The 49840-nt window shown below is 38.8% G+C and carries 48 protein-coding genes, 2 pseudogenes and 3 riboswitches (1 of these 53 running past the window's edge); of the genes and pseudogenes, 42 read left to right on the top strand and 8 right to left on the bottom strand.

Annotation, left to right across the window (positions count from 1 at the left end):
• The 9 genes from HWQ49_RS08570 to HWQ49_RS08610 form a co-directional block, all read left to right on the top strand.
• Positions 1 to 569, top strand: partial view of a TldD/PmbA family protein gene (locus HWQ49_RS08570; RefSeq protein WP_188207200.1) — the 3' portion only. Its footprint begins 823 nt before the window's first position; 569 of the gene's 1392 nt are visible here — the last part of the coding sequence; its start codon lies off the left edge, out of view; it ends in the stop codon at positions 567 to 569.
• 1 nt (position 570) lies between these two features.
• Positions 571 to 1917 carry a TldD/PmbA family protein gene (locus tag HWQ49_RS08575; RefSeq protein WP_188207201.1) on the top strand — a complete coding sequence of 449 codons (1347 nt, stop codon included), beginning with the start codon at positions 571 to 573 and terminating at the stop codon, positions 1915 to 1917.
• A gap of 230 nt (positions 1918 to 2147) precedes the next feature.
• Positions 2148 to 2438: an Asp-tRNA(Asn)/Glu-tRNA(Gln) amidotransferase subunit GatC gene (gatC, locus tag HWQ49_RS08580; RefSeq protein WP_188207202.1), complete on the top strand. Its 291-nt coding sequence runs from the start codon at positions 2148 to 2150 to the stop codon at positions 2436 to 2438.
• 18 nt (positions 2439 to 2456) lie between these two features.
• Positions 2457 to 3932 carry an Asp-tRNA(Asn)/Glu-tRNA(Gln) amidotransferase subunit GatA gene (gene gatA, locus HWQ49_RS08585; RefSeq protein WP_188207203.1) on the top strand — a complete coding sequence of 492 codons (1476 nt, stop codon included), beginning with the start codon at positions 2457 to 2459 and terminating at the stop codon, positions 3930 to 3932.
• Positions 3932 to 5362 (top strand): Asp-tRNA(Asn)/Glu-tRNA(Gln) amidotransferase subunit GatB, encoded by a 1431-nt coding sequence (gene gatB / locus HWQ49_RS08590; RefSeq protein WP_188207204.1) that lies wholly within the window; start codon positions 3932 to 3934, stop codon positions 5360 to 5362. Before gatA ends, gatB begins: the two co-directional genes overlap by 1 nt.
• A gap of 28 nt (positions 5363 to 5390) precedes the next feature.
• Positions 5391 to 5759: a VOC family protein gene (locus HWQ49_RS08595; RefSeq protein ID WP_188207205.1), complete on the top strand. Its 369-nt coding sequence runs from the start codon at positions 5391 to 5393 to the stop codon at positions 5757 to 5759.
• A gap of 60 nt (positions 5760 to 5819) precedes the next feature.
• Positions 5820 to 6716, top strand: a complete 897-nt coding sequence (locus tag HWQ49_RS08600) for a diacylglycerol kinase (RefSeq protein ID WP_188207206.1) — start codon at positions 5820 to 5822, stop codon at positions 6714 to 6716.
• A 95-nt stretch (positions 6717 to 6811) separates the two neighbouring features.
• Positions 6812 to 8185: a 23S rRNA (uracil(1939)-C(5))-methyltransferase RlmD gene (rlmD, locus tag HWQ49_RS08605; protein WP_188207207.1), complete on the top strand. Its 1374-nt coding sequence runs from the start codon at positions 6812 to 6814 to the stop codon at positions 8183 to 8185.
• 63 nt (positions 8186 to 8248) lie between these two features.
• Entirely contained in the window at positions 8249 to 8995 is a 747-nt protein-coding gene (locus HWQ49_RS08610) for an SDR family NAD(P)-dependent oxidoreductase (RefSeq protein WP_188207208.1), read from the top strand.
• A gap of 144 nt (positions 8996 to 9139) precedes the next feature.
• Here HWQ49_RS08610 and HWQ49_RS08615 read toward each other — a convergent pair whose 3' ends face one another.
• Entirely contained in the window at positions 9140 to 11212 is a 2073-nt protein-coding gene (locus tag HWQ49_RS08615; RefSeq protein WP_188207209.1) for a S9 family peptidase, read from the bottom strand.
• A 171-nt stretch (positions 11213 to 11383) separates the two neighbouring features.
• On the opposite strand from HWQ49_RS08615, the gene rlmD (HWQ49_RS08620) reads away from it, so the two are divergent.
• Positions 11384 to 12874, top strand: coding sequence for a 23S rRNA (uracil(1939)-C(5))-methyltransferase RlmD (gene rlmD / locus HWQ49_RS08620; RefSeq protein WP_188207210.1), 1491 nt, complete (start codon positions 11384 to 11386; stop codon positions 12872 to 12874).
• Between the two features lie 398 nt (positions 12875 to 13272).
• On the opposite strand, the gene HWQ49_RS08625 is transcribed toward rlmD (HWQ49_RS08620), so the two are convergent.
• Positions 13273 to 13500 carry a hypothetical protein gene (locus tag HWQ49_RS08625; RefSeq protein ID WP_188207211.1) on the bottom strand — a complete coding sequence of 76 codons (228 nt, stop codon included), beginning with the start codon at positions 13498 to 13500 and terminating at the stop codon, positions 13273 to 13275.
• A gap of 616 nt (positions 13501 to 14116) precedes the next feature.
• Between HWQ49_RS08625 and HWQ49_RS08630 the strand changes: the two genes are divergently transcribed.
• The 16 genes and pseudogenes from HWQ49_RS08630 (at position 14117) to tenA (ending at position 26595) form a co-directional block, all read left to right on the top strand.
• A complete protein-coding gene (locus HWQ49_RS08630; protein WP_188207212.1) occupies positions 14117 to 14614 on the top strand; it encodes a HEPN domain-containing protein in 498 nt (165 codons plus the stop codon).
• A gap of 132 nt (positions 14615 to 14746) precedes the next feature.
• A complete protein-coding gene (locus HWQ49_RS08635; RefSeq protein ID WP_188207213.1) occupies positions 14747 to 14935 on the top strand; it encodes a hypothetical protein in 189 nt (62 codons plus the stop codon).
• A gap of 157 nt (positions 14936 to 15092) precedes the next feature.
• Complete coding sequence (locus HWQ49_RS08640; protein WP_188207214.1) at positions 15093 to 16346, top strand: aminopeptidase; 1254 nt, start codon at positions 15093 to 15095, stop codon at positions 16344 to 16346.
• Positions 16347 to 16406: 60 nt separating this feature from the next.
• Positions 16407 to 16655: pseudogene (locus HWQ49_RS08645) on the top strand (isochorismatase family protein); the annotation flags it as partial.
• Between the two features lie 44 nt (positions 16656 to 16699).
• Entirely contained in the window at positions 16700 to 16921 is a 222-nt protein-coding gene (locus tag HWQ49_RS08650; RefSeq protein ID WP_188207215.1) for a helix-hairpin-helix domain-containing protein, read from the top strand.
• Between the two features lie 234 nt (positions 16922 to 17155).
• The gene (locus HWQ49_RS08655) at positions 17156 to 18124 is read left to right on the top strand and encodes a tRNA dihydrouridine synthase (RefSeq protein ID WP_188207332.1); all 969 of its coding nucleotides are present in this window, start codon (positions 17156 to 17158) and stop codon (positions 18122 to 18124) included.
• A 115-nt stretch (positions 18125 to 18239) separates the two neighbouring features.
• A riboswitch (purine riboswitch) is annotated at positions 18240 to 18341 on the top strand.
• A 160-nt stretch (positions 18342 to 18501) separates the two neighbouring features.
• Positions 18502 to 19101, top strand: coding sequence for a xanthine phosphoribosyltransferase (locus HWQ49_RS08660; protein ID WP_188207216.1), 600 nt, complete (start codon positions 18502 to 18504; stop codon positions 19099 to 19101).
• On the top strand, positions 19098 to 20621 hold the full coding sequence (locus HWQ49_RS08665) for an NCS2 family permease (RefSeq protein WP_188207217.1): 1524 nt from the start codon (positions 19098 to 19100) through the stop codon (positions 20619 to 20621). Before HWQ49_RS08660 ends, HWQ49_RS08665 begins: the two co-directional genes overlap by 4 nt.
• 268 nt (positions 20622 to 20889) lie before the next feature.
• On the top strand, positions 20890 to 21396 hold the full coding sequence (locus tag HWQ49_RS08670) for a hemerythrin domain-containing protein (protein ID WP_188207218.1): 507 nt from the start codon (positions 20890 to 20892) through the stop codon (positions 21394 to 21396).
• Between the two features lie 247 nt (positions 21397 to 21643).
• Complete coding sequence (locus HWQ49_RS08675; protein WP_188207219.1) at positions 21644 to 21814, top strand: hypothetical protein; 171 nt, start codon at positions 21644 to 21646, stop codon at positions 21812 to 21814.
• A 59-nt stretch (positions 21815 to 21873) separates the two neighbouring features.
• The gene (locus HWQ49_RS08680) at positions 21874 to 22326 is read left to right on the top strand and encodes an 8-oxo-dGTP diphosphatase (RefSeq protein WP_188207220.1); all 453 of its coding nucleotides are present in this window, start codon (positions 21874 to 21876) and stop codon (positions 22324 to 22326) included.
• A gap of 284 nt (positions 22327 to 22610) precedes the next feature.
• Complete coding sequence (locus HWQ49_RS08685; RefSeq protein ID WP_188207221.1) at positions 22611 to 22763, top strand: DUF1871 family protein; 153 nt, start codon at positions 22611 to 22613, stop codon at positions 22761 to 22763.
• 86 nt (positions 22764 to 22849) lie between these two features.
• Complete coding sequence (locus HWQ49_RS08690) at positions 22850 to 24316, top strand: protein adenylyltransferase SelO (protein ID WP_188207222.1); 1467 nt, start codon at positions 22850 to 22852, stop codon at positions 24314 to 24316.
• Between the two features lie 288 nt (positions 24317 to 24604).
• Positions 24605 to 25054, top strand: a complete 450-nt coding sequence (locus tag HWQ49_RS08695) for a coiled-coil domain-containing protein (protein ID WP_188207223.1) — start codon at positions 24605 to 24607, stop codon at positions 25052 to 25054.
• Between the two features lie 35 nt (positions 25055 to 25089).
• Positions 25090 to 25545, top strand: a pseudogene (locus HWQ49_RS08700) (rhodanese-like domain-containing protein); the annotation flags it as partial.
• A gap of 159 nt (positions 25546 to 25704) precedes the next feature.
• A riboswitch (TPP riboswitch) is annotated at positions 25705 to 25828 on the top strand.
• Between the two features lie 101 nt (positions 25829 to 25929).
• Positions 25930 to 26595 carry a thiaminase II gene (gene tenA / locus HWQ49_RS08705; RefSeq protein ID WP_188207224.1) on the top strand — a complete coding sequence of 222 codons (666 nt, stop codon included), beginning with the start codon at positions 25930 to 25932 and terminating at the stop codon, positions 26593 to 26595.
• Between the two features lie 38 nt (positions 26596 to 26633).
• Here the strand turns inward: tenA and HWQ49_RS08710 are convergent, their stop codons facing one another.
• On the bottom strand, positions 26634 to 29873 hold the full coding sequence (locus tag HWQ49_RS08710; RefSeq protein ID WP_188207225.1) for a DEAD/DEAH box helicase: 3240 nt from the start codon (positions 29871 to 29873) through the stop codon (positions 26634 to 26636).
• Positions 29874 to 30091: 218 nt separating this feature from the next.
• A riboswitch (TPP riboswitch) is annotated at positions 30092 to 30194 on the top strand.
• A 297-nt stretch (positions 30195 to 30491) separates the two neighbouring features.
• Here HWQ49_RS08710 and HWQ49_RS08715 point away from each other — a divergent pair.
• The 8 genes from HWQ49_RS08715 to HWQ49_RS08750 all read left to right on the top strand — a co-directional run bounded on the left by HWQ49_RS08715 (position 30492) and on the right by HWQ49_RS08750 (position 37562).
• The gene (locus tag HWQ49_RS08715) at positions 30492 to 31262 is read left to right on the top strand and encodes a thiazole synthase (protein ID WP_188207226.1); all 771 of its coding nucleotides are present in this window, start codon (positions 30492 to 30494) and stop codon (positions 31260 to 31262) included.
• Positions 31263 to 31328: 66 nt separating this feature from the next.
• On the top strand, positions 31329 to 32441 hold the full coding sequence (gene thiH / locus HWQ49_RS08720) for a 2-iminoacetate synthase ThiH (RefSeq protein ID WP_188207227.1): 1113 nt from the start codon (positions 31329 to 31331) through the stop codon (positions 32439 to 32441).
• A gap of 22 nt (positions 32442 to 32463) precedes the next feature.
• Positions 32464 to 33066 carry a thiamine phosphate synthase gene (locus HWQ49_RS08725; protein WP_188207228.1) on the top strand — a complete coding sequence of 201 codons (603 nt, stop codon included), beginning with the start codon at positions 32464 to 32466 and terminating at the stop codon, positions 33064 to 33066.
• Entirely contained in the window at positions 33063 to 33266 is a 204-nt protein-coding gene (gene thiS / locus HWQ49_RS08730) for a sulfur carrier protein ThiS (protein ID WP_188207229.1), read from the top strand. Before HWQ49_RS08725 ends, thiS begins: the two co-directional genes overlap by 4 nt.
• A 17-nt stretch (positions 33267 to 33283) precedes the next feature.
• On the top strand, positions 33284 to 34303 hold the full coding sequence (locus HWQ49_RS08735) for a thiazole biosynthesis adenylyltransferase ThiF (protein ID WP_188207230.1): 1020 nt from the start codon (positions 33284 to 33286) through the stop codon (positions 34301 to 34303).
• 14 nt (positions 34304 to 34317) lie between these two features.
• Positions 34318 to 35124: a bifunctional hydroxymethylpyrimidine kinase/phosphomethylpyrimidine kinase gene (thiD, locus tag HWQ49_RS08740; RefSeq protein ID WP_188207231.1), complete on the top strand. Its 807-nt coding sequence runs from the start codon at positions 34318 to 34320 to the stop codon at positions 35122 to 35124.
• The gene (thiE, locus tag HWQ49_RS08745; protein ID WP_188207232.1) at positions 35124 to 35756 is read left to right on the top strand and encodes a thiamine phosphate synthase; all 633 of its coding nucleotides are present in this window, start codon (positions 35124 to 35126) and stop codon (positions 35754 to 35756) included. Before thiD ends, thiE begins: the two co-directional genes overlap by 1 nt.
• 285 nt (positions 35757 to 36041) lie before the next feature.
• Complete coding sequence (locus HWQ49_RS08750) at positions 36042 to 37562, top strand: glycine betaine uptake BCCT transporter (RefSeq protein WP_188207233.1); 1521 nt, start codon at positions 36042 to 36044, stop codon at positions 37560 to 37562.
• Positions 37563 to 37874: 312 nt separating this feature from the next.
• Here the strand turns inward: HWQ49_RS08750 and HWQ49_RS08755 are convergent, their stop codons facing one another.
• Positions 37875 to 38768 (bottom strand): DMT family transporter, encoded by an 894-nt coding sequence (locus HWQ49_RS08755; RefSeq protein WP_188207234.1) that lies wholly within the window; start codon positions 38766 to 38768, stop codon positions 37875 to 37877.
• Between the two features lie 202 nt (positions 38769 to 38970).
• Between HWQ49_RS08755 and HWQ49_RS08760 the strand changes: the two genes are divergently transcribed.
• A complete protein-coding gene (locus HWQ49_RS08760; protein ID WP_188207235.1) occupies positions 38971 to 39753 on the top strand; it encodes a Cof-type HAD-IIB family hydrolase in 783 nt (260 codons plus the stop codon).
• A gap of 80 nt (positions 39754 to 39833) precedes the next feature.
• Here the strand turns inward: HWQ49_RS08760 and HWQ49_RS08765 are convergent, their stop codons facing one another.
• Positions 39834 to 41651 carry a S9 family peptidase gene (locus tag HWQ49_RS08765; RefSeq protein WP_188207236.1) on the bottom strand — a complete coding sequence of 606 codons (1818 nt, stop codon included), beginning with the start codon at positions 41649 to 41651 and terminating at the stop codon, positions 39834 to 39836.
• A 132-nt stretch (positions 41652 to 41783) separates the two neighbouring features.
• Here HWQ49_RS08765 and HWQ49_RS08770 point away from each other — a divergent pair, with 132 nt between their 5' ends.
• The 3 genes from HWQ49_RS08770 (at position 41784) to pepF (ending at position 44679) form a co-directional block, all read left to right on the top strand.
• Positions 41784 to 42305 (top strand): DUF5412 family protein, encoded by a 522-nt coding sequence (locus HWQ49_RS08770; protein WP_188207237.1) that lies wholly within the window; start codon positions 41784 to 41786, stop codon positions 42303 to 42305.
• Positions 42298 to 42699, top strand: coding sequence for a SecDF P1 head subdomain-containing protein (locus HWQ49_RS08775; protein ID WP_188207238.1), 402 nt, complete (start codon positions 42298 to 42300; stop codon positions 42697 to 42699). Before HWQ49_RS08770 ends, HWQ49_RS08775 begins: the two co-directional genes overlap by 8 nt.
• A 171-nt stretch (positions 42700 to 42870) precedes the next feature.
• On the top strand, positions 42871 to 44679 hold the full coding sequence (pepF, locus tag HWQ49_RS08780; RefSeq protein WP_188207239.1) for an oligoendopeptidase F: 1809 nt from the start codon (positions 42871 to 42873) through the stop codon (positions 44677 to 44679).
• A 247-nt stretch (positions 44680 to 44926) separates the two neighbouring features.
• Here the strand turns inward: pepF and guaC are convergent, their stop codons facing one another.
• Positions 44927 to 45910 (bottom strand): GMP reductase, encoded by a 984-nt coding sequence (gene guaC / locus HWQ49_RS08785; protein ID WP_188207240.1) that lies wholly within the window; start codon positions 45908 to 45910, stop codon positions 44927 to 44929.
• Between the two features lie 170 nt (positions 45911 to 46080).
• On the opposite strand from guaC, the gene HWQ49_RS08790 reads away from it, so the two are divergent.
• From HWQ49_RS08790 to HWQ49_RS08805, 4 genes are all read left to right on the top strand, one after another.
• Entirely contained in the window at positions 46081 to 46524 is a 444-nt protein-coding gene (locus tag HWQ49_RS08790) for a DUF2243 domain-containing protein (RefSeq protein WP_188207241.1), read from the top strand.
• Positions 46524 to 47339 carry a cytochrome c oxidase assembly protein gene (locus tag HWQ49_RS08795; protein ID WP_188207242.1) on the top strand — a complete coding sequence of 272 codons (816 nt, stop codon included), beginning with the start codon at positions 46524 to 46526 and terminating at the stop codon, positions 47337 to 47339. Before HWQ49_RS08790 ends, HWQ49_RS08795 begins: the two co-directional genes overlap by 1 nt.
• Positions 47340 to 47505: 166 nt before the next feature.
• Entirely contained in the window at positions 47506 to 47997 is a 492-nt protein-coding gene (locus HWQ49_RS08800) for an NUDIX hydrolase (RefSeq protein WP_188207243.1), read from the top strand.
• A gap of 83 nt (positions 47998 to 48080) precedes the next feature.
• Entirely contained in the window at positions 48081 to 48533 is a 453-nt protein-coding gene (locus HWQ49_RS08805; RefSeq protein WP_188207244.1) for an HIT family protein, read from the top strand.
• On the opposite strand, the gene HWQ49_RS08810 is transcribed toward HWQ49_RS08805, so the two are convergent.
• Complete coding sequence (locus tag HWQ49_RS08810) at positions 48508 to 49056, bottom strand: histidine phosphatase family protein (protein ID WP_188207245.1); 549 nt, start codon at positions 49054 to 49056, stop codon at positions 48508 to 48510. The genes HWQ49_RS08805 and HWQ49_RS08810 overlap by 26 nt on opposite strands.
• A gap of 31 nt (positions 49057 to 49087) precedes the next feature.
• A complete protein-coding gene (locus HWQ49_RS08815) occupies positions 49088 to 49603 on the bottom strand; it encodes a GNAT family N-acetyltransferase (protein WP_188207246.1) in 516 nt (171 codons plus the stop codon).
• Between the last annotated feature and the right edge of the window lie 237 nt (positions 49604 to 49840).

The following is a 49840-nucleotide window of genomic DNA, read 5'->3' on the forward strand; positions in this document are numbered from 1 at the left end:
TCACGTATATTGACGACGGAACACTACAGAATGAATGGGGCTCTATTAATATTGATGATGAAGGAAATCTACCACAGAAAAATGTCTTAATCGAGGATGGTATTTTAAAAGGTTACTTAGTTGATCAGTTAAATTCTCGGATTATGGATACAGCACCAACTGGATCAGGGCGTCGTGAATCGTATCGCTTTGCACCAACTTCAAGAATGACCAATACTTATATCGCTCCAGGCGATTCCTCACCAGAAGAGATTATTGCAGACACTGAGTATGGAATTTATGCCAAGTATATGGGTGGGGGTCAAGTGAACCCTGCAACAGGTGATTATAACTTTGCCATCAATGAAGCTTATATGGTCAAAGACGGTAAAATTGATAAGCCAGTCCGTGGAGCGACATTAATTGGTAATGGACCTAAAACGCTACAAGCAGTTGACATGGTCGGTAATAATTTGGGTCACGGCGCAGGTATGTGTGGTTCTTTAAGTGGAAGTATTCCTGTTAATGTGGGACAACCGACACTAAGAGTTAGTGAAATGACTGTTGGTGGTAGAAAGGAGGAAGCGTAGGATGAATATTCAAGATTTTAAACAGCAGTTATTTGAACGTGGCGAAAATCAAGGCTTTAATGATATGGAGCTCTATTATGAGAAGAGTGATAGTTTTAATTGTAAAATCGATCTTGGAGAGGTTGACCAGTTCACTACTGCTGAGGAAATAGGCGTTTCTTTTCGTGGTGTCTATAAAGGGAAAATGGGTTACGCCTATACGGAAAAGCTAGATGAATCGTCAATAGAGTTTCTGGTGGAAAATGCCCGTGAGAATGCGTTAATTCTAGAAGAGGAAGATCAGGAAGAAATCTATCAAGGTGATTCTGAGTATAAGGATGTTAACTTTTTATCGGAGGATCTCCAACAGGTATCAAATGAAGAGAAAATTAATTTTATGAAAGAGTTTGACCGTCATATTTATAAAATAGATGAGCGAGTCACGGGAACAGGGTTCTTTCAGTTGATGTCTAATAACATAGAGAAAGCTATGTATAACACCAAAGGATTAGCATTAGAAGATCAGAACAATTTTATAGCCTTTGGTGTCATGGTGATCGTTAAAGAAAATGATTTAACTAAGTCAGGGATGCATTTTAAGCACGTTCAGGATTGGGCGAGTTTAGATCCTGAAGAGGAAGCGAAGAAGGCTGTAGAAGAAGCAATTTCTTACCTTAATCCAATGGAAGTAGAAAGTAACGATTATCCCGTTTTGTTACGTCATGATGCAGCCTCAAGTTTATTAGCGACATTCCTTTCGATTTTCTCTGCAGAAACAGCACAAAAAGGGATGTCAAAGCTGAAAGATAAGGTAGGTAAGAAGATCGCCGGAAATAACGTCACCTTTGTTGATGAACCATTTCGTCAGGATGCTATGAAGAGCCGGACATTCGATGCAGAAGGTGTGGCTTCTAAGGAACTCACAGTCGTAGAAAACGGGAAGTTAAATACACTTTTCCATAACCGAAAAACAGCGAAGAAAGATGGTGTGGAATCAACTGGACACGCCTATAAAGAATCGTATAAAGGGTCTTTGACAGTTTCACCATCTAATTTTTATTTAGTTCCAGGTGAGCCATCTTATGACGATATAGTAAGTAGTCTTAAAGAAGGCGTGGTGGTTACCAGTTTATCTGGGTTACACTCCGGCGTTAACCAAATTTCTGGAGATTTTTCAGTTGCCGCTAATGGTTATTATGTTAAGGATGGAGAGGTTCAGGCTGCGACGAACCTGATGACTATCGCTGGTAACTTCTTTGACCTATTAAACCATGTAGAATCTGTTGGATCTGATTTAGAATTCAGTCCATTTTCCGGAGTCGGCGCCCCTTCATTCTTAGTAGAAGGTTTATCAGTTACTTTTGAATAAATGATGGTTAGTTTCAATTGAATATGGAAATCATGAAGAAGGCTCATTCTAGATGAGTCTTCTTTTTAATGAGATATGAATCGACATGATCAGATTAATTCTCTAACTATCCTGGGTATTTCCCGGGCAATAAATTGTCAACTCAGATAGATATATTATTGTCATTTTGAAGAAAAATTTGCTATGATTGATAGTATTGTGAAGTGTTAAAACGTACGGAGGTGCAAGGGATGTCAAAGATTTCGAAGGATCAAGTGAAACACGTTGCTAATTTAGCGCGACTAGCAATTACTGAAGAAGAAGCTGAGAAATATAGTGAGCAGTTAAGTGCGATTATCGATTTCTCAGAGCAATTAAATGAATTAGATACATCAAATGTTAAACCAACTACACACGTATTAGATATGAAAAATGTCGTGCGTAAAGACGAGCCAAAAGAATGGATTTCTAAACAAGATGCACTCAAAAATGCACCAGATCAGGAAGGCGGACAGTTCCGTGTGCCGTCCATTTTAGACTAATAAGGAGGGACAATCACGATGTCAGTTTTAGATTTATCGATTAAAGAACTACAAGAAAAATTAAATAATAAAGAAATGACAGTGACAGATATTGTACAAGCTTCCTATGATCGGATTAAAGCGACAGATGGTGACGTACAAGCTTTTCTAACCCTGAATGAAGAACAAGCTTTAGAACAAGCTAAGGCTTTAGATGAAGAAGGCATTGATGAAAATCAATTCCCACTATTCGGGATGCCAATCGGGATTAAAGACAATATCGTGACTAAAGGTCTTCGCACAACTTGCGCGAGTCAAATTTTATCTAATTTAGATGACCCGTTATATGACGCAACAGTGATACAAAAGTTGGATCAAGCTAAAGCTATCAATGTAGGGAAATTAAATATGGATGAATTTGCGATGGGTTCCTCAACAGAGAACTCTAGTATGAAATTAACTCGTAATCCTTGGAATATAGACTATGTCCCAGGTGGCTCTAGTGGTGGTTCAGCAGCGGCAGTGGCAGCAGGACAAGTACCATTCGCCCTAGGTTCTGATACAGGGGGCTCAGTCCGTCAGCCAGCATCTTATTGTGGTGTCGTTGGTATGAAACCTACATATGGACGTGTGTCCCGTTTTGGCTTAGTAGCATTCGCATCATCATTAGATCAGATCGGACCACTAACTCGTACAGTTGAAGATAATGCTCGGATCCTAGAAGTAATCGCTGGTGAGGATACCATGGACTCAACAAGTGCTAACGTAGACGTACCAAAGTATTCTGAGGCACTAACAGGTGATGTTAGTGGTCTAAAGATTGCGGTACCGAAAGAATACTTCCGTGAGGGCGTTGATGAAAAAATTCAAGAAAGCGTACGCGAAGCATTGAAAGTTCTTGAAGACAAAGGTGCGATCTGTGAGGAAGTGTCACTTCCCCATTCAAAATATGCAGTTGCAACATATTACATGATTGCCTCATCTGAAGCATCAGCTAACTTAGCTCGTTTTGATGGTGTTCGTTATGGTAAGCGTTCTGAGGAAGCGAATGACATGATGGAAATGTTTAAGTTGTCTCGTAGCGAAGGGTTCGGTGAAGAGGTTAAACGTCGGATTATGTTAGGTACATTTGCTTTAAGCTCAGGTTACTACGATGCCTATTACAAAAAGGCACAACAAGTACGTACGTTAATCAAACAGGATTTTGAGCAAATTTTTGAAGAATATGATGTTGTCATTGGGCCAACTGCTCCAACAACAGCTTTTAAAGTGGGTGAGCAGATTGATGACCCATTAACGATGTATGCGAATGATATTATTACCATCCCAGTTAACTTAGCTGGTGTCCCAGGAATCTCTGTTCCATGTGGATTCCACCCTGATAACGATATGCCGATCGGACTACAAATCATTGGTAAACACTTTGATGAGAGCACAGTTTATCGTGTTGCACATGCCTATGAACAAGCGACAGATCACCATAAACAAAAACCACAGCTAGGAGGTGCCAAGTAATGAACTTTGAAACGATTATTGGATTAGAAGTCCACGTTGAGTTAAAAACAAAATCAAAAATCTTTAGTCCAAGTCCAAACGCCTTTGGTGATGAACCAAATAGTAATGTTAATCCAATCGACCTTGGTTACCCTGGTGTCTTACCGGTATTGAATGAAGAAGCGGTTAACTATGCGATGCGTGCTGCTATGGCATTAAACTGTGAGATTGCAACAGACACTAAATTTGACCGTAAAAACTATTTCTATCCTGATAATCCGAAAGCCTATCAGATTTCACAATTTGACCAGCCAATTGGGGAGAATGGTTGGATTGAAATTGAAGTCAATGGTGAGAAGAAAAAGATCGGAATTACTCGCTTACATTTAGAAGAAGACGCAGGTAAATTAACACACGGTGATGACGGCCATTCTCTAGTGGATTACAACCGTCAAGGAACACCTTTAATTGAAATTGTATCAGAACCAGATATAAGAACACCTGAAGAAGCATATGCTTATTTAGAGAAGCTCCGTAATATCATTCAGTTCACCGGAGTTTCTGACGTAAAGATGCAGGAAGGGTCATTACGCTGTGATGCGAACCTATCTTTACGCCCATACGGACAAGAAGAATTCGGGGTAAAAACAGAGCTTAAAAACTTAAACTCATTCAACTTTGTTCAAAAAGGTCTTGAGTTCGAAGAGAAGCGCCAAGAGAAGGTGCTTCGTCAAGGTGGCGAGATCTTACAAGAGACACGCCGTTATGATGAGAAAACGAAGGAAACGATTTTAATGCGTGTTAAAGAAGGTTCTGATGACTATCGTTACTTCCCGGAGCCAGATTTAATCCCACTTTATATTGATGAGGAATGGAAAGAACAAGTACGTCAGTCCATACCAGAACTACCTGACTCACGTCGAACACGTTACGTTAATGAGCTAGGCTTGGATGAGTATGATGCAGGTGTATTAACCAATACGAAGGAAATGTCAGATTTCTTTGAAGCAACTATTGAGCATGGTGCAGACGCTAAACAGGTAACGAACTGGCTAATGGGTGACATTTCAGCGTATATGAACAAGCAGCAAATCGAACTTCAAGATCTTCCAATTACACCAGAAGCCCTTGCTAAAATGGTCAAGCTTATTGAAGAAGGAACACTATCATCCAAATTAGCAAAGAAAGTCGTAACTGAATTGGTGAAAAATGGTGGAGACCCTGAAAAAATAGTTAAAGAAAAAGGCCTTGTCCAAATTTCTGATGAAAAACAACTACGAGACATCATTACAGGTGTTTTAGATGAAAATGAGCAATCCATTGTTGATTATAAGAATGGAAAGGATCGCGCATTAGGTTTCTTAGTTGGACAAGTCATGAAGAAGACTAAAGGACAAGCAAATCCACCAATGGTTAATAAGATTTTAGTTGAGGAAATTGATAAAAGGTAATAAATATTAGGTGAGAGGGGATGAAGTGATGTCGTTTGCGATTAAACGTCTCGATCACGTTCAACTAGCCGCACCAAGAGATACAGAAGATGAAGCGAGACAATTTTTTAGTGATGTTCTTGGGTTTATTGAAATCGAAAAGCCAGATGAGTTAAAGAAGCGTGGTGGTGTGTGGTTTGAGTTTGGCGATAGCCAACTGCATATTGGTGTCGAAGAGCCTTTTTCACCTGCTAAAAAAGCTCATCCTGCATTCGAAGTGACAGATCTAGAAGCTTTAATGACACAACTAGATCAGCACCACGTTTCCTATCAGCACGATGATAAACTTCCTGGTGCCAAACGAATTTACACAACAGATCCTTTTGGAAATCGGTTAGAGATTTTAGAATGGTTATAAGTTATTTGACCGTGGGAAAGAGTTGGTTGACTTATTAGGATTACGAACGAAGGTGAGAAAATGAAAAGAGCACGTGTCATATATAATCCTACTTCCGGCCGTGAAGCCATGAGAAAAGTGCTCCCAGATGTCCTTAAACGGTTAGAAGAAGTGGGTTATGAAGCCTCAGCACACGCAACGACGGGTGAAGGTTGTGCGACCGATGCTGCCACACTAGCATGTGAGCGTGAGCACGATATTATTATTGCTGCAGGTGGGGATGGAACTGTTAATGAAGTGATTAACGGGATGGCAGAGAAAGCTTATCGACCAAAGCTTGGAATCATTCCAATGGGGACAACCAATGACTTCGCAAGGGCAATTCGTGTGCCGCGCGATGTTGATCAAGCTATGGATATTATCATTAATGGTTATTCGAAAAAACTGGATATTGGTAAGGTGAATAACCACCATTTTATGAACATTGCTGGTGGAGGAAAATTGACCGAGTTGACCTACGATGTACCTAGTAAACTCAAAACGGTTCTCGGACAGCTTGCGTACTATTTAAAAGGAATTGAAATGTTACCGTCCATTCGACCGACACACATGCGAATTGAGTATGATGGAAAAGTATTAGATGATGATATTATGCTTTTCTTAGTCGCTAATACCAATTCAATCGGTGGATTTGAAAAATTGGCACCTAATGCTGAAATCGATGACGGCTATTTTGATTTATTGATCTTAAAATCGACTAATATTGCGGAATTTGTCATGCTCGCTAACAAAGCTCTAAAGGGAAATCACATCCACGATGACAATATTATTTATGCACATGCTAAGAAGATCACGGTTGAGTCTGAAGATGAAGTTTTATTGAATTTAGACGGTGAATACGGTGGTAAATTACCTGGAACGTTCGAAAACCTATATCAACATATTGAATTTTTCCTACCTGAAGAAGAGGATCGTTAATTCGGTCCTCTTTTCTAATTGACACGGCTTTCACTTTATAAATTATCACCAATTCGCTTATAATGTTAAAAGACTAACATAAGGACGGATGAACAATGGCAAAAACTAACGCACCAGTTAAGAAAAATGAATATATCGAGTTAACGTTTAGTGATTTGACCCATGAAGGTGATGGCGTTGGAAAAATCGGTGGTTACCCAGTTTTCGTACCCTACGGATTACCTGGTGAAAAAGCAAAAGTTAAAATAATAAAAGTGAAAAAAAACTTAGCTTTTGGGCGTTTGATTGAGCTAATTGAAGAAAGCGAAGATCGCATCGAGCCCCCATGTGAAGTGTTTTATCAATGTGGTGGTTGTCAAATCCAACACATGACTTATGAACGCCAACTTACGATGAAGCAAAAACAGGTTCAAGACGTCATGAGAAAGATTGCGCAAATGCCAGATGTCCCAGTACATCCCACTATCGGCATGGAAGAACCATGGAGCTATCGGAATAAGGTGCAGATTCCAGTTGGCAAACGTGATGGTCGTGTTTTAACAGGCTTTTATCAAAAACGAAGCCATAACATCATCGATATGGACACATGCCCTGTTCAAAGTGAATCCAATGACCACATCGTTAGAGAAATGCGAGGAATTATTGAGGAATTAGGCATTGAACCCTATGATGAAGATCAGCATCGTGGTGTGATCCGTCACCTCGTTTTACGGACAGGCTATCACACGAACGAAATCATGGTCGTCATCGTCACTAACACAAAAGACTTACCACATAAGAAAAAACTAATAGAAAAAATAACGGTGTTAGATTCAAATATTAAAGGCATTATTCATAACATCAATCCGAAACGGACGAACGTCATTATGGGAAGAGAGTCCAATACCATTTGGGGCGAGGATGTAATTATTGATCAAATTCATGACTTAGAATTTGCGATTTCTGCCCATTCCTTTTATCAAGTTAATCCGGAACAGACAGAAAAGCTATATGACCAAGCTCTAAAATACGCAAACCTCTCTGGTAATGAAACAGTAATAGATGCCTACTGCGGCATTGGAAGCATCTCCTTATTCTTAGCCCAACACGCTAAAAAAGTATATGGAGTCGAAGTTGTTCCACAAGCAGTCGACGATGCGAAAGATAACGCTAAAAGAAATCTTATAGAGAATGCAGAATTTTACGTTGGGGAAGCAGAAAAAGTCATGCCCTGGTGGAAAGCCCAAGGACTTAACCCAGACGTTATTGTCGTTGATCCACCAAGAAAAGGTTGCGATGAAGAGTTACTTCAAGCGATGATCGACATGCAACCAGATCGAATCGTTTATGTTTCATGTAACCCATCAACATTAGCTCGTGATTTAAAAATATTAGCTGAAGGTGGCTTTGAGACACAAGAGATTCAGCCTGTTGATATGTTTCCACAAAGTAACCATATTGAAAGCGTAGCGAAAATAGTGAGGGTGTAACCTTTGTACGTCAAAGTACGATATAAACAGTGCCTTTATGATGAATAAAAAAGGAGTGAGGATATGTCGGGTTTGAATAACCATGTCATTCTTGTCACCGGGGCTAATCGAGGACAGGGAAAAGCTATTGCTCAACACCTTGCCACGATGGGGGCTATGGTCGGGGTTGGTGCTAGAAACTATGATGAGGCTAAAGTTGTTGCTAGGATGATCGGAGAAGACCACGCCATTGCAGTTCAGTTAGATGTGACAAAAGAATTAGAATGGAAATCAGCGGTTGATAAGATTATAAACAAATTCGGGAAGCTGGATGTGTTAGTGAATAATGCTGGAGCTCTGAAACGTAAACCATTTACAGGGACAACCATAGATGATTATCAACAGTTGATTAATGTTAATCAACTTGGTGTTTTTATGGGGATGCAAGCCGTTATTCCACAAATGGAAAAGCAGCAAAAAGGCTCCATTATAAACAATGTGTCGATTTCAGCATTTGCTCCAATTAGCCAATCCTCTGTTTATGCTGCGACAAAGGCATCTGTGGTTGCTATGTCGAAAGCAGCAGCTATTGAATTAGGACCAAAAGGTATTCGAGTAAATATGGTCCATCCGGGTGGAGTCGAAACAGAAATGGCAACACAAGGAAAGGATGTACCTACTTATTACGAATCAGTACCACTAGGACGTATTGGACAACCAGTTGAAATTGCTCGGGCTGTTGCATTCCTTGCCTCTGATGAAAGCTCTTATTGTACGGGGACAGAAATTGTTGTTGACGGTGGAATGACGCTAGGCACTTCAGATGAGTAAATTTAACTCTTAGTAGGTGGATTTTATGTTAAAGGGAGCGTTAACCCAAGAAGGATTAACGCTCTAAAAGCATAAAGGGTAAGACGTAATCATTATGGGAGTTTTAAAAAAGGAATTTATTAAATCAATATATAACCCCCCGTTTTAACGGGGGGTTGAAATTGTTTGATCAGTTGTGATACCAAGTCTATCCAGAATGAAGGCATAGCATTCGGCAGCTTCTTTTAAGTGATTGAAACGACCCGATGCACCGAAATGGCCGGCCCCCATGTTTGTTTTGAGAACAAGGGTATGGTCATCGGTTTTCATAGCTCTTAGACGCGCAACCCACTTGGCTGGTTCCCAATAAGCAACTCGTGGATCGTTTAGACCAGTCGTGATATACATATGTGGGTAGTCTTTTGCTTCGACATTATCATAAGGACTATAAGACTTCATATAAAAATAGTCCTCTCGCTTTCGTGGATCGCCCCATTCATCCCATTCCAGGGTAGTCAGTGGGATTGTGTCATCGAGCATCGTCGTAACAACATCAACGAACGGCACCTCAGGAACAATGACCTGAAATAGCTCGCCACCCATATTAGCTACTGCACCCACGAGCATGCCTCCAGCACTGGCTCCACGGGCGGCCATTTGACTCGGAGTTGTGTAGACATGATCAATAAGATATTTCGCTGCTGCTATAAAATCAGTGAACGTATTTCGTTTATGCTGCATCTTTCCATCTTCATACCAATGTCGTCCCATTTCTGATCCACCACGTATTTGTGCTGTAACAAATACAATGCCTTTGTCCAAGAGTGGCAGGCGATACGGGCTAAAATGCGGATCGCTATTAGCTCCATACGATCCATATCCATCTAGAATCAATGGAGCAGGCCCAGATGTCAACGCACCTTCACGATAGACAACGGTCATTGGTACTTTGACACCATCATCGGCTACAGCCCACAATTGCTCTTGTCGGTAGCTGGACGAATCATACTCTCCGTTAACCGGTTCAACGTGTAAACAGTGCTTCTCACCCGTCAACAAATTCAGCCCGTAAGTGGTTTGTGGAGTAAGGTGAGATTCAAATTGAACTAATACTTCCTCTGCATGATAGCTCTGTCTAGGAATGACTGTGACCGTATAGAGGGGTTCATCCCATTCAATTTTTTCTAGCCCATCATCTTTTAGAACCCAGATTTGTGTCAGCCCATTCTCCCGACCAACTAGAAGTAACGTATTTTGAAATGGGCACATAGCTTGAAGGTAGCGATTTTCGTTATATTCAATTACTTTTTCTCGTGAATCAAGGTCATCGATAGGGCATCTGAGCAGCTGGAAATTCATCGCCTCTTCATTTGTTAAGATGAGCAGGTCATCACCCCAATGCTCGACATCATATTCTATGCCATCTCGCCGTTCATCTACCAACTGTACAGGGGATAACGGTGAATCTGCATCAATTAAGCGGATTTCACTCGTCGTTTTTGAACTAGATTCAATAATAATAAACCTACCACTTTGGGATTTAGACATAAAAAGTGTAAATGTCGTGTCTTTTTCCTCATAGAGTAATTCATCATCACTCACATCACTTCCCAAACGATGCCGCCATAACTGGTATGGGCGTTGTTGTTCATCAACAGTCACGTAAAAAATATACTCACCACAACGGCTCCATTCTACACTGCCAACTAAAAATACATTCGGAATTTGATCGGGAAGAAGCTCGCCAGTTTCTAGGTTTTTTATATAGATCGTATACCGATCAGTACCGTCACGATTTTCTAAATAAGCAAGAAGGTTATGATCAGCACTCATACGCTGTAACGTCACACTTAAATAGTCATCATCTACGGCTAACTCATTTAGGTCGAGTATCACTTCCTCTGTGGTTTCTGAAAGCAGCTCACGACTTGCAGCAAGCTTACGTACATAGACTGGATATTGCTTGTCTTTATCCATGCGTGAATAGTAGAAGAATGGTCCATACTGCACCGGTACTCTCACTTCGGAATCGGGTACACGGTCGACCATGCTTTGATAAATCTGTTCGGTTTGATCCTCCAATGGACGCATGATTTCATCATAATATTTATTCTCTTCCTCTAAATAATCGATGACCTCTGGATTGTCACGGTCCCTCAGCCAATAGTAATCATCTTCGCGTACATCGCCATGAAGTTGATGAGGATGAGGAATGCGTTTTGCTACAGGTGGTTTCATATAAATTCTCCTTTCTTTCTATGTTTTAAATTCGTGTTTGTGTCAGTGAATTCCTCTATTTGTTCCAATTAACAATGAAGTAGAAGTTATTTAGCATTAATACATTTTACTGCCAGCTTTGGGTAGTTTATAATGGAATGTCAAAGTATAAGAAAAGTAAGGTCGTGTCTTATGGCAAAAAGAAAAAACAGTGGATATAAAAAATCCGCAAAGAAACCATATCAATCTGGAAAACAGAATAACAAACAATCCCCACCACAAGGAAATCGAAAAAACATAAAATCCAAAGGTAAGCCTGATGCAACCGGTAGAAATCAGCGTGGCAAGAAAAGGGCAACCATAGAGGTGACCTGCTCTGGCCTGACAAGTGAAGGTAAAGGCATCATTGAATGGGATGGAAAACAACTTGAGGTAGCGTATCTGTTACCAGGCGAAACTGCAGAAGTGATGGTGACTAAAAAAGGACGCTTGATCACTGCGGAGTTGAAACGGGTGCTTAAGCCATCCGAAGATCGAATCAATCGCCTGAAACAGCATCCTAATGCAGGTGTGGGATGTCAGATTCATCACATGAATGACCAGGCGCAAAAGCGGTTTAAACAGAAAGTCGTAGATGATTTAATGAAGCCTTTCGGAAAACCGAAGCCGATCATGACCATGGACCATCCATATGGTTACCGTAACAAAAATGTGATGACATTCGGTTTAAACAGAAAGAAAGAGATTATTAGTGGACTTTACGCTGAGAACTCTCATTGGATTATCCCAATGGAGAAATCGATTATTCATGACCCGAAAGCAGATGAAATTATTCAAACGATCAAAGGCATGATGAAATCCTTTAAAATGCAGCCATACGATGAAGATACTGGACAGGGCTTTTTACGGCATGTTTTAGTAAGAGTCGGAAAAAAGAGCGGCGAAATCATGGTTGTGCTAGTAGCAGCCACACCTATTTTTAAAGGGAAGAATAATTTTATTAAAGCCCTGAGGAAGACCCATCCAGAAATTACAACCATAGTGCTGAACATCAATAACAGAAATGACAGCATGGTACTTGGTGATCAGGAAAAAGTGCTATTCGGCAAGGGAACTATTACCGACACCCTTTGTGGTTTGGAATTCGAAATCTCTGCAAGTTCCTTCTATCAGATTAATCCTGTTCAGACAGAAAAGCTATATACAAAGGCGATTGAAATGGCCGAGCTAACTGGTGAGGAAACCGTCATAGACGCTTACTGCGGAATAGGGACAATTGGTTTGGTTGCAAGTCAAAAAGCTGGCAAGGTTATTGGCGTGGAACTCAATAAAGGCGCGGTCCGTGACGCCATTCGAAATTCTAAGCGTAACGGTGTTAAAAATGCCCGGTTCTATCAAGGTGATGCCGGAGAGTTCATGGTGCAAATGGCAGAACACGGCGAAAAAGTTGATGTTGTGTTTATGGACCCACCAAGAAGCGGAAGTGACGAAGCCTTCTTGTCTAGCGTGGTTAAATTAAAGCCGAAGCGAGTTGTTTATGTTTCTTGTAACCCAGAAACACAGGCGCGTGATTTGAAGTATATGGTGAAAAACGGGTACGGTGTTGAAGAAATCCAACCAGTGGATATGTTTCCGCAGACCAGTCATGTGGAATCAGTCGCTAAATTGGTGAGGAAAGTGTAACCACATCATCAACGCTTACCATTTGAATAAACTTTTGTGAAAAACGCCACTTTCGGCAAAATAAAGCTTTGAATCGTGTTTGGAATAACGTATGAAAAGAATGGGGAATCCTTATTTATCAGGGGTTCTCCTTTATTTTTCTCAAGACTTTATTTTCGCCATTAATAAAGTTTTGTTAAATGATCGAGATTGAAGGGGAAAACGTTTAGGGGAAAAGATGATCCAAATTATTTAGGTGAAACTAACGAACTGAAGAATTGGGTTGAGCAAGTCGTGTCTTTATTTTAGTTTCGTCCTACTTCTTAGTTTCGTCACTCCCACTATACCGTGCAGTTGATTGTGTCCAAGCGAACCGAGTTCTCCAATAAAATGCAGTAGCTCTATATGACATACAAGTTTTATTGAGATTTCACAGATTTCTTATAAAGCCCACGGATTATAAAGAAAGAAACAGCTATGGTAATTATAGATACAATCGTTATCGAAACCCCACTAGGTTCACCAAACACTTTATTCCACATATTGGCTAATGAAATATCTAAACCTAACCATCCTAAAACTCCAACAATGAGAAAGCCACCAACTATACCCAAAATCATGGACAGTGAAAATTTTATTTTACTCATATTTTCACCCTTTCTATTGAAAATATTGGACGAATATCAAGCTACTTATAAACATTATATCAGAAAAATCCGATATTTATTAAAAATAATTAGTCATTTACATTTTCTGATGTTAACAACAATCACTACGATAACAGTGAAAACTATTGTAATATTTACAACTTGAGGATCTTAAATTGTTACTCGAATGAGATAAGCATAGCCTTAATTTCTCGAGTGTCTTAACTTCTATATCACCTACATATTTGATTAACAAATTTGCTTGTAGTTTATAAGCATTTAATGTTTGTGAAGAAAAACCTTCAACCAACCCTTTTATCGGTTTCATAAGAAGTAACAGCTTCAGGTAATAACATAGAATTCCTCCTTTATTTGTTAGAAACAGGTTTTCCTGAAGTGTAAATAAAATTAAATATTTTCTAACAAATGGAAGGGTGAGGTGTTAAAATTACAATATATAACAATATTAGTTATTCAACTAACGAAGCAGGTTAGTTGAAAAGTTTGTAAAAAAGGAATACGGATGGTTTTAGTCTTTTTTGCTTATTTCAATTTATAAAATATTTATTTTCATTTGGAAACATAAATATTATAAATTTTATTGGAGTGAATTTTTTTGGGAAATGAAAATCGTTCAAAATCATACTTAAAAATGGATAAAAATCCTACGACAGATTTGAAATCAGATGAAGATTATTTAAGATCAGAAAAATGTCTCAACGAAGCGAATGCGTATTTTGAAGTATCGTTAAGATGTAAGGATATGATTCACAATAATTATAGGAACGCTTTTTTAACAAATGTTTCATTTGCATGTGAACTATATTTAAAATATCTTCTTTTAATTCAAGGAATTGATTGCAGAAAAGAACATAACCTTTATAAATTATTTAAGAAATTACCTGAGAAAATACAAACAGAGTTAAAGAAAGAACACCCTTGTGGAAATACTTCAATTGATAAATTTGAATTAGAACTTGACGATATTGGTCAAGCATATATGATTTTCCGTTACATGTACGAGCGAGGGAATATGGCATATAATTTTCAGTTTTTGATGGAGTTATTATTTACGCTACATAGCTTAATTCATATTAATAAAAAGGGTGAATGATTTTTATTTATACTTATTGTAATCAATGAGCTATTCAATAATCGGATGCGATTGTTTAAGAAGGTCAAACGCTCTTGAACTAACGGGCAGTAGAGTTGAACAATTGAAAGCATGAGTTAAGGGGGAAGAGAAATGTCGACATTATTAAATATCATTCTTTATTCATTGCCAACACTTATTGCACTACTTTTTCTTTATTGGATTTTTCAAGATGTTTGGTTCAATTTTAATGTGAAGAATGATAAAAAATTTGATGAAATTATAAGGCAAAACAATGAATTAAAACAGGAAATCGAAGACCTAAAAAAGCGAATTCAGTAGCCGCTGACTCCAGTGTTTTGTTGCACTAACGGGGGCAAAAGTTGAACAAGGAGTTGTCGATGCGGCAGCTCCTATGTTGTTAAAAGGGCAGGTTAGTTTAAGTAGGTGAGGGTTCTGTAGTAAAATTATACAAGAACAACCACAGGGGAGATATTAAATGAATAAAGGAATATATGAATTTATAAGTGAAGCACAGTTAAAAAGGTATGCAGAACTCGCCGTACGAGCTGGTGTAAATCTGCAAAAAAATCAATTATTGATTATTCATAGTGATATACAAAATGCTACGTTTGCACGTCTAATTCAAACGGTAGCCTACGAGGCAGGAGCTTCAAATGTATTTATAGATTGGACAGATGAACAGTCTACCAAAGAATTTTACTTAAATGCAGCAGATCGTGCCATCGATCACTTTCCTGATTGGCTGGCTGCCCGTTTTAAGGAGTGGGATGATGCAGGTGCTGCTTACATCCATATTATTTCTGAAAACTTAGATGTCTTTAAAGAGGTTTCTACTGAAAGGATAAATCGTTTCCAAAAAGCTTCTCGTACCAAATTGAGGGATTATTATGCGAAAATTAGATCCCACGAGGTACGCTGGTGTCTTCTAGCTGTCCCATACGTTGGATGGGCAACTAAAGTATTTCCCAACCTAAGTAAAGAAGAAGCTTTACAATCATTATGGAAATTAATTTTAAAAGGATCTCGAGCAGATGGGAAAAATCCTATAAAAGATTGGGAGAGTCACAATAGAGCCTTCGAGTCTCGAAAAAAAATCCTAAACGAGAGCCAATTTGAATCCCTGCATTTTACAAATAGCCGTGGAACTGATTTATTAGTTGGTCTGCCTAAAAATCATCTCTATATCGGTGGGGGTGTGATAGATAAAAATGGAATACCTTTCTTTCCGAACATTCCTACGGAAGAAATATTTACTGCTCCTCACAAAAATAAGGTGAATGGCAAATTGGTAGGTACGAAACCGCTTATCTATGGCGGAAGTGTCATCGATGACTTTTATCTAATTTTTCAAGATGGACGGATCACCAACTATTATGCCGCAAAGGGACAAGAAGTGTTACAAAATCTGATCGAAACAGACGAAGGTTCACATTATTTAGGCGAAATTGCCTTGGTCTCTAATAAATCTCCTCTTGCCCAGGCAGATACTCTTTTTTACAATACCTTGTTTGATGAAAATACGTCCTGTCATATTGGAATCGGAAATGCATCTCCCTCCAATATTCAAAATGGCATTGACCAATCTGAGGAAGAGTTGAAAGCAGCGGGTCTGAATACTTCACTTTTGTTAGTCAATGTGACCTTTGGTACCGAAGATATGAAAGTAGTGGGCATTAAAGAAGGTGGAACTGAAGTCTTACTAATGAAGGATGGGGATTTTCAATTCTAAATCGTCTACAACTGATATACAGAGAAAACTGATTTATGGTGGATTATACTTAGTGCTAGTTATACGGAATTTTGTTGTATGTTCACTGCAATATCAGCATTTGACAGAGGTTTTAAGGTTACCTTTATTGAAGATGCAACAGGAACTGTAAATACGGATGAAACATATGAGATGAAGGGGTTAGATATAAAAGATTTTGCAAGGACAGTTTTGCATTGGTCTAATGTAATTGAAGTGTTAGATTTTGAAGAGTATGTTGAGGACTACGATTTAAACAGGAAAAAGCAAAACTTAGAAAAGCTAAAGTAAAAATTAGGGAGTTACATACATTTGAGAGAGAACATATAGCAGAGATGTTAGACGTTACGCTTGAAAGAGCTAATGTTTTAAAGGGATTAGCAGATTTTCAGAGTGTCCCTTCGATTGGTTATAAATTGGCTGAAAAACTGGTTTTTGAATTGAGCATTTTCTCATTATCGAAAATTAAGGATCATGATGGTGCCAAACTCTTTGCTGAATTAGAACAAAAGTTAGACCAAGGAAGGCTTGGTATGAATTTTTTAGTGAAAATATGATTGCGATATTTTTAAACGAATATATATAAAAAATGTTTTTTATCCGTGGAGGAACGGAACAATTATCGCTATAAGCCTTATCAATACTGGTTTTATACAATAATACATTCCTATTGTGGTACAATAAAAAAATCGATTATTGTTCCTTACTCAAGATTAAAAACAGGTGTCTGTTTTTAATCTTGAGTAAGGAATTAACTTAGTAACCCATGATGAAAGGATTTGTATGTTGATATGATAGATAATTTTTGGCGCGAACTTCCACGACCTTTTTTTATATTGGCACCTATGGAAGAGGTCACCGATATCGTTTTTCGCCATGTAGTGAGTGAAGCAGCTAGACCTGATGTGTTTTTTACAGAGTTCACAAATTCGGATAGTTATTGTCACCCTGAGGGGATCGATAGTGTGCGGGGGCGTTTGGCTTTTACTGAGGATGAACAGCCAATTGTCGCCCATATATGGGGGGATAAGCCTGAACACTTTCGTCAAATGAGTATTGGTATGGCTGAGCTTGGCTTTCGGGGGATCGATATTAATATGGGCTGTCCTGTACCTAATGTGGTAGATAACGGTAAGGGGTGTGGCCTTATCCGTCGTCCGGAAGTTGCTGCAGAGTTAATTCAAGCTGCAAAAGCTGGGGGATTGCCCGTAAGTGTCAAGACTAGACTTGGTTACAAGGATGTAGATGAATGGCGTGACTGGCTGACACACATATTGAAGCAAGATATTGTTAATCTTTCTATTCATCTGCGTACTAGAGAGGAAATGAGTAAAGTCGATGCTCATTGGGAGCTGATTCCAGAGATTAAGGAACTTCGTGACCAGGTGGCACCAGATACACTTCTGACGATTAACGGGGATATTCCTGACCGTCAAACTGGCTTGGAACTCGTTCGTCAACACGGGGTTGATGGCGTGATGATTGGGCGTGGTATATTTAATAATCCATTTGCCTTTGAAAAAGAGCCGAAAGATCATAGCAGTAAGGAATTGCTTGATCTCTTAAGGCTACATCTGGACCTTCACGATCAATATTCAGATTTAGGGCTACGTTCGTACAAGGCTCTGCATCGCTTTTTTAAGATTTATGTCAAAGGATTTCGAGGAGCGAGTGGATTAAGAAATCAACTGATGAACACAAAGTCAACAGATGAAGCACGTGCATTGCTCGATGCTTTTGAGTCAAAGAATCTTGATTGAATGGGGCGGAAATGATAAATACGAACTAAAGGAGCATATTTTTAAAATACATTCGTTTTTATGTAAAAAAGGGTTTCATTTTGTGGTTGTTTAATATATAATCACATTTATAAACGAACAATTTAATAGATTTGCTTGTATAATCGTGGGAATATGGCCCACAAGTTTCTACCAAGTTACCGTAAATGACTTGACTACAAGTGACTTTCCTTGATAAAGAATAACAAGTAAAAGATTTGCTTGTATTCTTTAGTATTTTCGTATTTATTTTTAAGTAAAAATAAAGTCGAATGTTAGGAATCACTTATAGTCAAAAGTGATTCTTGGCGTTCGGCTTTTTTGTGTTCTATAAGAATCAAGCTAAGGGAGGCAACATAATGGAAGAGTTACAGAAGGCTATTCAAGAGAAAGGATTTGTTTTATCAGAAGGTGTATTGAAGGTTGATCGATTTTTAAATCATCAAATCGATACGAACTTGATGATGAATATAGGTAAGGAGTTCGTTAGTAGATTTCAAGATTGTAAGATTACCAAGGTGTTAACGATTGAATCTTCTGGAATTGCGCCGAGTTTTATGGCAGCTAATCAATTGGATGTTCCACTGATCTTTGCTCGGAAGAAAAAATCACTAACAATGACCCATGATATCTATACAAGCAGTGTTCATTCTTATACTAAGCAAGAAACGAATCAAATTACCGTCTCAAAAAACTTCTTATCACCAGATGATTGTGTGTTAATTATTGATGATTTCTTGGCTCATGGAAATGCGGTATTAGGGTTGATTGATATTGTCAAACAGGCTGGTGCAGCCGTTGCTGGAATTGGGATTGTGATTGAAAAGTCATTTCAAGATGGACGTGCAAAAATTGAAAACGCTGGATATAGAGTCGAATCATTAGCACGTATTCAATCATTACGAGACTCAAAAGTGACATTCTTAAATGAGTGGAACGTAAAGGAGGTTCAACAATGAATCAAACAGTTAACTACCCTTGGTATAAAAAAGAAGATACAGATGCTTTCTTTGCATTGTTTCAGAATAACTTAGCAAACTTTGTGATTATCGCAGTTACGATGCTTGGCATGGGTTTTCCTACTAGTATTGTATTTGGAAAAGTCATTCCTGGAGCTGCTGTAGCTGTCATGGCTGGTAACTTATACTATGCCTATATGGCAAACCGTCTTGCTAAAAAAGAAGGTAGAACCGATGTCACTGCCCTGTCTTATGGGATTAGTACACCTGTCATGTTTGTGTTTTTATTTGGAGTCTTAGCACCTGCATATGCTTTAACAAATGATCCTGAGCTTGCATGGAAAATTGCTGTAGCTGCCGCTTTTTTAAGTGGATTGATTGAAGCATTAGTAAGTATCACAGGAAATTGGCTACGCAACCAGATCCCTAGAGCGGCCATGCTTGGAGCTCTCGCAGGTGTCGCACTTACCTTTATTGCGGGTGAAATGTTATTTAACGTTTTTTCAATTCCTGTTGTCGGTTTAGTTACCCTTGTAATGATCATAGTTGGTGTAGTTGGGAAGGTGGCGATGCCGTTTAAAATTCCTGCCTCCTTATTTGCGATTGTCATTGGAACGGTATTAGCTTTTGCATTAGGCTATCAAACGACCGATCAAATTTCTGAAGGCCTTGCCAATGTTGGTTTTTATCCGATCTTACCTAGTTTAGCTGCTTTTGAGGGAATGGGTTATTTATTTACCGCATTAGTCGGATTATTGGCAGTTATTTTGCCTATTACGTTATACAATTCAATTGAAACAATGAACAATGTTGATGCGATGGCTGCTGCTGGTGATTCCTATGATGTACGTGAGTGTCAGGCTGTAGATGGTACTGGTACTATGCTTGGCGCGGTATTTGGTGGATTATTCCCTACCACTGTCTATACAGCGACTGTTGGATCTAAAGCGATGGGAGCTGGACGTGGTTATAGTATTTTAAATGCAGTGGTGTTTGGGCTTGCCGCGATGACAGGGGTCATTGCTGGACTGTCAGCTGTGATTCCGATTGCGGCAGTTGCGCCAATTCTTGTGTTTGTAGGAATTTCAGTCGTTGGGTCTGCTTTTCAATCAAATGAAACAAAATATTACCCAGCTGTTGCAATTGCTATGCTTCCGTACTTTGCAAACTATGTCATGACCCGCTTTGACTCAGAAGCAAGCGCGGTCGTTACGGGAATATCAGAAGGAATCGTTCCACTTGGTCAAGGAGCTATGTTTACTGCCATCATTTTAGGTGCGGTGACGGTATTTGTGATAGATAGACAATTTGTTAAGGCGAGCATTTTCTCATTAGTCGCTGCTGTATTATCTTTTGCTGGGTTTATGCATGCACCAGAAATGGCCATTAATGCAGCTCCTGAGTACTCGGTGGCATACTTATTAGTTGCTGTCTTCTTAGTTTATTGTGCCTATCAAGAAGTAAATAGTACAGTGGAAGAAACGGAGAATCAAGCCATTAAGGGGAGAGTTGCTTCTTAAGAAAAACTGAGTTGACATTCGAGACATTATTTTTTATAAGAGGAACAAATCAAGCACTAATATTACCAAAGAACCACTTACCTTAGGGTGAGTGGTTCTTTTATAGGATTTTAAAGGTGTAAAGTTGTTTTCAATTGTTTCGCAGTTTCTATTTAACGAATCCTCATGTGAGGCTAATCACAAATTTGTTCGTGGTTATAAATTATGCTTGGGGTAGATGAATTAGACGAGGATTCGTTATCATTAAAAAAAGATGAGGTGGAGAATCATGAAAATGAATGACGACCAATTAAGTACACCACTACAACAGCTAAAAAATGAGCATGTATGGTTAAGAAAAGAAATGGATCAATTTTATGAAATGATTGAGGACATTGAATTCAGTTCAGGATCTGAAGTCGTCGAATTATTCAAGGAGTTACACGAGAAGATAGTGGTTTTTACTGAAGTGTTAGATGCCCACTCTAAAAGAGAGGAAGAGGCTTTGTTTCCAATGATGACTATGCATCTTGGAGAGAATGATCGAACCATAGAAGAAATGGAATATGAACATCACAAGGCAGAGCAGCATCTCCAACATTTTCTAGCAGAAGCTCACCAGATAGAAGGTGCAATTGGTGAAGAGGATGCCCAGTTTATGACCGTGTCTGCTTCTCAAGCATACGCTACTTTAACACAACACTTCGCAAAGGAAGAAAATATCTTGTTTCCAATGGCTGAGAGAATCTTGTCTAATGCAGAAAAGGGGAGACTTGAAAAATTGCTTCAAATATAGAAGGTGCCTAACTATTTGTTCGATATATGAATTGTTTAAAGTTTTTATAAAATAAAAATAAGAACGCATGTCCGTCTTTGTTCCGATATATATTATCATAGAACTACCCCCGATAGAAAAGGGGGTGCATATTTTGAACTTTAAGTAATGAGCAAGAGTAACCTAAGAAATATGATAAAATGAATTATAGGAATTTTATCACATTTAGAGAAGAGTGGATGGGTTTAGACCAGAAAGGGAGATGGTGATGGAAAATCAATTTTATGTAGGATGGGGAACTCTTGCCCTGATTAATGCAGGGTTAGCTCAAGGTAAAAATCGATCAGGGCTTAATTGGTTTTTTATATCATTATTCCTTGGACCTATAGCTACGTTTCTACTTTTGATTCACGAAAAGCTTACAGAAGAGGAACATTAAATTGATCTCCTGATGTCATCAGGTAAGAATATATTTTTTAGGAAGAAAGTGTGGTACATATGGGCAAGAGTGAGAAAGCCATTTTAACGAATATGTGTATGGTCTATGATGGGGATTATATTCTTGTGCAAAATCGTGTTAACCCGAACTGGCCAGGGATTACGTTTCCAGGTGGGCATATTGAAAAAGGAGAAGCATTTGCTGATTCGGTGATCCGAGAAGTTTACGAGGAGACTGGGTTAACCATTTCTCAGCCAACTTTATGTGGAACGAAGCAATTTCAGACGAATCATGATGAGCGTTATATCGTCTTGTTTTATAAAACGGATCAATTTGATGGGGAGTTGAAAGCTTCAGATGAAGGTGAGGTTTTTTGGATTAAAAAAGGTGACTTAAAAGACTATCAATTAGCGCCTGATTTTCAGCAAATGTACGAAATCTTTGAATCAGAGGAACTAAGTGAATTCTATTATGACCGCCATGATGGTGGGTGGAATGTGAAGTTATTATAATGGTAGTGATCCATAACCTAAAAAGGAAGTCCAGTTTTGTTATAGGGCTTCATTTTATTGGTGTTTGATTAGTGAGCCTACTTTTTCTTTATAGGAACCAATATTTCATTTTGGTTGTTTTCACTGCTTATATCTCAGGGGCTACTTCCCTTAATTAGAAGCAAAACAGTAGAGGATGAGTGCATTCCTCACTCAATTATTTTAGCATAATTTCCCAAGAAATATAGATAACTGTAAGTGGTAGCAGGTAAGTTGGCGAATAAAACATAGGAATAGGGTGTTAGTTGAATATCATAGTCGAGAATAGACAGCATCTTTCTGCAGTGATCAAAAAAGTATTTGATTATTTTTTTGATGAGGATCATCACTTGGAAGAGTGTACCAAAGTTGCAACTCGTATTTGGAATGAATTAAAGCACCATGGTTTGAAAGAATAATCAGCTCTTTTGAGTAGACACTAAAGTTAGTCTTATGTTTGTATGAAGATAAGTAAGAACGAAGCTTTTAAAGAAGAAGGGATATCATGGTAGACGAAAATAACGTAGGTTGGAATTTTGACAATAGTTATACACATCTTCCTGAGATGTTGTTTAGTGAGCAAGAGCCAACACCTGTAAAATCACCAAGTTTGGTCATTTTAAATGAGTCTTTAGCGAATTCACTTGGATTGGATTCTGAGTCATTGAGAAGTGATGAAGGTGTTTCCGTTTTTGCAGGTAATCAGCTCCCTGAAGGTTCAAAACCTATTGCTCAGGCTTATGCTGGCCACCAGTTTGGTCATTTTACGATGTTAGGTGACGGGCGAGCTGTGCTTCTTGGTGAACAAATAACTCCGCATGGCGATCGCTTTGATATTCAGCTTAAAGGTTCGGGTAGAACACCATATTCTCGTGGTGGTGATGGCCGTGCGGTATTAGGGCCAATGTTACGAGAGTATATTATTAGTGAAGCGATGCACGCGCTAGGAATCCCATCAAACCGAAGTCTAGCTGTCGTAACAACAGGGGAGCCAGTGATTCGGGAAACGGAAAAGCCAGGAGCAATCTTGACACGTGTTTCATCAAGCCACATACGTGTTGGGACTTTTCAATATGTAGCGAATCAAGGGGCAAAAGATGACTTACGCACCTTTGCGGATTATACAATCGAAAGGCATTATCCAGGTTTGAAAGACGCGGATGATCCTTATCTATCTTTATTAGAAGTGGTTATAAAAAATCAGGCTTTCTTGATTTCTAAATGGCAGCTTGTCGGCTTTATTCATGGTGTGATGAATACGGATAATATAACGATTAGTGGTGAGTCGATTGATTTCGGCCCTTGTGCATTTATGAATAGTTATGACCCGGCAACGGTGTTTAGTTCGATTGATCGAGAGGGTCGATATGCTTATGGCAACCAACCGAAAATGGCGATGTGGGGTCTAGCGCGATTTGCTGAATCCTTATTACAGCTTCTTCATGATGATGACGATCAAGCTGTGGAAATTGCTCAAAACTCGCTAACTAAGTTTAAAGACTGGTATCACGAATACTGGTTAAGAGGTATGCGAGCTAAGCTTGGGATTTTTAATGAGGAAGACGATGATGAAAAGTTATTTGAAGAGCTTTTAAAGCTTATGTATAAGCATGAAGCTGATTTTACGAATACATTCCGTGCCTTAACTTATGGTCAGTTTGAAGGAATAAATGTTTGCGATACGAGAGAATTTGAACAATGGCATGAGAAATGGCAAACACGGCTAGATCGCCAGGAACAGTCGGACGCTGAATCAAAAGAGCTCATGCGTCAAAATAACCCAGCTGTGATTCCTCGTAATCATAAGGTGGAGGAAGCCTTAGAAGCAGCTGAAGAAAATGGTGATTATAGTGTGATGGACCGGTTACTTGCTGTCCTTTCAAGCCCTTATGATCATTCAATCGAACAGACTGAATACACCTCACCACCTCCAGATTCAGATCGACCATACCGGACATATTGTGGGACATAATCTGAAACAAATTTAAAACTTTTAGGCAGTCTTTAGCTATAAAGGCTGCCTTTTTCTAACTCAGTCGTTGGTTATAACTTTGTCGAAATTAGAGCTGTGAAGCTTGATAAAATTAAGCATACTACTATATAATATATTTAATTATACTTCTTACTTTTAACTCCGAATACCTACCCAAATGAACAGCTATTCAAAATAACTACCAATCTTATAAACTACTACATATTAATGACTTCAATAATTTTTAATCCATAAGTTCTTGAAAATTTAATATAGGATGTGAGCCACATGGTTGAAGAAAGGCTAGACCGGATTGAAAATATGCTCTCCCAAATAATTAATATGGTCGCTCAAAACACAGAAGACATTCAATCTCTTAAGAAGGACAACCAAGAGATTAGAGCAGAACTAAATGAAGTGAAGAAAGAACAGAAGGAAATGAAGAAGGAACAACAGGCGTTTAGGTCAGAATTAAATGAGATGAAGAAAGAGCAACAAGCGTTTAGATCAGAATTAAATGAGATGAAGAGAGAGCAACAAGCCTTCAAGTCAGAATTGAATGAGATGAAAAAAGATTTGTATGAATTTAAAGGACAAATGTATGAGTTCAAAATGGAGAGTGAAAAGCGACACGATGAGGTTTTAGACCATTTTTCATCACAAAAAGCGGATCTAGATTTTATCTGGGAGAAGTGTGTGAAAAATGAACGTGAACTTGAGAATATTAAAAAGTTATAGCTTTCACTATTAGAAAAGATTATGAAGAGCGATTTGCAACGGCTATTAAAAGCAATCTGACCGTAAACGATTTAACTGAATTAGAGCTTTCCTATGCCCCACCATTCTCTTCAGCCAAAGACCCCGTTAATATGGTAGGTTATGTGACTTCTAACATGATTGATGAAGGTATTGAGACCGTTCAATGGGATGAAATTGACCAACTGATAGAAGATGGTGGGATGTTAATCGATGTACGTGAACCAAGTGAAAGAGAAGCAGGGTTTATCAAAGGATCGATTAATATTCCATTAGGAGAAATTCGTGATCGTTTAGATGAGATCCAAAATGATCAAAGCATTTACATCACATGCCAAGTCGGGTTACGTGGTTATTTGGCAACTCGCATTCTCACTGCTCATGGATATAGAGTGAAAAACCTAGACGGTGGTTGGAAAACCTATTCAGCTGTGTTTGGATCAGAAGATGACGAGCTAGCGACCTTGGTATAGTAGAACTGAGGAAACCCTCTTTAGGGAATTTTCCTTTTCTTAATGTAAATCGACTTATATGGAACGGCTTCAGCTGTTCAACTAGTTCATAATTAATTTTGTTTTAAATATACATGGTGTTATATTCATGTTATCTTTATATATAATTAAATCAGTATGATCTTCCACTAGGGGGACCTTTCACACTTTCACATAGATAAGAGACAGTGTTAAAAGGTTGAGACGATGACCCTTGGAACCTGATCTGGTTGATACCAGCGTAGGGAAGTGGAGTTGCGAATGTAGTATACACATGGTCTACTATTGTTTTATGAGCAACCACTTTCTTATTAGGGTAAGAAAGTGGTTTTTTTATGTCTACAAATATTATGAGGAGGATTTTTTATGACATTTTCTAAGGTGTTGAGAGAAGAAACTGATTACATTTGGGAAGCGAGCTTCAACCACCCGTTTGTAAAGGGGATAGCGGATGGTTCATTACCATTCGAGTGTTTTCGTTATTATGTGAAACAAGACGCTTATTATTTGTCCCACTTTGCAAAAGTTCAGTCACTAGGTGCTGCAAAGGCTAATGATTTTCTAACAACAAGTAAAATGGCGGCGCATGCACAAGGAACTTATGAAGCAGAATCAGCACTACATAGGGACTTTTCAGAACGTTTAGGTATTACTAGTGAAGAACAGGCGAATTTCAAACCGTCACCTACTGCTTATGCTTATACTTCACACCTGTATCGTGCAGCTTATCAGGGACATTTAGGAGATATTATAGCTGCGATACTACCTTGTTATTGGATTTACTACGAAATTGGTGAGAGACTTCAATCTTATTCACCTAATGAGCCTATATATGAAAAATGGATCGGGGCTTACGGAGGGGAGTGGTTTAAAACGTTAGTTGATGAACAAATTAATCGACTAGATACGATGGCTGAAACAGTGACAACAAAAGATCTTGATCATATGAAAGAGTTGTTTACTATTAGTTGTCAATATGAATATTCTTTTTGGGAAATGGCCTATAAATTAGAGGAATGGCCCCTTTCTTAATAAATGGGGACCCTCTTCTACTAGGGTCCCCAACTAAACTAAACATTCAACAATTCTCGGATGTCATCTTCATTTAAGCTCTGGAAGGTCGTTTCACCAGGTTGAATAACATTTTCAATTAGTTCTCTTTTCCGTTGTTGTAGCGAGTGTATCTTTTCTTCGATGGTCCCTTTTGTAATCAGACGATGGACTTGAACAACTTTCTTCTGTCCCATTCTGTGAGCGCGTCCAGCAGCTTGTTCTTCAACGGCTGGATTCCACCATAAGTCATATAAAATAACGGTGTCTGCTCCTGTTAAATTGAGGCCGGTTCCACCGGCTTTTAATGAGATTAAAAAGAGGTCTTTCTCACCTTGATTAAAGCGCTCAACCATCGCAACTCGGTCCTTTGAAGGTGTTTGGCCATCGAGGTAAAAAACTTCTTTCCCAGTAGCTGTTAGACGCTCACGAATAATCTTAAGCATCTCTGCGAATTGAGAGAAGATTAGGATTCGGTGGCCATTTTCCCTTGCTGTTTCTACCATATCTAGTAGTTGGTTTAACTTACCTGATTCTCCTTGGTAATCTTCTATAAATAAAGAAGGATGACAACAAAGTTGACGTAGTCGTGTTAAACCAGCCAAAATCTTCATTCTGCTTCTTTGAAAGCCTTCGGTTGAAATGGCGTTTGCAGCTTCACCTTGAATTTTTTCCAGATAGCCTAAGTAAAGCTGTTTTTGTTCTGTCGTTAACTCAGAATGCTGAACGGATTCGATTTTGTCAGGTAGCTCAGTTAGTACATCTTGTTTCACGCGTCGCAAAATAAACGGTCGACTCATTTTAGAGATTTGGCTCTCTGGTAGGTTGCGAAACTCCTTTTTACTTGGGAAAAATCCAGGTAAAATCACATCAAAAATCGACCACAATTCATCGAGTGAATTTTCGATTGGGGTTCCACTTAAAGCAAACCGTTTACGTGCACGAATGGCCCGGATCGCTTGAGCTTGTTTGGTTGCACTATTTTTGATGGCTTGTGCTTCGTCTAAGATTAGTGTTGAGAATGTTAGGGTACGATACTTTTCGACATCTTGTCTGATTAATGGATATGAGGTCACGACGACATCAGCATCATCTATGTTTTCAAATAATTCTTCACGTTCAGCTATAGTTCCACTAATAACTTTCACATTCATCGTCGGAGCGAATTTCTCAAATTCAGCTTGCCAGTTATAGATTAATGAAGCGGGTGATACGACTAATGCTGGTTCTTGATTTCGCTCGCGTTCAGAGAGTAAGAATGTAATAGTCTGTAAGGTTTTACCTAGACCCATATCATCTGCTAATATTCCTCCAAAACGATAATGGCTCAATGACTTCATCCATTGGTAGCCGACATTTTGATACTCTCGGAGCTCTGCATTTAATTCCTCAGGTAGTGGAGTTTCAAAAGCTTTCGGGTTTTTAATATCCTGTATAAGCTGTCTGAATGCTTCATTATACTTTGCTTTTAACCCGTGTGATACAGTCTCTTCAAGTTGTAGACCTCGATAAGCAGGTAAATGCACAGTACCTTCACTTATTTCCTCTGGGTCTAATCGCATTTCCTCTAATAAATTCGACATTTGAGTTAAGGATTCATCTTGAAGTGGGATAAAAGCACCGTTAGGTAGGCGATAATATCGTTTCTTTTCCATAACGGACTGAATGATCTGACTAACTTCGTTTTGATCTACATCCCCTAGATCAAAATTGACTTCCAAAAAGTCCTCACTTGAATCAAGGTCGACTTGAACAGTCGGATAGTCTAAATCATCTACTAGTAAATTTTTGACTGGTTGGGTTAAATAAATGTCCATATGCTCCTCAAGTTGTGGAACTAATTCATAGAGAAAAAGGAATATGTCCTCTTCATCATCCAAATAAAGATCATCTCCATTAAATTTAAATAAGGCATGTTCTATTGCTTTCATGATGTGTCTCTCTTTGTCGACATCGCGAACAAGAATTCCGTTAGTATTTGAGGTGGCAGGTTCGGGTTTCATTGGATCTATCACTATCTCGTTATAAGCATAGCGTATATTGGCGATGAGTCGTTCATCTTCTCGATCTAGGTGCATCGTTGCTTGAAGCGCTGGGTTTATTATGTCTTCAGCTACTTGTTCAGACATGGATATCTCCCCAACTTCCTTAAGATTTGGTACTACGTGTGAAAGGAAAGATTCCATTTGGTCTGATTTGATCGGAATGGTTGACTCCTCGGATCGACCTAGTAAGTTGTTTAAATTCTCAATTACATATTTTTGTGTGTCGGTAAGTTTATTAAAATGATTTTCATGTTGTACGATCCCGTAATTTTTAAAGTAATTAAAGTGCTGGAATCCCTCTATGGTCAGTTCATAGCCTTGGTTTAATTTACTTAAAGAGAACTCAAGTGGTGTTTCCTCTTCGTGCCAAATGATTTCACTAAAGGTCATTTGATTATTATCAAGCGTAATACCTTGTTCGTGTTGAGCTAGACGTGATAACAAATGATTAACCACTAATGGTGGAATCGTCATCCCCTTTGCATTCGGAGGGGTTTGCCAACGGTTGTCGTAGAAGACATCGTTTCGGTAGATGTCTAGTAATAAGTCGATAATCTGTTGATCGTCCTTGGTGAAGTCATGTTGTTCTGGGTCATATGAAAAGTTAGGCGTAAAGAAGTGTTCACTTTTTTGTTCAATACTTTCTAAAAACTTCTTCAAACTCTTAACAACATAAGTTCTCCCAACACCTACTTTCATTTCTAGAGAAAGCAGGTTCCCTTCAACTAATTGTTTATACGGCTTTAAAGTAAATTCCGTTTGTAAAGTTTCTTTTTCAAATCCTGTATTCATACTCTGACTATCAGAGACAGGTTGATTTGAAAATAAATCAATCAGCTCAGCTGAATAGTCTCGTCTAGGGTTGATTGATTGTTGATTCAAAAATTCATCGAGCTTGTCACTAAAGGTTTCTTTTCTATTAGGACGTGTTTGATCTTGTCGTTGACCTTGGTTGATAATAGATAGTAAAACAGCTACAGAGTGCTTGCACTGATCATATTTTGAGTGGGCAGGACAAGAGCATTTATAGGATAAAAATTTCCCCTCTATTTCAACGCGAACACTGTAAAATTCACTACCAATCACGTGGGCATACCAACAGTCTTCATCGTGATTGTAGGTTAAGTCTTTAACTTTACCTAGATTATAGTAACGCAGGCCCCGAAGGTAGACGGTATTTGAAAATAATTCCTTAATAGTTTGCTTAGTTAGCATAACAGTTCATTCCTTAATTTTTAATTCTAATAACATCATAACATCAAAAGTGTTGACTAATTAACTATGAAACATTCAGTTTGAATTAACAATAGATTAATTCATTTTGAGTTATTCATTAAACATTGAAGTATTTAATAGAATAATTAACAGGATATATTTAACCTTCACAATCAACCAAAAGTTTGTTATGTTATGATTAAGACAGTTAAATATCGTAAGAAGGCTAGGGGTGCCATTTTAATGGCTGAGAGGAAAAAGTTCCGACCCTTTGAACCTGAATTAGTTAGAACTAACGGAGGGAAGCTTAGGAAATGGTTTGTATGATAAGGGTTCAAAAACCGTTTAATAAGCTCATCCTCTAAGGGTGAGCTTTTTTATTTTGGCTCTGTTAAAGTCCGTTGTTGTTATGGTGATTCGCTTCCGGTGGACGCTTTCCGTGGGCACGGCTTCAGCTAACTTGGGAAGAAAAGCGTTTCCCAAGTGGATCTTCAGCTCGTGATGTTCCCACAGGAGTCGCCACCTTCGCTCCCACCATACAACAACTAAGCGAAAATCTTCTTATTATCAACACTAAGCTTTAACAGAGCCTTATTCTTAAAAAATGGGGGATGAAAAATGAATGATTCATTAGTGATTGCTGGTAAAGAATTAAAGAATCGCCTTTTTGTAGGTACGGGTAAATTTGCAGATCATACAGTGATGAAAGAAGCACTTAGACAATCGGACTCTGAAGTGGTAACGGTAGCTGTCAGAAGAGTTGATCTAGATGGCAATGATGAATATATTTTAAATGATATTCCTCAAAATATGACGTTAATGCCGAACACATCTGGCGCGAGGACTGCAGAAGAGGCGGTTCGAATTGCTCGTTTAGCTAAAGCTGCCGGGATGGGCAATTGGATCAAAATTGAGGTTATTTCTGATAATAAATACTTATTACCAGATAACGAAGAAACGATTAAAGCAACCGAAGCTTTAGTTGAAGAAGGGTTTGTGGTTCTGCCCTATATGACACCGGATTTGATGGCTGCTAAGCAATTAGAGGAGTCAGGAGCAGCAACGGTTATGCCTTTGGGCTCACCTATTGGGTCTAATCGTGGGATCCGGATGAAAGAAATGATTCAAATTATTATTGATGAAATTAATGTTCCAGTCGTGGTTGATGCAGGGATTGGCAGGCCATCAGAAGCGGCTGAAGCGATGGAGATGGGGGCAGACGCAGTTCTTGTCAATACAGCGATCGCCACTGCGGATGATCCAGTATTAATGGCGCAGGCGTTTGATCAGGCGGTAAAAGCGGGGCGAGCTGGTTACCTTGCAGGATTGGGGCCAACTTCGATGAAAGCGAAAGCGTCATCACCATTAACTGGATTCTTAAATTCATAGGAATATACAAGTTTTGTGACGGGATATGATTTAGTAGAGATTCTTATGTTAAGGGATGGATAACTTATGAGTTTTTATGATGTACTTGAGCGAGTCAATCAATTATCACTTGAAGACATGTTAAAAGATGTTACTAATCAAGATGTTGAGAGGGTGTTACAAAAGGAGCGTATAAATGAAGAAGATTATTTCGCTTTGTTGTCGCCTGCAGCAGAAAATTATTTAGAAGAAATGGCACAAAGAGCACATCAATTGACGGTACAACATTTCGGAAAGACGATTCAGTTGTTTCTGCCTCTTTATCTATCAGACTACTGTGTGAATACGTGTAAGTATTGTAGTTTTAGTGTGGATAACGTATTTCCACGAAGAATTCTCACGATGGAGGAAGTGGAAAAAGAAGCAAAGGCGATTGCGGACATGGGAATTGAACATATTATTCTTCTTTCAGGAGAATCGATGTTTCATTCGTCTGTTAAATATATTAAGCAATGCTTAGAAGTGTTAACAAGGTACTTTTCATCAATTGGACTGGAAATTCAACCACTAGATACCGACCAATATAAGGAGTTAGTTGATAGTGGAATTGATAGCTTAACCGTCTATCAAGAGGTGTATGATGAGGAGATTTACCGAGAACTTCATACCAAAGGACCGAAACGTTTCTTTAACTATCGTTTGGATACACCTGAGCGTGGTTGCGAAGCGGGTATGCGATCAGTCAATATTGCGGCACTACTTGGTTTAAATGATTGGCGAAGAGAAAGCTATATCACTGGTTTACATGCTCAATATTTACAGAATAAATTTTTGGATGTTGAAGTAGGAGTCTCTTTCCCTCGGATCAGGCCAAGTGCAGGTGGATTTCAACCCAAAGTTGACGTCACGGATAAGAATTTAGTCCAGGCGATGTTAGCGTTTCGAATTTTCCAACCACGTGCGGGAATTACGGTTTCTACAAGAGAGGCGCCTGAATTCCGGGATCAGATTCTATCTTTAGGAACTACTAAGATGTCAGCTGCCTCTTCAACAGTTGTCGGAGGCTATACAGAGCCTGACAATACACAAAGCCAATTTGAAATTTCCGATGAGCGTTCAGTTGATGAAATCAAGTCCTTGTTATTAGAGCAAGGGTATCAACCAGTTGTGAAGGATTGGCAAATTATGACTGAGTCGTAACATAAAGTGGGTGAGCGTAAACGTGGTTAAAGAAATACACTTAATCTCAAATGGAAAGCTCCCTTTAAAAGAATTTGCTGAGATTGTAGCTGAAGCACTACCTTATATTGATTTTGTCCATTTACGGGAAAAACATCGATCTGACGAAGAGTTAGAAGAGGGGATTTCTGCTTTAAAGTCGGCAGGGGTACCTTTAACTCAGATCATCATAAATGACCGGGTAGAATTAGCACATCATTGGCAAGTGAAAGGTGTGCAACTTGCCTACCATAGCATGGAGATTAAACAAGTTCGTGAAAAGTATCCTGAATTAAAAATTGGGAAGTCCGTACATACGATTGCTGAAGCTAGGCAAGCAGAAAAGGATGGTGCGGATTATGTACTATTTGGCCACATTTTTACAAGCCAATCCAAACCAGGGCAAAAACCACAAGGGTTAGATAATTTAAGGTCGCTTGTTGAAAGTGTTGAACTTCCGGTTATAGCTATTGGTGGGATCACACCAGTTAATGTAAACGACGTGGTGACTTGTGGTACGCATGGCGTAGCAGTTATGTCTGGGATTTTAGACGCTAAAGAACCGATGGAGATTGCTAAACAATACAGGGGAGGTGTAATAGAATGATTGTTCATATTAATGGCGATCAACGTGAGTTGTCTAGTCAGCTTCAGACTGTTTTTGATTTAGTTAATGACTATAACTTATCTGAAAAGAATGTGATTGTCGAGTTGAATGGAAGGATTATTGAAGCAAGTAAGCACAGGGACACACCGATTCAAGAAGGTGACCGAGTCGAGCTCGTTCAGTTTGTTGGTGGTGGTTGATAAGGAGGCGACGCTTGATGCAGGAACGATATTCAAGACAGGTGTTATTTGATTCAATTGGTGAAAAGGGTCAGGAAAAACTGGGTCAAAAGCATGTTTGTATTATTGGAGCAGGTGCTCTAGGGACAGGAAATGCAGAGATTCTTGCCCGTGCTGGCGTTGGACGTTTAACGATTGTTGACCGTGATTATGTAGAAGAAAGTAATTTACAACGTCAGCAACTTTACACAGAGAAAGATGCTAAAGCTAGAATGCCTAAAGCTATTGCAGCAAAGGATCGTCTAAATCAAGTCAATTCTTCAGTAACGATTCATGCTGAGATTCAAGACGTTACGGTTGAAGAAATGGAACGCCTAGCTCAAGGTGTGGATTTAATCATTGATGCAACAGATAATTTTGATATTCGCTTTATTATTAATGACGTAGCCCAGAAATTTAATATTCCATGGATTTATGGTGGATGTGTGAGTAGTTATGGGTTAAGTTTTACGGTGATTCCAGGTGAAACACCATGCTTAAATTGTTTGCTTCAGACCGTTCCTTTGGGAGGTGCGACCTGCGACACGATAGGGGTCATCGCTCCCGTAGTTCAAATGGTCGTCTCGTATCAAACTGCAGAGGCATTGAAAATCTTGGTAGAAGACTGGTCTTCACTGCGGAAAAAGTTAGTTTCGTTTGATCTGTGGGATAACGAGCATGTCTCTATTGGTGTAGAGCGCATGAAAAATAGTGATTGTCCATCTTGTGGTGATCACCCGACATATCCTTATTTATCTTATGAACAGCAGACAAAAACAGCGGTCCTATGTGGCCGAGATGCCGTTCAAATACGTCCACCAAAAAAGATGGCTAGAGATTTAGACGCTTTAGAGCGTATTTTAGAAAGTCAGAATGGTGAAGTCAACCGTAATCCATTCCTTGTTTCTTTTGCAAATGGAGATCATCGCATGGTCTTTTTTAAAGATGGTCGGGTGCTAATACATGGAGTAAACGACATATCAGAGGCAAAGAGTCTTTATCATAAGATAGTCGGTTAAAAAGGGGGAGGAACATGACGATAGGAAAAGCCTTAACGATTGCTGGATCAGATTCAGGTGGAGGAGCTGGGATTCAGGCCGATTTAAAAACGTTTCAGGAATTGAAAGCATACGGGATGTCAGTGATTACAGCTGTTACGGCACAGAATACTTTGGGAGTCCAAGGGGTTTACCCGATGACGGTGGACTCTGTTATTGAACAGCTGGATTCGATTGGGTCAGATTTAAAACCAAATGCTTTAAAAACAGGTATGTTATTTAGTGCCGAACTGATCAATGCGACAGCAGATAAAATAAAACAGTATAGCCTTGAGAACGTTGTTATAGACCCTGTTATGATTGCTAAAAGTGGTGCGAAGCTTTTACAAGATGAAGCTATTTTAGCGATGAAAAACAATTTAATTCCACAATCAACTGTCATTACACCAAATATTCCTGAAGCAGAAGCACTCACAGGGATACAGTTGGACACATTTAAAAAGCGTCAAGAAGCTGCCAAAATGCTTTATGATTTAGGAGCTGATTATGTCATTATTAAAGGTGGTCATGCTGAGTCAGACACAGTAATGGATTTAGTTTTTGATGGAGATCAGTTTACCTTACTGGAAAACAAACGAATCTATACCGAAAACACGCATGGAACTGGTTGTACGTTCTCAGCTGCTATTACGGCTGAATTGGCTAAAGGAACTCCAGTGATTGAGTCCATTTGGATTGCACGGGATTATATCCAAGCTGCTATTGAAGAAGACCTTCATATAGGTTCAGGGCATGGTCCAACGAATCATTGGGCTTACCAAGAGAGGAGAATGAAGGTTTAATGACTAGAGATTTAAAACAACAACTGTCTTTATATTTAGTGATGGGGAGTCAGAACTGTATTCATGATCCAGTTACAACATTAGAAGAGGCCATTAAAGGTGGAGTTACTTTCTTCCAATATCGGGAAAAAGGTGAAGGGGCACGAGTTGGAGATGAGCGAGTCCAACTTGGGTTGCGATTAAAGGAAGTTTGTCATAGGTGTGAGATCCCATTTATTGTTAATGATGATCTTCAATTAGCTCTTGAACTTGATGCAGATGGTTTACATATTGGCCAAGATGATGGAGATGTTAACGAAATTAAAAGGAAGCTTGGTGAACAGAAAATACTCGGTTTATCAACGCATAACGTAGAAGAAGCCGTTCAGGCCAATAAGTATGATGTTGATTATATCGGTGTTGGCCCTATGTTTGATACGAAGACGAAAGAAGATATAGAAGAGGTGCGAGGACCAGTCGTTGTAAAGGAGATTAGAGAAGAGCTGCCAGACATTCCTTTAGTTGGAATCGGTGGCATCAATCAAGGAAATGCTGAATATGTGACTAACGCTGGTGCTAATGGGGTAGCTGTCATTTCAGCAATAAGCAAGGCTAAAAGCCCTAAGTATGCAGCAAAAGAATTTAATAAGTAATTCCTTCAGAGGTTCTAAATTAGGACCTCTATTTTTTATGGATTGATGTCTTCTAAGCAAATGTTGTTATGGTGTTAAACCTACAAAATTGGTGTTATGCGAAACAATTTACATTTTGAAACAATAGTTGGAAATGCTAGAGATAGAGTGGAGAATTGTATGAATGAATAAACGTATTTTTCCTAAAGATAATATTTATAGGCAAAACTTTCATCAATCGAATGAAGTCGTGTCACTGACCTTTAGTAAATCCTTTGTTATACACAGAAAGGGGAACACCACGACATGCTAAAAAACTTAACAACGGTTTTTAAGATATCAGCAAGTGTTATGTTGATTTTAGTTCTATTAGGTATTATTTGGCCTGATGGTTTAGAGGAATTAACGACTAACGTGCAAGCATTTATTGCCGATACACTTGGCTGGTATTATCTAATTGTTGTAACGTTATTTGTCATTATTTGTTTAGTCTTTTTAATTACTCCAGTTGGGAAAATTAGATTAGGGAGTCCAGGTGAGAAACCAGAGTTTTCCCGTCCAACGTGGATCGCTATGTTGTTTAGTGCAGGGATGGGGATTGGTTTAGTGTTCTGGGGGACTGCTGAACCAATTAGTCACTATGCAGTCAGCTCCCCAACTGGTGAAACAGGCACCAATCAAGCGATCAGAGATGCTATGCGCTTTACGTTTTTTCATTGGGGTATCCATGCGTGGGCAATCTACGGTATTGTTGCTTTAGTCTTAGCTTATTTTAGCTTTCGACATGGGAGAAGTGGACTGGTGAGCGCAACTTTAAAACCAGTTATTGGTGACTCGGCTGATGGAACAGTTGGGAGAGTTATTGATATTTTAGCCGTAATCGCGACCGTGTTAGGTGTAGCTACGACGCTAGGATTTGGTGCGGTACAAATAAATGGTGGTTTGACCTATTTATTTGATATTCCTAGTGGATTTATTGTTCAGTTAATTATTGTAGCCATTGTAACGGTTCTGTTTATGATTTCAGCGTGGACAGGTTTGGGTAAAGGAATTAAGTATTTGAGTAATGCTAATATGGTTCTAGCTGTATTACTTTTCGCACTTGTGTTTACAGTTGGACCAACGTTATTTATCTTAAACATGTTTACTAACTCCATAGGTGCTTATGTTCAAAACCTCCCTGAGATGAGTTTTAGAATCGCACCGTTAAATGAAGAAACGAGAGAATGGATTAATGGCTGGACCATCTTCTATTGGGCATGGTGGATTGCCTGGTCACCATTTGTCGGTATTTTTATTGCCCGAGTATCAAGAGGTAGAAGTATAAGGGAATTTGTTCTAACCGTCTTAATTGTCCCATCGATAATCGGGTTCTTATGGTTCTCTACGTTTGGAGGAACAGCTATCTCACTTGAGCACGATGGAGTCGACATGATCTCTGAGCTTGCAACTGAAGAAGCACTATTCGGTGTTTTTGCCAATCTCCCCTTAGGGATGGTTGCGTCGATCGTTGCCATTATCTTGATTAGTACTTTCTTTATTACTTCTGCTGACTCTGGAACGTTTGTATTAGGCATGATGACCACAGGTGGTTCTGAAAACCCAGGACGCCGAATTAAACTAACATGGGGTGTGCTTTTATCAGCGACGGCACTCGCCTTATTATATACAGGTGGACTTCAAGCTTTAGAAAATGCGATGATTATTGCCGCATTCCCATTCTCCATAATTATGTTGTTAATGGCGATTAGTTTTGTTAAAGCTATATACAAAGAGGGGAAAGAACTAGGGATTGGCGAAATAAATCATGGGAAGAAGAAGAAATGAATTAACAGACTGGGAAACAGGTGTTTATACTAAAGAATAATTCGAACGACAGGTTAAAGTTCCCACTCTGGAAATATACTTCGTGGATCTTAGGGTGACTTGTGAGCATCAGACGCACAGGATGCGATAGTGTCGGTGATAGCACATGAAGTGGTGTTTCACCGACCATCATTCTGCGTATATTTTCTAAGGAAATTGAGTTCACGGTTCGTCTTTGGCATAATAGGTCCTAGCCTTTTTTAAAAAGGGAAATTTTTGAATGATTAATGAAGTGAGTGTATCATGTCGGAAGTTATTTCTAAATGATGATCTTCACTCTTTAATGGTATAGTAACTTAGAAAAGTAACAGTCATTAGAATGATTATCATACCGATAAATTGTACTTCATTAATAAATTGTCCTAATATAAATATACCGAAACTTGACGCTGTGACAGGCTCAATCATCGCTACAACTGAGGCACTGCCAGGCATTACTTTTTTAAGGCCTACAACATAAAAAAATAAAGCTAACCCAGCACCTACAAAGCCAAGTAGTAAGAAAAAAACAAAGTCTTTTAAATGGGTCACCACTTGTAAAAATTGAAGTTTTTCAGAAAATGAAAATAATAGGATCAATTCAGTGAAAGCTGATACCATTAACACCGTTATGTAATTACCAAATGCAGAACTATACTTATAGCCAAAAATAAAAATAGCGTAAGATAAGCCAGATAATAAGCCACTCATGATCCCCCATGTACTAATGTTTAAGAAGCTCATATTGTATACGCCAGTTAATAATACAATGCCGGTGATGACAACAATCGTGGCCCCTAACTTGATTTTGGTAATAATTTCTATTCTAAATAGGGCTGATATAATCAACACAAAAACAGGAGCGGTGTACATAAGGGTTGATGCAATGGGGATATTAGTCTCAGTAATACTAATAAAATAAAAGCCAATATTACCGGCCATACCACAACCAGCAACAACAGACCAGAAAATAAGTGAACGATTTAACGTCAGTTTAACTTTTTTATGACTTAGATACCAAAAAATAATGAATAGTAATCCAATAAATGCCCGGAAAGCTGCGATTACTAAAGGGCTCCATCCTTTGTCTAATAAAAGACCAGCAATCCCTCCACCAACTCCCCAAAAAAATGCTGCTAGTATGACAAGTGGTAAACCGGTGAAGAGATTGGCAGTATGTACCTTCAACAATTTCACTCCTAGTCGTTATGACAAAATAACTCATGTTAATTTGGCTTCTCTTGCTTATAAAGTAGATGCACGCCAGCCCTAATTTAGACCACAGACAAGTTAAATTTAACACTATGAAAGATGAAGATTGTTTGTCCCATATTCAACCTTACTTTATAATATGATTGGAAATCAGACTACTTTTGGAGGCAAGCAGAAAATGACGACGACACAACACATTGTATTTTTTGATATTGATGGAACGCTTTTAGATCAGGATAAAAAGTTACCTAAGAGCGCTAAGGATGCTATTTTTGAATTGAAAGAGGAAGGGCATGAAGTGGCGATTGCAACTGGACGGGCTCCGTTTATGTTCGAGGAATTACGTAAGGAACTTGAGATAGAAACTTTTGTTAGTTTTAATGGTCAATATGTCGTTTATAGAGGTGAAGTGATTTATAAAAATCCTCTAGATCAGGAGGCACTTCATTCGATGAATGATTTGGCTACTAAAAATGGTCACCCAATGGTATTTTTGGATCATGAGGATATGAAGTCGAATGTTCCAGAGCATGAACATGTAACAGAAAGTATTTCTTCTTTAAAGATTGATCAATTCCCAACATATGACCCTTCCTATAAAGACCGTGAGATTTACCAGGCGTTGGTTTTTTGTGTGGAGGGAGAGGAAAAGGCTTATGAGACGCAGTATGAAGTGTTTGATTTCATTCGCTGGCATGAAGTTTCAGTAGATGTGATTCCTGCAGGAGGCTCTAAAGCAGAAGGCATCGAAAAAATCATTGAGAGACTAGGTGTGCCAAAAGAGAATACCGTTGCTTTTGGTGACTCACTAAATGATTTAGAAATGTTATCGCAGCTTGAACATGGCGTCGCGATGGGCAATGGCCATAAGAGAGCTAAGGAAGCTGCTAGATATGAAACGAAGTCCGTTGAAGATGATGGTATCTTACATGGTCTGAAGATGGTCGGATTATTAGAGTAATCAGTTTTCGTGGTGCTTATTGAGGTTAAAACCGAACTTAGAATTAATAGAAAAAGTCGGAGAAAACCTCCGACTCAATTTTACTTCAAATGTTGATCTAAAAATTCTCGTACTGCTTGGTAGCCTGTGATCCGGTTCTGACGTTTCGTAAAGCCATGCCCTTCATCATCGAAAACGATATACTCGACAGGAACGCCATTTTTCTTAACCGATTCAACGATTTCATCGGACTCTTCTTGAAGGACGCGTGGATCATTGGCTCCTTGTAGAACGATGAGTGGTTTGTCAATATTCTCAGCATGGAATAACGGTGAAATACTGCGAATATATTCGTTGTCTTCGTATGGATCGCCAATCTTTTTATACAACACGTCACGAATCGCTTCCCACCAAGATGGGATACTTTTGAGTGTACGTTCCCAATTTGAAACGCCGAAGATATCAACACCGACTTCAAATTCACCAGGTTGAAAGGCCATCGCTGCAAGTACCATATAGCCACCATAACTACCACCAATAATGCCAATTCGACCCTCGTCAATCTTCCCAGTTGAGGTTAGGAACTTTTTCGCTTCGATACAATCAGCCAGGTCAACTTCACCATGCTTTAAATCAGCAGCTTTAAAGAAAGATTTACCATAACCTGAGCTTCCACGATTATTTACCGCTAAAATTGCATACCCGTGATTGATTAAGTATTGGAAAAATGGATGGTAATTAACCATTGACTGACCACCTGGCCCACCATGAACCCAAACGAGCGCTGGAGCTTTTTCACCTTCATTTAAATGGGGTTCGTAATAAATGGCAGGGATTGAGAGTCCATCAAAGGATGGATAACGAACAACTTCAGCTTCTACTAGGTCATTAGGATCAATTTCTGGGTTTAATGTATCTGTTAATCGATCCAACTCTTGTTTGTCAAAATCATAAACGTATAAATTATCTGGTGAGGTTGAGCGATTGAGTAAGAAGGCTATTTTCTGTTCACTTTGAGAAATTCTCACATTACTAATTTGTCCAGTGGGGATCCCACGAATATCAATAATTTCCCCTGTCCTAGCTTCCACGATTTTGATCTTAATTTTCCCGTCATGATTAATCGCATAGATTAAATATTTATAGTTTGGTGAGAACCTTGCCATGACGATATCCCATTCTTCGGTTGCGACAGTTTCTACTTCTTTAGTTGACAAATTCATTCTTTTAAGGTGAAGAAATTCACTTTCTTCGTCGGTAAGGAAATAGAGTTGTTCAGATTTCTCATCAAACGCCACAGGAATATATTGAACATCCCCTTCATGTGGTGAAAGGTGTTGGGTTCCTTCATCGTGTGAGTAGATAAACATATCAGAGTTGTTAGCTGTAATTGGTTTATGAAGAGCTACATATTTTTTGTTAGGTGAGATCGCTGATATTTGGTAACCGTCTTCATTTTTAAAAAGAATTTGAGGAGTAAATGTATTAATATTCATCTCGTATAGGTCCATATAACGCTCATCACGTTTATTAGATTCATAGAAGAAGCTGTTTTCATCCTCACTCCACCCATAGAACATTGCTTTTTCTTGTTCACCAGGTGTTAAATCTTGAACATCACCATTCTCCTCTTTTAAATAGAGGTGAGTTATTTCGTTACCCCCTTCATCGCTTTCATAGATGAAGCGTTGATCCTGTGGGAGAAAACTGACTGGAAAGACAGCATCTGTTGTTGAGTGTGTGAGTTGTTTAGTATGTTTGTCATTTAAATTGATGGAAAAAGCATTATATACCCCAGTACAATCACTAGCGTATAGAATGGTCGAGTCATCATGAGAAAAAGCGACACCAGTGAGGCTTTCGGTGTTCATGAACTGTTCAATTGAATATGTTTGTGGAGTTTTCACTTCTTTAGTCATTCAAAATCATCTCCTTTTAAACTGCTTATTAACTTATCATTCTACTTTAAGTCATTAAATACCTTTTTTGATCATGATTTAAGAGGGGATTTGCCGAAAGTAGTCGAATTTTATGTTAAGGGAGTGATTTGATTGGTTAAGTATTCAGGCTGGATTTCATTTTTGTTATTAATTTTTTGTCTTATGTTTTCTGTACCATACTTCTTTCCATACGCTTATGGAGGTTGGGTATTAGCTCCACCGTTGATCACGTGGGTTATGGCGATTCTGGCGTTTGTCTTGGCGATTGTCGGATTGCCGAATACACGGAAATGGTATTTAGTTGTTAGAGGAATAGTGACGTTACTTTTTTCATTAGGGTTAATCATTCTACTGTTACTCCCTCTTGCACGTGAATCTTTTGTTGGAAAGGAGTTAATTCATACGACTGAGTCACCCAACGGAGAATATATGGTTGATTTTTACCGGATGAATGGCGGAGCGGCTACATCATTTTGGATCGTAGGAGAGTTAGATGGTCCACTTTGGTTAAAGAAAACTGTTTTTTATGATTATCGAATGGATGAAGTAGAAGTCGCATGGGTTGATGATACGACGCTGATGGCCAATCTGCATCAATTTAATTTAGCTGAAGGAGAGGTTTATATTGAGTAGAAAGTTAACGATCATAACTGTTATGGTATCCCTATTAATATTGATTGGGTGTGGAAGTAGTAGTAATAGTAGTGAAAATACCCATAATGATAAAGAGGTATATATTGAAAATGAAGGTGGGGAACGAGTTGCGTCTATGTCTGATTTTGCCGAAGCTTCCATAACAACTAAAGGTGGTGGCCAAATAGCAGTCGTGATTGAGTTTGAAGATGCTAATTACGTTAAGGAGATAACCGAAGTCAGTGTCGGTGAAACCATGCCAATCTATTTGGATAATGAATTAATCAGTAGCCCGAAAGTTACCATGCCGATTGAGAGTTCCAGTATCATGGTTCAGGGGGATTTATCTGAGGAAAAGGCACAGGAGATTGTCGATGTTATTAATCAAAAGTGATGTTAGAAGAGTTTGCTCATGAGTCAGAAACCAAAGGCAAACTCTTTTTTTATGGAAATAAGAAAATTCACACATTAGTGTTTCATTTCTTTTTACTAGCGTTTATAATATTAAATATAATTCGATTCACGAAATATTTTACTAATGGTTAAATGGGAAAGGGGAATGTAAATGACGACTCAAACGAAGGGTACACTAAAACGCTCTGAGGTACCAGTTGAACAAACGTGGGACTTAAGTGATTTATTTGAAACAGAAGTGGAGTGGGAAAAGGAATTAGGAGCGATTCAACAAGATATAGAATTGGTCACTAAATACAAGGGGACTCTTAGTGGAAGTTCTGAAAACCTATTAAACTGTTTACAGGCTAAAGATGCTCTAGATCAGAGAGTGACTCGAGTTAGGACTTATGCTCACCTTCGTCAATCTTCTGATGGGACGAACCCGGATAATCAGGCGATGTCTGCTCGAGCGGCATCAGTCGTTTCTGAAGTCAGTGCGAGTACATCGTTTATTGAATCAGAAATTATACAATTAGAGGAAACAACGATTAAAAACTATATTCAACAAGAACCAGATTTAAAAGATTTTCAAAAAAAGTTAATGGATTTACAAGAACAAAAACCATACCGACTTTCACCTGATGTCGAAGAGGCTCTAGCGGCATTTGGAGAGGTTCATAGCTCTCCTTACATGATTTACGAGCGAAGTAAAACTTCAGATATGAGGTTTTCTGCTTTTAAAACGGACGATGGAGTCGAGTATCCATTGACGTTTAATTCATTTCCAACTTATGAAGGCTCTGCTGATACAGAGCTTAGACGGAAGGCATATAGTGCGTTCACCGAAACTTTGAGTCAATATAAAAACACCTATGCAGCGACTTTTCAAACCGAGGTCAAAAAACAAGTAGTTGAAGCCCGTTTGCGTGGGTTTGATTCAGTGACAGATATGCTATTACATGAACAACAAGTCACAAAGGAAATGTATCACAATCAGTTAGATACGATTCAAAAGGAACTTGCCCCACACATGCGTCGCTACGCTAAGTTAAAGAAGAGAGTTTTAGGTCTTGATAAAATGTATTATTGTGATCTTAAAGCGCCACTTGATCCAGATTACGACCCACAGGTGACTTATGAGGAAGCAGCAGATTTAGTGAGAGAGTCATTACAAATTATGGGGCCTGAGTATATGGAGATCATGGAAAAAGGCCTTAATGAGCGATGGGTTGATTTAGCTGATAATGTTGGTAAGCGTTCAGGGGCTTTTTGTTCCAGTCCATACGGTGTACACCCTTATATTTTAATGACTTGGACAGGTTCAATGCGAAATACCTTCACCTTAGCCCATGAACTGGGTCATGCTGGACACTTTTATCTAGCAGGGAAAAATCAAAATCTATCTAATACACGTCCATCAAGATACTTTATTGAAGCACCATCTACGATGAACGAGATGTTATTAAGTAAGACCATCTTGGAAAAGTCGAACGATGATCGGATGCATCGTTGGGTCATTCTTCAATCACTTGGGACGTATTACCACAACTTTGTGACCCATATTTTAGAAGGAGAGTTGCAACGTCGTATTTATGAGTTAGCCGATCAAGGACAACCCATTACAGCAGATGTTCTATGCGAACAAAAGAGAGAAGCGCTTCGTAACTTCTGGGGAGATGCGGTTGAAATTGATGAAGGCGCAGGGTTAACTTGGATGCGTCAACCACATTATTATATGGGGCTTTATCCATATACTTATTCAGCTGGTTTAACCGCATCAACAGCAGCATCTCAAAAGATCTTTGAAGAAGGTCAGCCAGCTGTCGAACGTTGGTTAACGGCATTAAAAGCAGGTGGAACCTTGAAACCACTTGAATTAATGCAGCAAGCAGGAGTTGATTTATCCACACCAGAGCCCATTAAGCAAGCAGTAGCTTATGTTGGTAGTTTAGTAGACGAACTCGAGAAGAGTTATTGATAGTGCCGATAACTCCAGCTCAAGTGTCGATATACTCATGCTGACTCTCGATAAAGGTTATATGAGTGTCGTTAAAAGTAGTTTAGTATCGATAAGTAGGGGCTGAGTGTCGTTAACTGTAACCTGAGTCCCGATAACAAGCGTCCGAGTGACGACAATTGTTAGTCGACTGTCGATCCTATGAGTCTATATAAAAAATCTAGCTATGGAAAAGTGCCGGGCTGAAAACAGCTCGGCACTTGCTTTATTAATAAACTTTATCACCATTAAAGATAGAGTTTTTAACAACCACATAATCGACATGACGGATTGAGTCTAGCTTTGTTCCCCCAGCGTATGAAATGGCTGATTGAAGGTCCTGTTCCATCTCTGTTAAAGTATCATTTATCGCTCCTTTATGTTCCACGTACATTTTCTTTCCTTCGACGTTCTTCTTCTCACCTTTTTGAAATTCCGAAGCGGAGCCGAAATACTCTTTATAAAGTTTGCCATCTTTTTCAACAGTTTGACCTGGAGACTCTTCGTGCCCAGCAAATAAAGAGCCAATCATGACCATAGACGCACCGAAGCGGATTGATTTAGCGATGTCCCCATGTGTACGAATCCCACCGTCAGCAATGATCGGCTTACTCGCAACCTTCGCACACCAGCGAAGAGCTGCTAGTTGCCAACCACCTGTGCCAAATCCAGTTTTAATCTTCGTAATACAAACTTTACCTGGTCCAATGCCTACCTTAGTTGCATCAGCTCCGGCATTCTCTAGTTCTCTAACAGCTTCAGGTGTACCAACATTCCCAGCAATGACGAAACTATGAGGCAGATGGTTTTTAATATGCTTAATCATATTGATTACTGCTTCAGAATGACCATGGGCAATATCAATCGTGATGTAATCAGGTGTTAAATTACCTTCTTTTAATTGTTCAATAAATGGGTATTCCTCTTCCTTAACGCCAACACTTATTGATGAAATGAGTCCTCGTGACTTCATGTCTTTAACAAAATCCAAACGTTTCTCAGGTTCGAATCGATGCATAATATAAAAATAACCATCTTCAGCAAGTTTAGTAGCAATATGTTCATCAATAATGGTCTGCATATTAGCTGGGACAACAGGCAGTTTAAATGTATTTCCACCAAATTTAATGGTTGTATCACATTCAGAACGGCTATTTACGACACATTTTGCAGGGATTAGTTGAATATCTTCGTAATCAAATACATTTTCCATAGTAATCTCTCCTAAAAAACGAATATTTTTCATGTTATAAAATAAATTGTTCGTACATTGGTAATTTAACTTATATTTTTGAAAATGTCAAAGCGATTTTTATAGTTTAGGTTAAATTATATGCGATTGGAAACAATGGTTAAGGAAATTTGGTAATTAGGAGAGTGTATATGATAAGAAGAAATATTTGGGCAGGTGTATTGTTCGGAATTGGTGGTATTGCTTTTATAGATGAATTCGTCTTTCATCAGTTATTACAATGGCACCATTTTTATGATAAGTCGACAACTGAGGTAGGCATTTTATCAGATGGATTATTTCATGCCTTTAGTTGGTTTGCGACAATTGGTGGATTGTTTCTATTAGCTGATCTAAACCGTCGTCAAAGTTATCAGGCCAGACGTTGGTGGGGTGGTGTATTAATTGGAGTTGGGGCATTTCAATTATACGATGGCGTTATTCAACATAAATTAATGCGCATACATCAAATAAGGTATGTGGACCATGTGATTATTTATGACCTTGTTTGGAATATGGTTGCTGTGGTTATTTTAGTCATTGGTGTGCTTATGGTAAGACGTTCTAAAAGTAACAAGAAAACGAAGGAAAGCTAATGGCGATGCATCATCATGTGATTGAAAATGGATCAGTTTCGGAAGTGACAGGATTAATTTCACAAATCATTCTCGCAATCCCATTTATATGTGCGTTAATTATTTACATAACTGCTTTAATCGTATCTGAAAAACGTGGAAGAGAATGGCGAGTGTATCGTACTATTTTTATGGTATCGGGGTCATTAATTTCTCTAAGTGCTGTTGTTGGTCCATTGGCAATAAAAGCTCATTCAGATTTTATTTACCATATGTTGAATCATCTATTGTTAGGCATGCTCGGTCCACTGCTGATGGTTCTAGCTGCACCGATGACGTTGATTTTACGCGCTTTATCTGTCAAAAAGGCTAAACGTGTAACCAAAATATTGAACTCGACATATGCTCAGTTTATAACCAACCCAATAGTTGCTTCACTATTAAATGTAGGTGGCCTAGGGGTTCTTTATATGACTAACTTATATAACATGATGCACCATTCGCTCTTATTACACGTCTTCATTCACATCCATGTCTTTTTAGCAGGATACCTATTTACCATTTCCATGATTTATATTGATCCAACACCACACAGAAGATCGTATTTATATCGGACGATTGTGTTTATATTCGCATTAGCAGGTCATGGGATGTTAGCTAAACAAATTTATGCGAATTCGCCTGCTGGGGTCCCAGTAGATCAAGCTCAGACGGGTGGGATGTTGATGTATTATGGTGGTGATGTGGTTGATGCAGTGATTATTACCATTTTGTTTTACCAATGGTATCAATCCACAGCACCTAAGCAGGCCATAAAAACAAGAGCCTTAAGTTAGTCATAGGGAAGTGCCAGGTGTATACTTGGCATTTTTTCATTTTGGGGTCGTTTAGATTGAATTAATTTTTAAAAGACAACTGACATTATTTTTAGTATGATAGATGTGTTCCTAAGGAAATCTTCATTTAAGAAAATAAATGAACTTCATCTGAGGTGTTTAGCAAATGATTCGCTGGATTACAAGTAAACTTCCTAACTCATTGATTATCTTTTTGTGGCGTAAGCTCCCTGTTTCTCGAAAGTTTAAGAGAAATATGGCTCATCGTGCTGCACGAAAGTTTTTAGTGACTGTGTTAGGAATTATTGAAAATGAACATGGAGAAATCCTACTTTTAAAACATACATATCGTGAAGAGCCTTGGGGGATTCCTAGTGGATTAATGGAGTACGAGGATCCTGTTAGTGGAATTACACGAGAGATATATGAGGAGACCAAATTAAATGTTGAAATTACCTCAATTTTAAAAGCCAATTATAATAGTCATCCTGATCGAATTGATTTGTATTATCGAGGTAAGTTAGTGTCTGGTACATTTCAAAAGAGTCCAGAAATCTCAGATTATGGCTTCTTTCCGATTGATCAATTACCTGAAGGGGTTCCAATTCCACAGCGAGAGATTTTAAATGAATATGCCAAAGGAAATATCGGTTTGTAAAAGAGTGAGTACTCGTGTAGGTCTAGTGTTAACTTAGGTTAGGCTGAAGCAACAATAAGGTAATGGAGTAGAGGGGTTTTATCATGACAGAAGGAAAGCATTGTGTTTTTTGCGACCCAGACTTGGAACCCGATCAAAAGATTATTCTTAGTAATGAACACTGCATGTTTTTACAGTTAGATCAAGCTCAAATTAAAGGAAGTCAACTAGAAGGTTCTGGACTCATTGTTCCAAGGATGCATAGAGAGACAGTGTTTGATTTGAGTCGCAAGGAATGGGAGGCAACCCACGATTTATTGCAACAGGTAAAAGGCCATCTTGACCAGACTTTTCAACCTCAAGGTTACAATGTCGGGTGGAATTGTGGAGAAATTGGAGGCCAACATATTTTCCATGCGCATTTACATGTCATACCGAGATTTGAAGACGAACCATTGGCTGGCAAAGGTATACGGTATATGTTTAAGGGGGAAGAGAATAAGCGAGGGATAAGGTGTGGAAGTCCTCACCTTATCCCTTCTCCCAAATGCGTTTAACAATTATTTCACCATGCTGATTCGTTAGTAAGTAGACATCTGGGTTCGATAAGCCACGCCATCCTGTAAAACCAAACCCATTCATATAATGACTTAATAGAATAGATATTAATCCCCCGTGCGAAACGATGATCGTATTTTCATCGTCTCCGTTTAGTATTTCATGAATTACCTCGCGACCACGAGTGAGTGCTTCACGATTGGATTCTCCTCCTTCTAATTTCAGATCAATATTATCAAACGTTGCTTCTAGTTGTTCCATCCAGTTAGGTAGATCGCTTGTACTTAACACTCTTTCAGCTAAGCGAGGATCCACATTAATTGGAAGATTTAGTTTATTACTTAACGGTTTAATGGATCCGATCGCTCTTATATACGGACTAGAGATGATTCGATCGATAGGTTGGTCTGAAAAAAAGTCTACCAACTCCTCTGCTTGCTTCTCTCCATGGGTAGTTAATTTAGCCTCAGGCGCTTGTCCATCAGCTTTACAATGTCTAATTATAAAAATGTTTTTAGTCATGGTCATCACCTCGTTACCTAGTAGAATTTCATTATGAAAGTAGTTTGTCAATATCTTTCCATTGATAGATTAACAAGTCTAGTTCTTTATCCTGGATAGTGATGGTTGTCTTTTCATAAAATTTAGCATTAAATCCCTCATAGAAAAAACGGGATTCATTACTTTCTAATACTTCAACAAAAATGGTCTTGTAGCCTAATTCAGTAAACTTAGTAAACATTTGCTTCATTAGCCCTTTTCCAATTCCTTGTCCTTGGTACTCTTTAAGGATATAAATAGAGGTCAAGTCGCCGGAGTGATCAAGATGATTGGTCACTCTTTTACCACCACTGGCAAAACCAACAATCTCGTTGTCATTGGTTTCTGCGACACAAATATACTGGTCTTCTTTTGAAATATTACTTTCCCATAACCTAGTCCGTTTTTCATATGTTAAGCGGTCGAGATATTCGTCAGGGACGATCCCTTTGTATGTCGTTATCCACGCATCAACATGTACTTTTCCAATGCCTGTCGCATCAGAAATAGTTGCTTCTCTTATCTTCATGTAATCCCACCTAATCCCCTTTTGTTATGAACTCATTTCGACAAATAGGCAGTTTATTCCTTTAATACTGGATAATTCATTTGAGTTTGGAATTAATTTGTCTATCGTGGTGAGAATCTATAGACTGTCGCGGTGCTTGATCCGACGTTCAGAGCTGTCGTCCGACTGTCGCGGTGCTTGATCCGACGTTCAGAGCTGTCGTCCGACTGTCGCGGTGCTTGGTCCGATGTTCAGAGG

Source organism: Alkalibacillus aidingensis, from assembly GCF_014595945.1.
GTDB lineage: Bacteria > Bacillota > Bacilli > Bacillales > Alkalibacillaceae > Alkalibacillus > Alkalibacillus aidingensis.

What these genes read in the sequence shown, in the direction of transcription:
- HWQ49_RS08575 (WP_188207201.1), top strand. Translation starts at nt 571, where the DNA reads ATGAATATTCAAGATTTTAAACAGCAGTTATTTGAACGTGGCGAAAAT.
- gatC (WP_188207202.1), top strand. Translation starts at nt 2,148, where the DNA reads ATGTCAAAGATTTCGAAGGATCAAGTGAAACACGTTGCTAATTTAGCG.
- gatA (WP_188207203.1), top strand. Translation starts at nt 2,457, where the DNA reads ATGTCAGTTTTAGATTTATCGATTAAAGAACTACAAGAAAAATTAAAT.
- gatB (WP_188207204.1), top strand. Translation starts at nt 3,932, where the DNA reads ATGAACTTTGAAACGATTATTGGATTAGAAGTCCACGTTGAGTTAAAA.
- HWQ49_RS08595 (WP_188207205.1), top strand. Translation starts at nt 5,391, where the DNA reads ATGTCGTTTGCGATTAAACGTCTCGATCACGTTCAACTAGCCGCACCA.
- HWQ49_RS08600 (WP_188207206.1), top strand. Translation starts at nt 5,820, where the DNA reads ATGAAAAGAGCACGTGTCATATATAATCCTACTTCCGGCCGTGAAGCC.
- rlmD (WP_188207207.1), top strand. Translation starts at nt 6,812, where the DNA reads ATGGCAAAAACTAACGCACCAGTTAAGAAAAATGAATATATCGAGTTA.
- HWQ49_RS08610 (WP_188207208.1), top strand. Translation starts at nt 8,249, where the DNA reads ATGTCGGGTTTGAATAACCATGTCATTCTTGTCACCGGGGCTAATCGA.
- HWQ49_RS08615 (WP_188207209.1), bottom strand. Translation starts at nt 11,212, where the DNA reads ATGAAACCACCTGTAGCAAAACGCATTCCTCATCCTCATCAACTTCAT.
- rlmD (WP_188207210.1), top strand. Translation starts at nt 11,384, where the DNA reads ATGGCAAAAAGAAAAAACAGTGGATATAAAAAATCCGCAAAGAAACCA.
- HWQ49_RS08625 (WP_188207211.1), bottom strand. Translation starts at nt 13,500, where the DNA reads ATGAGTAAAATAAAATTTTCACTGTCCATGATTTTGGGTATAGTTGGT.
- HWQ49_RS08635 (WP_188207213.1), top strand. Translation starts at nt 14,747, where the DNA reads ATGTCGACATTATTAAATATCATTCTTTATTCATTGCCAACACTTATT.
- HWQ49_RS08640 (WP_188207214.1), top strand. Translation starts at nt 15,093, where the DNA reads ATGAATAAAGGAATATATGAATTTATAAGTGAAGCACAGTTAAAAAGG.
- HWQ49_RS08650 (WP_188207215.1), top strand. Translation starts at nt 16,700, where the DNA reads ATGTTAGACGTTACGCTTGAAAGAGCTAATGTTTTAAAGGGATTAGCA.
- HWQ49_RS08655 (WP_188207332.1), top strand. Translation starts at nt 17,156, where the DNA reads ATGATAGATAATTTTTGGCGCGAACTTCCACGACCTTTTTTTATATTG.
- HWQ49_RS08660 (WP_188207216.1), top strand. Translation starts at nt 18,502, where the DNA reads ATGGAAGAGTTACAGAAGGCTATTCAAGAGAAAGGATTTGTTTTATCA.
- HWQ49_RS08665 (WP_188207217.1), top strand. Translation starts at nt 19,098, where the DNA reads ATGAATCAAACAGTTAACTACCCTTGGTATAAAAAAGAAGATACAGAT.
- HWQ49_RS08670 (WP_188207218.1), top strand. Translation starts at nt 20,890, where the DNA reads ATGAAAATGAATGACGACCAATTAAGTACACCACTACAACAGCTAAAA.
- HWQ49_RS08675 (WP_188207219.1), top strand. Translation starts at nt 21,644, where the DNA reads ATGGAAAATCAATTTTATGTAGGATGGGGAACTCTTGCCCTGATTAAT.
- HWQ49_RS08680 (WP_188207220.1), top strand. Translation starts at nt 21,874, where the DNA reads ATGGGCAAGAGTGAGAAAGCCATTTTAACGAATATGTGTATGGTCTAT.
- HWQ49_RS08690 (WP_188207222.1), top strand. Translation starts at nt 22,850, where the DNA reads ATGGTAGACGAAAATAACGTAGGTTGGAATTTTGACAATAGTTATACA.
- HWQ49_RS08695 (WP_188207223.1), top strand. Translation starts at nt 24,605, where the DNA reads ATGGTTGAAGAAAGGCTAGACCGGATTGAAAATATGCTCTCCCAAATA.
- tenA (WP_188207224.1), top strand. Translation starts at nt 25,930, where the DNA reads ATGACATTTTCTAAGGTGTTGAGAGAAGAAACTGATTACATTTGGGAA.
- HWQ49_RS08710 (WP_188207225.1), bottom strand. Translation starts at nt 29,873, where the DNA reads ATGCTAACTAAGCAAACTATTAAGGAATTATTTTCAAATACCGTCTAC.
- HWQ49_RS08715 (WP_188207226.1), top strand. Translation starts at nt 30,492, where the DNA reads ATGAATGATTCATTAGTGATTGCTGGTAAAGAATTAAAGAATCGCCTT.
- thiH (WP_188207227.1), top strand. Translation starts at nt 31,329, where the DNA reads ATGAGTTTTTATGATGTACTTGAGCGAGTCAATCAATTATCACTTGAA.
- thiS (WP_188207229.1), top strand. Translation starts at nt 33,063, where the DNA reads ATGATTGTTCATATTAATGGCGATCAACGTGAGTTGTCTAGTCAGCTT.
- HWQ49_RS08735 (WP_188207230.1), top strand. Translation starts at nt 33,284, where the DNA reads ATGCAGGAACGATATTCAAGACAGGTGTTATTTGATTCAATTGGTGAA.
- thiD (WP_188207231.1), top strand. Translation starts at nt 34,318, where the DNA reads ATGACGATAGGAAAAGCCTTAACGATTGCTGGATCAGATTCAGGTGGA.
- thiE (WP_188207232.1), top strand. Translation starts at nt 35,124, where the DNA reads ATGACTAGAGATTTAAAACAACAACTGTCTTTATATTTAGTGATGGGG.
- HWQ49_RS08750 (WP_188207233.1), top strand. Translation starts at nt 36,042, where the DNA reads ATGCTAAAAAACTTAACAACGGTTTTTAAGATATCAGCAAGTGTTATG.
- HWQ49_RS08760 (WP_188207235.1), top strand. Translation starts at nt 38,971, where the DNA reads ATGACGACGACACAACACATTGTATTTTTTGATATTGATGGAACGCTT.
- HWQ49_RS08765 (WP_188207236.1), bottom strand. Translation starts at nt 41,651, where the DNA reads ATGACTAAAGAAGTGAAAACTCCACAAACATATTCAATTGAACAGTTC.
- pepF (WP_188207239.1), top strand. Translation starts at nt 42,871, where the DNA reads ATGACGACTCAAACGAAGGGTACACTAAAACGCTCTGAGGTACCAGTT.
- guaC (WP_188207240.1), bottom strand. Translation starts at nt 45,910, where the DNA reads ATGGAAAATGTATTTGATTACGAAGATATTCAACTAATCCCTGCAAAA.
- HWQ49_RS08790 (WP_188207241.1), top strand. Translation starts at nt 46,081, where the DNA reads ATGATAAGAAGAAATATTTGGGCAGGTGTATTGTTCGGAATTGGTGGT.
- HWQ49_RS08795 (WP_188207242.1), top strand. Translation starts at nt 46,524, where the DNA reads ATGGCGATGCATCATCATGTGATTGAAAATGGATCAGTTTCGGAAGTG.
- HWQ49_RS08800 (WP_188207243.1), top strand. Translation starts at nt 47,506, where the DNA reads ATGATTCGCTGGATTACAAGTAAACTTCCTAACTCATTGATTATCTTT.
- HWQ49_RS08805 (WP_188207244.1), top strand. Translation starts at nt 48,081, where the DNA reads ATGACAGAAGGAAAGCATTGTGTTTTTTGCGACCCAGACTTGGAACCC.
- HWQ49_RS08810 (WP_188207245.1), bottom strand. Translation starts at nt 49,056, where the DNA reads ATGACTAAAAACATTTTTATAATTAGACATTGTAAAGCTGATGGACAA.
- HWQ49_RS08815 (WP_188207246.1), bottom strand. Translation starts at nt 49,603, where the DNA reads ATGAAGATAAGAGAAGCAACTATTTCTGATGCGACAGGCATTGGAAAA.